This window comes from Microbacterium sp. 67-17 (assembly GCF_001898325.1).
GTDB classification, from domain to species: domain Bacteria; phylum Actinomycetota; class Actinomycetes; order Actinomycetales; family Microbacteriaceae; genus Microbacterium; species Microbacterium schleiferi.
In genome coordinates, this window is the sequence record NZ_MKTR01000002.1 from 1 (window position 1) to 56,026 (window position 56,026).

A 56,026-nucleotide genomic window follows, 5' to 3' on the forward strand; every position below is an offset into this window, starting at 1 on the left:
GCGCATGGGGGGTGCGACTTGCCGGGTGATGGATGCCGGGGCGCGGCGTGTCGGCGAAAGGATGCGCCGTTGCGACGGCCGGCCGCCACCGGATGATGTGCCGTTGCGACCGCCCGGTGCCGGTGGGTGATTGACTAAGCGCGTGAGCGAGCTTCTCGCGCGGTGGCGGATGATCCCCTTCGAGCACGAAGGGGTGCGCCACGACGTCTACTACCGGGGCGAGGGGCCGCGAGTCATCCTGGTACCGGAGCTGCCCGGCGCCACCCCCGAGGTGATCGCCCTGGGCGAGCGCCTGGTTGCTGCGGGCTTTCGGGTCGCGATGCCGTCGGTGATCGGTACGCCTGAGCGTCCCATCAGCGGCGGGTACATCGCGGGCTCGGCGCTTCGTATGTGCGTCTCGCGGGAGTTCGCGGCCTTCGCCCGCCGCACCGACCGGCCGATCGCTCGCTATCTGCGGGCACTGGCCCGTCAGTTGCACGCGGAATGCGGCGGACCCGGCGTGGGTGTGATCGGCATGTGCTTCTCGGGCGGCTTCGCGCTTGCCGCTGCCGCCGACGAGAGCGTGCTGGCCCCGGTGCTTTCGCAGCCGGCGATGCCGCCTCCCATCGGAGCCGGCCGGGCCGCCACCGGGCTGAGCGTCATCGAGGAGGCGGCAGTCACCCGCCGCGCTGCAGACGGCCTGTGTGCTCTCGGGCTTCGATTCACGCAGGACCGCAGCGTGCCGCCGGAGCGCTTCGCCGCCTTCGAGCGTCTGCTCGGCGACGGCTGGCGCGCCTTCGAGATCGACTCGTCGCCGGGCAATCCCGACGGCATCCCTGCGAACGCGCACTCCGTACTGACGGATGCCTCGGCCGAGGTCCCCGGCCACCCGACCTATCGCGCGAACGAGCTGCTGGTCGAGTTCCTGCGGGAGCGCCTGGCCGGTTGAGCCGCAGACCGTCAGATCGTGAGGTCGATCGTCCCCTCGTGGGGACCGCCACACTGCTCGGAGCCGCCGACGCGCACCCACTCCGGCGCGACCGTGGACTCGTTCAGGAGCGCATCGTCGGCTCCGAATGCGCGAACGGTGACGGATTCTGGGGTCGACATCCCGAGGTCAAAGCTCCAGGTGCTGCCGTCCCGGTCGACGTAGTACCAGAGGTCGGCCATGTCAGCCGCGGTGTCGCCGGGACCCCTGGCGCACGTCTCACCGTCACAGATCGCGAGCGAGGTCACCGACGCGGAATCGCCGTACACGTTTACGGTCACGTGGTTGATCCATCCGACCGCGGGACACGCTTGTGACCACAGGGGACCGCCGCCGCATCCGCCGAGCGCGAGCGTGACAGCCGCGGCGGTTCCCACGAGCGCACTTCGCCGCCCCGCTGTCGTTCGCATCGGATGCCTCACGCGCCGGATTGTAGCTCCGGCACCTGACGCGCATCCGTGAACGAGCCAGCATGCGCTCGCGGGGTGGTTCGACGGGATTGGGCTTGTTCGCGGTCCCGGACCGGCGGTTAGGTGGTTGCGCTCGGGCGGCGCATCGGAACGTGCGGGATGTCGTCCTCCGAGAACGGCGGGCCCGAGATCTCGAACCCGAAGCGGCCGTACCAGTCGGCGAGCTGGGATTGCGCGTCGAGCACGATCGGGAGGCCGGGTGCCCGCTCTTCGCATCGGGCGACGGCGCGACGCATGAGCTCTGCCGCGATCCCGCGCCCGCGGGCTGCGGCATCCGTTGCCACGCGTCCGATACGCATCTGCGCCGGGTCGCGCAGAATCCGCAGTGTTGACAGCACCTCGTCGCCGTCGGCCGCCCACATGAGCTCTGCGCCCGGCTCGATGTCGCGGCCGTCGAGCTCCGGGTAGGCCGCGCGCTGCTCGACAACGAACACGCGAAGGCGAAGCCACAGCATCCGGTACAGCGTCTCGGGCGCGATCTCAGCAGCGGCGGCGCGGTGGTAGGTGACGGGCATGGCCATACCCTAGAGCCTTCCGCGGAGGGCTCCGGGGCCCGAGCGTCGGCGGTCGATGGCAGCATGGATGCATGCAGCAGCGCCCCCTCGGAAGAACCGGCCGTCTCGTCTCAGCGATCGGCCTCGGTACGTGGCAGCTCGGAGCGGACTGGGGCGCGGTCGACGAGAACGACGCGCTGGCGGTGCTCGCGGCATCCGCCGATGCCGGCGTGACCCTCTTCGACACGGCGGATGTGTACGGCGATGGCAGGTCGGAGAAGCTGATCGGACGGTTCCTCGCCGAGCGACCCGATCACGGCATCACCGTCGCGACGAAGATGGGCCGCCGCGTCGACCAGGTGCGCGAGAACTACACCGAAGAAGCGTTCCGGGGCTGGACGGAGCGTTCCCGCGAGAACCTCGGTGTCGAAACGCTCGACCTGGTGCAGCTGCACTGCCCACCGACCGAGGTCATTGCCGCCGACGACCTCTTCGATGCGCTTGACCGGCTCGTCGAAGACGGTCTCATCGGGGCGTACGGCGTCTCGGTGGAGACGTGCGAGCAAGCGCTCGCCGCCATTGCGCGCCCGGGCGTGACCAACGTGCAGATCATCGTCAATCCCTTCCGCCTGAAGCCCCTCGACGAGGTGCTTCCGGCGGCCGCCGCGGCAGAGGTCGCGATCTTCGCGCGGGTGCCGCTGGCATCCGGCCTGCTCTCGGGCAAGTACACGACAGCCACGACGTTCGCGAGCGATGACCACCGCTCGTACAACCGTCACGGCGAGGCCTTCGATCGTGGCGAGACCTTCTCGGGCGTCGACTTCGAGGCCGGGATCGCCGCGGCATCCGAGCTGGCTACAACGCTGCCCGACGGCGTCTCGCTGCCGGCCGCGAGCCTGGCCTGGATCGCCGCGCAACCGGGTGTCACCTCTGTGATCCCGGGCGCACGAACGCCCCAGCAGGCCGAGGCCAACGCCGCTGCGGGGGCACTGCTCGAACCCGGTTCCTTCGACCTCGACCCGTTCGACGCGGCAGTTCACGCCGTTTATGACCGTCACCTGCGAGAGGCGATCCACCCCCTCTGGTGACTCTGCGCCGCTGTCGGTGCGGGCCGCGGGTGTGACCGCGAAGCTCAGGCCCGCCGAGAAGGCCCGCATCGACGAATAGACTTGAGTGTTGTGACCAGCGCTGCACCCCTCCGCACCCTCGAGGTGAGGCATCTTCAGCTGGCGCGAGCCTTCTTCGCCGCGCTGGCGGCTGTGATGATCACGTTCTCGCCCGATCACTCGGCGGCCGTCGGCCTCGCCGTGTTCAGCGGCTTCGCCATTGCGACGGGTCTGATGTGGTTCGCCGCGGTGTGGCTGATTTTTCCGAAGGGCGACCGGTGGGCAGCGGTGCTGCTGGGAATTCTCGCCCTCCTCGCGGGAATGGCAACCGGGATGCCGGGGCTTCGCACCGACACGATGTTCTTCGTCGCCGTGATCGCCTGGGCCGTGCTCAGCGGCATCGTCGAGCTGGTCGCGGGAATCCGGGCCCGACGGATGATGCACCTGCCGCGTTCGCAGGGCCGCGATGCCATCACGATCGGCGCCCTCGGCATCCTGCTCGGCATCGGCCTCTTGGCCGTTCCGGTGCAGTACGCCCTGACCTACACGATCGAAGAAGCGGGACAGACCTTCACGCTGACCGGTATCACGATCGCCGTCGGCATTTTCGGGGGCTACGCGGCGATCGTCGCCGTCTACCTCGGTATCGCCGCGTTCTCGCCGCGCCAGACGGATGCCGAGGCTATCGAGCCCATCGCCGAGGCACCGGCGGAGAGGAAGCCATGACCGACAAGCCCACGCGCCGGGAGATCATGCGCCCCGTCCAGCTCCTCGGTCTCGCTTTCGCGGCTGCCCTGTTCGCGGGAATCGTGACGCTCGTGTCGATGGGGTTCTTCCAGCAGATCCCCGCGGAAGACGTGCAGAACGCTCTGGTCGTTGCGCTCATCGTCGCCGGAGTGACCTTCGTGGTCACCCTCGTCGCGCTCGCACTCCTGCTGCTGGCGATCGACCCCGCGCAGGTGACCAAGACCATCGATCGGCCCGTGCTGCTGGACGAGGAGCCCGACGGCGACGCCGCATCGGCGAGCACGCCCGATGACCGCGAGGCCGGCGGATCGACAGCACCAACCGCCTAACGCGCGGTCGGGGCTCAGTCGATCTCGGAGACGAGGTCCGAGGCGAGACCCGTGTACGTCGCGGGGGTGAGTGCGAGTAGGCGCTCCTTCGCGGCATCTCCGATGTCGAGACCCCGCACGAATTCCGCGAGTTCGGCAGCTCCGACCCGGCGCCCCCGGGTGAGGTCCTTCAGCAGCGCATAGGGGTCGCTGATCTGCGAGCGTCCCGCGACGATCTCGGCGCGCACCACGGTCTGGATCGCCTCGGCCAGCACCTCCCAGTTGCCGTCGAGGTCGGCATCCAGCGCGGCTTGCGCGAGCGAGATCTCGGTGAGCCCCCGGGCGAGGTTGTCGAGCGCGAGAAGGGAGTGGCCCAGGGCGACGCCGATGTTGCGCTGCGTCGTCGAGTCGGTGAGATCCCGCTGCAGGCGCGAGGTCACGAGTGTCTGCGCAAGGGTGGCCAGCAGCCCACCCGAGATTTCGAGGTTCGCTTCGGCGTTCTCGAAGCGGATCGGGTTGATCTTGTGCGGCATTGTCGACGAGCCCGTGGCTCCCGCAACGGGGATCTGCGAGAAGTACCCCAGCGAGATATACGTCCACACGTCGGTCGCGAGGTTGTGCAGGATGCCGCCCGCGTGCCGGATCCGGTCGTAGAGCTCGACCTGCCAGTCGTGTGACTCGATCTGGGTCGTAAGCACGTTGAACCCGATCCCGAGCGACTCGATGAACTCCCGCGAGAGAGCAGGCCAGTCGGTGTCGGGCTCTGCGGCGAGGTGGGCTGACCAGGTTCCCGTGGCGCCCGAGAATTTCGCGAGGAACTCGGATGCCGCGATCTGCCGCTCGACCCGCTCGAGCCGCCATACGAAGACGGCAAGTTCCTTGCCCATCGTGGTGGGGGTCGCCGGCTGCCCGTGGGTGCGTGAGAGCATCGGGGCGTCCCGGTGCTGGTGGGCGAGGGCGGCGAGCCGGTCGATCACGACGCGGAGTCGGGGCAGCCAGACCTGGGTGACGGCGCGCTGCACCGTGAGGGCGTAGGAGGCCGAGTTGATGTCTTCGCTCGTGCAGGCGAAGTGCGTGAGTTCGGCGATGTGCTCGAGCCCGAGTTCGGCAAGGCGGTCGCGCACCAGGTACTCGACGGCCTTCACGTCGTGGCGGGTAACTGCCTCTTTCTCGGCGAGCCAGGCGATTTCGTCGGCCCCGAAGCCGCGGTACAGCGCACGCAGGCGCTCCTTCTGGGCCTCCTCGAGTGGTGCCGTCCCGAAGAGCGACCGGTCGGTGAGGGCGATCAGCCACTCGACCTCCACCTCGACGCGGGCGCGGTTGAGGCCAGCCTCCGAGAGGTACTCGCTCAGGGGCGCTACCGCGACGCGGTACCGGCCGTCCAACGGACTCAGCGGCTGCTCGCCAAATGAGATGGCGTCGTGCTCACGGGGCAGGGAGGTCACGGTACTCCTGTCGGATCTGCGGTCCGGGCTCCCGTTACGCCGGGCGATGATCGCCTCAGGGCGCGGGGCGAAGCGCCGGCTCCAGCTGGCGGAAGAGTGCGCGGCTGGCGCTCTCGATCATACCGAGCACCTCGTCGAACATCGCCTCGTCGGCGTAGTACGGGTCGGGCACGTCCAGTGTCTGGGCTGAGGCATCGAACGACATCAGCAGGGCGATCTTGTCGGCATCCGTGTCAGAGTGCGACCAGCCCCGCAGGATCCGCTCGTGGCTGCGATCGAGCGCAAGCACGAGGTCGCTGCGGTCGAAGTCGGCTCTGCCGAACTGGCGGGCCCGATGGCGTGCGCCGTCGTACCCGCGCCGGGCGAGCGCCTCGATCGTGCGTTCGTCGGCGCGCTCGCCGACATGCCAGTCGCCAGTGCCGGCGCTGGTGGAGAGCACACGGTCGCCGACGCCCGCACTGTCGGCGAGGGCACGGAACACGACCTCGGCCATCGGGGACCGGCAGATATTGCCGGTGCAGACGAAGACGACGCGAAACGGCTCGACGGCGTTCGCGGTCATGCGTTCATTCATACCCCTCCTGCCCGGCGAGCGCATCAGTTCGTCGCCTCCTCCCCGGTTTCGCGGGAGGCCGAACCGTCGACAATACGTCACGGATGCCGCCTCCCGCGCCCCGAGGGTCGGGGACCGTGGAGGAATGGATGAGCTGTGGGCATCACCGGCGGCAGGCGTCGTGCAGGCACAGCTCGCGGCACTCGCATCGTGGGCTGACGACCTCGCTGCCGACGCGGAGGCGATCGCGCGGGTCGGCGGGTGGGAGACACCGGCAGTCGCGGAGTTCCAGATCGAGATGGCGAACCTCGTTGCCGCGTTGCGCGGGCTGCGAGAGCGCGCCCTCGATCTGCGCGCCGATGTCCGCGCGCAATCTCCGTGGCCCGTCGTGGGTGGGTACCACGGCTTCGGTCTGGCTGGAGCTGGGGCGTGAGCGATCTCGAGATCCGCAGCGGCGGTGCGATCGCTGTGGACACCGAGCAGCTGCGAGCGGTGGCCTGGCGGCTGCGGGAGTTCGGCATCCGTCTGGGCGAGTTCGCGGACCGGGCGCGCTGGGTGGCGACGGATGCCGAGGCAACCGCGTCCGGGTTCGGCGTTGATCTCGAGGCACGGTGGCTGGCGAGCGGTGCGGAGCGGGTTGCGGAGCAGCCGGCCGTGCTCGCTGCAGCGCTCGACGGGCTTGCTGCGGCGTATGAGCTCATCGAACTGCGGGTGCAGCAGGCAGCTGCGACGGCTGCTGGTGACACCGACGCGGCGAGAGCTATCGAATCCCGGATGGCGGTCCTGCAGCAGGACCATCCGGCTGCTGCGCGTGCCGCCGATACCGCGGTGTATGACTGGCGGGGGGATGGACCGATCGAGATGGCCCGCCAGGTGGCCGCTGCCACGTGGTGGATTCCCGGCATGGCACTTCCCCTCGCTGTGGGTGCCGGCATGCTCTGGAGCGGTGTCGCGCTCGCAGGACTCGGTCGAATGTCGCGGCCACCAGGATCGACGGGCCCTCCGGCGGCGGATGCGGCAGCTACCGGGACACCGACCCCTGGCACAGGGCACCGCGGTGGGACGCGGCACCCTGTGCCAGGTGGCCCGGCGACTTCCGTGCCACCCGCACCGACCGTCGTGCGCGCGGTAGCCCCGGCGGCAGTATCTGGGCCCGTGACGGGCTTGGCGGATGCCGCCCGCCGCGTGCCCGGGGCCGCTGAAGCCCGGATCCGCGTCGAGCGCTACGCGATGCCCGGCGGCGGGTCGCAGGCAGCGGTCTATATCGCCGGCACGCAGGCCGTCTCGGGCGGTTCGGGCGACCCGTTCGATATGCGGTCGAACCTCGAGCTGTACCGGGGTGAGCGTTCGGCGTCCCTCGAGTCTGTCGAACTCGCCCTCCGTGAGGCGGGAGTCGATCCGGGTGAGCCGGTTCACGTGTTCGGGCACTCGCAGGGAGCGATGCTCGCTTCGGCTCTTGCGCTCGAAGGCACCTACGACGTGCAGACCCTGATCACGTACGGCTCACCCGTCGAAGCTGCAGTCCCCGACGGCGTGCTCAGTGTCGGCATCCGTCACACCGACGATCCCGTCGCGGGACTCGCCGGCGGCGGTCACGCCGAGACGGTGGGCGCACCGGGCAGCTTTGTCGCTGAGCGGGTGGCCGACCCGGGCGGGGGTGTGCAGGACCTCACCCTGGCCGCGCACGGCATCGAGCGCTATGGCGAAACTGCCGCGATGGTGGATGCTTCGAGCGACCCGCGCGCCGCAGCACTGCGAGATCTGTGGAGCACGCTCGGTTCCGCCGAGCGCGTCGAGGTCACCGAGTATGCCGCCGATCGCGGCAGCGGCTAACCGTCAGCGGTCAGTCGTTGTTGCGGCGAGGCCGAAGGAGGATGCCGACGAACCAGTTGATGATCGAGATCAGAAGCGCAGCGACCACGCCCCACCAGAAGTCCTCGACCCGGAGGCCCCAGTTCCACCACTGGGTGAACCAGGCAGTCAGCCACAGCAGGAAGCCGTTGATCACGAGGGAGATGAGCCCGAGCGTCAGGATGTAGATCGGGAATGCGAGCACCTTGATCACCGTGCCGATGATCGTGTTCACGAGCGCGAAGATGAGCGCCACGAGCAGCAGCGTCAGCACGAGCTGCAGCGTCTCACCCGGTGCGAACGGAATCACGGTCACCCCGAGCGCGGGAATCAGGGTGACGATCCAGATCGAGAAGGCATTCACGACGATGCGGACGAGAAAGCTCATGTCGGCAGTCTTTCACGAGGGTGCAGACCGGTACAGTCCGGTCGTACCCTCGCCGCGGTCCTCAGATCGCCCCGGTCCTAAACTCATAGGGTGACCGACCCCGACCCGATCCCCGTTCGCGTACGCCCCGCGATCGCGGCCCTGCCGCCCTACAAGCAGGGTCGGCAGGCGGCTCCCGACGCATTCAAGCTCTCGAGCAACGAGAACCCCTACGACCCGCTTCCCGGCGTCATCGACGCGATCCGCGCGGTGACCGCGGTCAACCGCTACCCCGACGCGAGCGCGGCGCGGCTGCGCGACCGACTCGCCGCCGAATACGGCGTGAGCCCCGACGCCGTGCACATCGGCGCCGGAAGCGTCTCGCTCATCGCACAACTCATCTCCGCGACAGCGGGCCCCGGCGACGAGGTGGTCTACGCATGGCGGTCGTTCGAGGCGTACCCGTCCCTGGTTGAGGTGTCGGGCGCGACATCCGTGCGTGTTCCCCTCACCTCCGACGCGTGCCACGATCTGGCAGCGATGGCGGATGCCGTCACCGACCGCACCCGCATGATCCTGGTGTGCAGTCCCAACAATCCGACCGGGCCCGTGGTCACGCAGTCCGCCTTCGACGACTTCGTCACCCGCGTGCCGGGTGACGTGCTCATCGTGCTCGACGAGGCGTACGCGGAGTTCGTGACCGCCCCGGAGGCGGTCGATGGAGTCCGCGTGCTGCAGGCCGGGCATCCGAATATCGTCGTGCTTCGGACCTTCTCCAAGGCGTACGGCCTCGCAGGACTTCGCGTGGGCTACGGGATTGGTCATCCGCGGGTGCTGGATGCCGCGCGCAGCACCGCCATCCCGCTCTCTGTCACCGCCCACGCCGAAGAGGCCGCCCTCGCGAGCCTTGACGCGCGCGCCGAGTTGCTGGGGCGCGTCGCCGAGATCACCGAGCGCCGCGACGCGCTCGCGGCCGGTCTGCGCGAGCAAGGATGGCGCGTGCCGGAAGCCCAAGGAAACTTCGTGTGGCTCGCCACCGGACCCGACACGCTTGCTGTTGCGAATGCCTTCCACGACGGCGGAATCGTCGCCCGACCGTTCGCGGGCGAGGGCATACGCATATCCGTCGGAGAGCATGAGTCTGTGGACAGAGTGCTACGGATCGCGGGTTCCGTTGTAGAGGACCTCCCGGAAGGGCACCCCGCGCGCGGGTAGCGTAGGGACCGTGACCCAGCCAGAAGAACCTGAGCTCGTCCGCATCCTCGCCGCTGACGGCTCCCTCGCGCCCAATCCGGCAGCGGAGCCCTACCTCGATCTCGTGAACGGGCTCGCCGACTCCGACCTCGAGATGCTGTACCGCGACATGGTCGTGATCCGCGCGATCGACCGGCAGGCGACGAACCTCCAGCGCCAAGGCCAGCTTGCCTTGTGGCCACCGAGCCTCGGGCAAGAGGCGGCGCAGGTCGGCTCGGCTCGCGCGGCACGTCCGCAGGATCACCTCTTCCCCTCCTACCGCGAGCACGTCGTCACCCGCATCCGTGGTGTCGACCCGATCGGGATCATCAAGCTGATGCGCGGTCTCTCGCACGGCGGATGGGACCCGACAGATCCGGCCAACGGCAACACGCACATCTACACGCTCGTTCTCGGCGCCCAGACGCTGCACGCTACCGGCTACGGCATGGGTCTGGTCTTCGATGGACGCTGCGGCACGGGAGACCTGGACCGCGACGAGGCCGTCATCGTCTACTACGGTGACGGCGCCTCCAGCCAGGGCGATGTGCACGAGGCGATGGTCTTCGCGGCCAGCTACCGCACACCCGAAGTCTTCTTCCTGCAGAACAACCACTGGGCCATCTCGGTGCCGGTGGCAACCCAGTCCCGCACGCCGCTCGTGCGGCGCGGCGAGGGCTACGGAATGCCGAGCATCCGCATTGACGGCAACGACGTGCTGGCCAGCTACGCCGTCACCCGGCGCGCGCTCGACGAGGCGCGCAGCGGCGAGGGGCCCCGTGCGATCGAGGCGATGACCTACCGGGTCGGGGCTCACACCACGAGCGACGACCCCACCAAGTACCGCACCTCCGAAGAGGAGCAGTCGTGGGCACAGCGGGACCCGATCGTACGCATGCGGGCCTTCCTTGAGAATCGCGGCGCCCCCTTCACCCTCTTCGACGAGGTGGATGCCGAGGCCGCCGCGGCTGCCGACGATCTGCGCGTCCGCACGAACGAGCTCGGCGGGCTCGAGCGCGACTCGATGTTCGCGCACGTCTACAGCGATCCGCACCCGCTCATGGACGAGCAGCGTCGCTGGCTCGCCGATTACGAGGCATCCTTCGAGGGAGGCACCCGATGACCACTGTCTCGACCTCCACGGACCAGAAGCCCGCTGCGACGGCAGCTCCGGCATCCGGGCCCATGCCCCTCGGGCGAGCGCTCAACGCCGGCATGCGACAGGCTCTGGCCACGAATGACCGCGTCCTGCTCATGGGCGAAGACATCGGCAGGCTCGGCGGTGTCTTCCGCGTGACCGAGGGCCTGCAGGCCGAGTTCGGAGAGCGCCGCGTGCTCGATACGCCGCTGGCCGAGTCCGGCATCGTTGGCACCGCAATCGGGTTGGCGATGGCCGGATTCCGACCGGTCTGTGAGATCCAGTTCGACGGGTTCGTCTTCCCCGCGTTCGATCAGATCACCTCGCAGCTGGCCAAGATGACCAACCGCCTTGAGGGTGCGGTGCCGATGCCTGTCGTCATCCGCATCCCCTACGGCGGTCACATCGGCGCGATCGAGCACCACCAGGAGAGCCCCGAGGCCTACTTCACGCACACGCCGGGCCTGCGAGTGGTCAGCCCCGCGACCGCGGGAGATGCGTACTGGATGATCCAGGAAGCGATCGCGTCGAATGATCCGGTGATCTTCCTCGAGCCCAAGAGCGCGTACTGGCAGAAGGGGGAGGTCGATACGACCGCTCCGGCGCTCCCGCTCCACGCCTCTCGCGTCGTTCGCCGCGGCACCGACGTGACCCTCGTCGGCCACGGCGCGATGGTCGGCACCCTGCTGCAGGCTGCGGCGCTTGCCGAGTCCGAGGGGACCAGCTGCGAGGTCGTCGACCTCCGTTCGCTCTCGCCGGTGGACTATGGGCCCATCCTCGATTCGGTCCGGCGCACGGGCCGCATGGTCTACGCGCAGGAGGCCCCGGGCTTCACGAGCCTCGGCAGCGAGATCGCCGCTACCGTGACCGAGCGCGCGTTCTTTTCGCTCGAGGCTCCCGTGCTGCGGGTGTCGGCGTTCGACACCCCGTTCCCGCCCGCCAAGCTCGAGGGCACGTACCTGCCGGATGCCGACCGCATCCTCGAAGCCGTCGACCGCGCCCTCGCCTACTGAGCGCCGCGAAAGGACCGAGATGAGCACGCAGACCTTCGTTCTCCCCGATGTGGGGGAGGGCCTGACCGAGGCCGAGATCGTCACCTGGAAGGTCGCCGCCGGCGATTCCGTCCAGGTCAACGACGTGCTCGTCGAGATCGAGACCGCGAAATCCCTTGTCGAGCTGCCCTCGCCGTTCGCCGGCACGGTGGGTCAGACGCTGGTCGAGGAGGGCGTGACCGTCGCCGTCGGTACCCCGATCGTCACGATCGAGGCCGCCTCCGCCGATGCTCCGCTGTCGCAAACTGACGGTTCCGGCGCCGGCGAGTCGCACTCTGTGACAGCGGAAGCAGACGGGGCCGAGGGCGGCGGCGCCGTGCTCGTCGGATACGGGACCGGAGGGCACGTTACGTCGCGACGCCGCAAGCCGGCCGAGCGGCCGGTGACGGCATCCGTCGGGGTCATCGCCAAGCCGCCGATCCGCAAGCTCGCGCGCGATCTCGGTGTCGATCTTGCCGCCGTGACGCCGTCGGGCGAGGCCGGCGAAGTCACCCGTGAGGACGTGGTGAAACACGCCTCGCAGGCCAGCGTCTTCCGCAACATCGAGACTCCCGACTGGCCCGAGGTGCGCGAGGAGACGATCGCCGTTGCGCCGGCAGCGGCATCCGCGCCCCCCGCCCCGAACGGGGTGGCATCTCCCTTCGCACAGGCGGCGGGCCGGGTCGAGTCGATCCCGGTCAAGGGTGTGCGCAAGGCTACGTCGACGGCGATGGTGCAGTCCGCGTACTCCGCGCCGCACGTGTCGGTGTGGACGGATGTCGACGCGACGCGCACGATGGAGCTCGTCAAGCGGCTGAAAGCCTCCCCCGACTTCGCCGATGTCAAGGTCTCTCCGCTGCTGATCATGGCGCGCGCCGTCATCTGGGCGGTGCGCCGAACGCCGATGGTCAACGCTGCCTGGGTTGACGGCGATGCCGACGGCGGAGCCCAGATCAGCGTGCGGCACTACGTCAACCTCGGGATCGCTGCGGCAACCCCGCGCGGGCTTCTGGTTCCCAACATCAAGGATGCGCAAGACCTCAACATGCGCGAGCTCGCCCGGGCGCTTGAGAAGCTCACGCTCACGGCGCGCGAGGGCAAGACCACCCCCGCTGACCAGCAGGGCGGCACGATCACGATCACGAACATCGGGGTGTTCGGGATGGATGCCGGAACCCCGATCATCAATCCCGGTGAGTCGGGCATCGTCGCGATGGGCACGATCCGGCAAAAGCCCTGGGTCGTGGACGGTGAGGTGCGTCCGCGCTATGTCACCACCGTCTCGGGCTCGTTCGATCACCGGGTCATCGACGGCGACGGGATGAGCCGCTTCATCGCCGATGTCGCGTCGATCCTCGAGGAGCCCGCACTCCTGCTCGACTGACGGCTCGGGCCGCGCCGTCAGGCATGTGGTCGGCGTCTTCTCGTTTTGATAATGATTCTCACCTCCGTTATCGTTGTCGATATGACGACCCGACGACTTTCCACCCTGCTCGCGCTCGGCGCGGCATCCGCCCTCACCCTCACGGCCTGCGCCGGTACGGGCGGAACATCGGAGACCTCGGTCCCGGATGCCGCCACGCTGAGCGTCGTCGCGTCAACCAACGTCTACGGCCAGATCGCCGAGGAGATCGGCGGTGACGCGGTCACGGTCACCTCGATCATCGCCTCAGCTGCTCAGGACCCGCACGAGTTCGAGCCGACAGCCCAAGACCAGCTCACGGTCTCGGAAGCCGACCTCATCATCGAGAACGGCGGCGGCTACGACGGCTTCATGGACGCGATGATCGAGGCGAGTGGCACGACTGCCCCGGTCATTACTGCTGCCACGTTCAACCACGACTACCCGGGTGAGGACGGCGCAGCGGAAACCGAAGACGCTCACGCCGATGAGGACGGTCACGACCACGCGCACATCGAGGGATTCAACGAGCACGTCTGGTACGACCCGCACACGATGGAGCACCTCGCCGAAGCCATTGCCGATGAGCTCTCGACGCTCGACCCCGACAACGCTGACCTCTTCGAGACCAACGCCGCAGCCTTCATCGACCAGATCGCCGGACTGGAGGCATCCCTCGACGAGATCTCGGCAGCCCACGCGGGCGAAGGGGTGTTCGTCACCGAGCCCGTTCCCGTCTACCTGATCGTGGCGGCAGGGCTCGAGAACCTCACCCCCGAGGCCTTCAGTGAGGCCGTCGAGGAGGGGCAGGACGTGCCCCCCGCAACTCTGCTCGAGGCGCTGGGCATCGTGGAAGACGGCTCTGTCAAGGTCGTCATCGCGAACGCGCAGACTGGTGGAGCAGAGACCACGCAGATCATCGATACCGCAACCGCGCAGGCAATCCCGGTTCTGGAGTTCACGGAGACCCTTCCGGAGGGCCAGACTTACATCTCGTGGATGCAGCAGAACATCGCGGAGCTCGCGGACGCGCTCGGCGCGTGAGCTCCAGCGCGACCTCGGACGCCCAGCCGCCGCTCCGCATCCGCGGAGCGGCGCTGCGCCGTGGCGAGCGGGAACTGTGGGCCGGGCTCGACCTCGACGTCGAACCCGGCGAGTTCATCGCGGTCCTCGGGCCCAGCGGCTCTGGCAAGACGACGCTGCTGCGCGCCATCCTGGGCCTTGAGCACCTGAGCGCCGGGACCATCGAGACCGCCGGCCGCCGGGTCGAGCGCCGGGGCAACCGGCACATCGGTTATGTGCCCCAGCAGCGCCCCCTTCCGCCCGAAACCGCGCTACGGGGTCGGGACCTCGTGACCCTCGGTGTCACCGGCCACAAGTTCGGCTTCAGCCTCCCGCGCCGGCGTGAGCGCGACCGGGTCGACGCGTTGGTGGCAGACGTCGGTGCCGAAGGGTTCGCCGACCGGCCCGTCGGTGAACTGTCCGGGGGCGAGCAGCAGCGGCTGCGCATCGGGCAGGCGATCGCCGACGACCCCGGCCTGCTGCTGTGCGATGAGCCGCTGACGAGCCTCGACCTTGCCAACCAACAGGCGATCGTGGCGCTCATCGATCGGCACCGGCGCGAGCGCGGCACCGGCGTGCTCTTCGTCACGCATGACATCAACCCCGTCCTCGACGTCGTGGATCGCATCCTCTACATCGCCGGGGGCCGGTTCACGCTCGGAAAGCCCGACGAGGTCTTGCAGACGAGCGTTCTCAGCGACCTCTACGGCGCTCCCGTCGCTGTGCTGCGCGCCGGCGACCGGCTCGTCGTCGTCGGCGCGCCGGATGCCGAGGTCTCACACCATCACCACCACGACGGCGACGAACTCGGTGGGGTGCACGCATGAACTGGTCTGACATCGGTGACGCCATGTTCGGGGGGGTGGCCGACTACGGTGCGATCCTCGCGTTGGTCTCGAACTCGGTCATCGCAGGCGCCGTGCTGGGCCTGGTCGGAGGCCTCGTCGGCGTCTTCGTGATGCAGCGCGACATGGCTTTCGCCGTCCACGGCATCAGCGAGCTCTCGTTCGCGGGCGCCGCGTTCGCGCTCCTGATCGGCTGGGATGTCGTGACCGGGTCGATCGTGGGCTCGCTCATCGCCGCCGGCCTCATCGGATGGCTCGGCGCCCGCGCCCGCGACCGCAACTCGTTCATCGGCGTGCTCATGCCGTTCGGCCTGGGCCTGGGCATCCTGTTTCTGTCGCTCTACAGCGGGCGCAGCGCCAACCGCTTCAGCCTGCTGACGGGGCAGATCGTCTCGGTGCAGAACGCCCAGCTCGGGTGGTTGATCGCGATCAGCATCCTGGTTCTTCTCGGACTGCTCTTCATCTGGCGCCCCCTGCGCTTCGACTCCCTCGACCCGCAGTCCGCGGCAGCGCGCGGTGTGCCGGTCACGGCCGTCTCGCTCGGGTTCATGCTGCTGCTCGGGCTGATCGTCGCCGTGGCGATCCACATCATCGGTGCGCTGCTGGTCATGGCGTTGCTGGTGACCCCCGCCGCCGCGGCCATGCGGATCGCCTCCGGTCCGTGGAGTGTTCCGCTGCTGGCGGCAGGGTTCGGATTCGTCTCGGCAGTGGGCGGCATCCTGTTGGCCATTGCCGGCACGCTCCCGGTGAGCCCCTACATCACGACCATCTCCTTCCTCATCTACCTCGTCTGCCGCCTGGTCGGGGGACGCCGCGGTCGGGTGACACGGGAGCGGATCGCGTGAGGACTCGCACCTACTCCCAGCCCGCGCCGAACCTGGGTCGATAGACTCCCGGCCATGGCGCAACGCAATACCTGGCAACGCGAACGCGTGCGCACGGCGCTGGGCGACGCCCCCGGCTTCATCAGTGCCCAGTCGCTTCATGCAGTCCTTCGCGACGAAGACACCGGGATCGGCCTGGCGACCGTTTACCGCGCTCTGGCGAGTCTCGCCGACGAGGGCGCAGCCGACACGCTGCACGGCCCCGACGGCGAAAGCCTCTACCGTGCATGTGCAACCTCGGGGCACCACCACCACCTGATCTGTCGCTCGTGCGGGGCGACAGTGGAGATCGCAGCGACCCCCGTCGAGCAGTGGGCGCGGTCGGTCGCCGAACAGCACGGCTACACGGATGCCGAGCATGTCGTCGACATCTTCGGGCGCTGCCCCGAATGCACGGCGCGCGCCCGCGCGGCATCCGGCGATGGGAACCGTGCGCGCTGACGCGCCGGTGACCGATCGCGCGCGCGCGGGGGGCGCGAGCCCGGGTGCCCGGGCAGCGGTCGGCGTCGGAATCGGCATCCTCTTCATCGCGATCCTGGTCGCGATCGACCTTCTGTCTCCGTCGCTGTTCACCTCACCCCTGTCGACGCGAGCGCAGGACGGTCTGACCCTCGCGATCAGCGTCCTGATCGAGTCACTGCCGTTCGTGGTGCTCGGTGTGGTGCTCTCGATCGTCGTGCAGGTCTGGATCCCGCCAGGGGTTCTCGAGCGATGGATGCCGCGCACGCCGTGGCTGCGGCGCGGCGTGCTCTCCCTCCTCGGCATGTTCATCCCGGTATGCGAGTGCGGCAACGTCCCGTTCGCACGCGGCCTGCTGATGCGCGGGTTCACGGTGCCTGAGACATTGACCTTCCTCATCGCGGCGCCGATCGTGAACCCGATCGTGATCATCACGACTCATCAGGCTTTCGGCTTCAGCGACGGCATCCTGGTGGCGCGCCTGGTGGGAGGGTTCCTGATCGCCAACCTGCTCGGCTGGCTCTACAGTCGGCATCCGAGCCCCGACGCCTTGCTGACCGACCGGTTCCGCGACACGTGCGAACTGGTCACGCACGAGCCCGGCGGCAAGGGACGCCGAAGCCTCGCCCAGCTGGTCATCGAACTGCGCGCCGTCATGCCCGCGCTCATCATCGGGTCCGCCATCGCCGGAGCGGTGCAGGTGCTCATCCCGCGGGACGTGTTGCTGGCGATCGGGTCCAACCCCGCACTGTCGATCGTCGCCATGATCGCTCTCGCGATGGTCGTCTCGATCTGCTCCAACGTCGACTCGTTCTTTGCGCTCTCGTTCGCCTCGACCTTCACTCCCGGTTCGATCGTCGCCTTCCTCCTGGTCGGGCCTCTCGTCGATGTGAAGATGCTCGCCCTGCTGCGCACGACCTTCACGACCCGCACCCTCGTCGGGATCGTCGTAGTCGTCGTTCTGTCGGCCTTCGCCATGGGGACGGTGGTGAACCTTCTTGCCTAGGCTCGGCTCCCTCGGAACGCGCTGGCTCGGCGTCGGACTTGCCTCAGCGCTCGCCGTCCTCACCGTCGGGCTTGCGGTCACGGGCCGACTGTCGCTCTACATCAACCCTGAGTCGGCGTGGTTCGCGGTCGGGATGTCGGTGATCGTGCTGATCGGAGCGGTCGCATCGTTCGCGCTTCCGCTGGGCGCCGAAGAAGACCACGGACACGATCATGAGGATGCCGGGGCCGCGCGACACACGGATGCCGACCATGGCCGGGCCTCGATGGAGACTGAAGAGGGTCACGCGCACGCCCACGCTCGGCATCCGGTGGCCCTCGCGGGCACGGTGATCGCCGGAGTGCTTGCCAGCGCCGTCGTGATCGGTGCCCTCGCGCTACCACCGTCGTCCCTGTCTCCGCAGTTCGCCTCGACGAGCACCTCGACCACGCCGGTCCTGTTCGGCGGCCGGGATGTCGTCACCCTCGCCTCGACAGGCGATACGGCGACCTTCGGGGTCGGGGAATGGGCAACGGTGTTCGCGACCGCGACAGACCCGGCATCCTTCGACGGCGACGCCGTCACCCTGACCGGCTTCGTCGCCCCGGGCGACGCCGGGACCGGCTTCTTGCTGTCGCGTTTTGTCATCACCCACTGCGTTATCGACGCGCAGCTGGCAGCCGTTCCCATCTCGTGGGGTGGCACGGCAGCGCCCGAGGGCGAGTGGGCGACCGTGACGGGCACGGTGCGCTCGGACTCCGCAGGGCGCCTGCACATCGCGGCCGAGTCGGTGGAGGCCGTGCCCGAGCCCGAGGACCCGTATGAGTACTGACGCCGGCCGAGGTCGCCAGGCGCCGGCTCCGTCGCGGCGCCAGCGAGCAGCGCGGCGCCGGCTGCGCGGGTTCGTCCTCGGGTTCGTCGGGGTTGCCGCAGCCATCGGGCTCGTCGGAGCGCTCGGTGCCGCGGCAACTGTCCTGATGGGTCCGCGTGTGACGACGGTGCAGGTCGACCCGGCCGCAGCGATCTCGGCATCCGGGTCCCGGCTCATCGTGACGACCTCGCAGTCGCTCGCCGACGTCGATCCTGCTTCGGTGACCGTGACACCCGCAACGCCGTTCGATATCGACACCTCGGGCCGCAGCATCGGCCTGCGCTTCACGGTGCCGCTGGATGCCGACACCGAGTACACCGTCACAATCGACGGGGTGACCGGATTGTCGGGTGGTCCGTCATCCACGATCACTGAGTCGTTCCAGACTCCGCCGAGCGAGGTGTTCCTGCTGCAGCGCGGCACAGTCGACGGCGACACCATCTTCCGCACCGACCTGACCGGTGAGGCCGCCGTCGCGGTATTCGCTCACTCGCACATCGAGGACTACCGCGCGACCCGTGATCACCTGGTCGTGCTCGTCGACGAGGACGGCGAGAGTGCGCTCATCATGACCGACCTCGACGGGCAGAACCCGGTCGAGTTGACCCTGCCGGGCACGGGATACATTGCTGACCTGCAGATCGCCGACCGCGGTGAGCGAATCGGGTACCTGTTCACCTCGGCGACGGTCGGGACGGGAACCGGCGACGAATCGGCGCTGTACACGGCATCGCTCGATACCCCGACCGCCGAGCCGGCGAAGGTCGTCGTCGCAGGGGCCGACGAGCGCGTCGCGCAATGGTCGTTCGTGCCCGACACCGACAGTGTGCTGCTGGTCGCCTTCGACGGGACCCTGTTGCTGACCGCCCCCGACGGATCGGCTCCGACAGCTCTCGGGCTCGCGCTCGCGATCGATGGCATCGCGCCTGGAACCGCCCAGGCGATCGTCGAGCGCGTCGACGGGCTCGTCGTGCTCGACCTGCTCACCGGAGAGGAGACACCGCTGGATGTGGGCGACGACCCGGCGGTGATCGGCAGCGTCATGCCGCTCCCGCGCGGCGGCACCCTGCGCACGACGTTCCCGATCGCCGATAGCGGACTGCCGACCGGTGCGACATCCGTCGTTCTCGTTGATGACGCCGGTGCATCGGCGGAGGTGTTCTCGGCGCCGGATACCGACGCCGTCCTGCAGACGTGCGTGTCGCCCAGCGGTCAATACGCGGCGATGCTCGTGGCGCCCGACCTGGCATCCAACCCATACGACACCTACCAGCTGCCGCTCCCCGCGACGGTGGAAACGCACATCGTCGAATTGCCACGGGACGAGAGCTCACAAGCCCGCGAACTGGTCGCGCTCGCCGGCTCGTCGATCTCGTGGTGCCGACAGTCGGTGTCGTGGCGGTGATGATTCCCGACGGTCTGCGACCTGCAACGCGCTCCGACCTCTCGGCGTTGCCGGTTGACGTGGCCCCGACACTCCTCGGTGCGCACCTGATCGTTGAGGCTGGCGGTGAACGGGTCGTCGCCCGTCTCACCGAGGTCGAGGCCTACCACGGCGTCGGAACCGGCGAGATTCCCGATCCCGGATCCCACGCGCGGTCGGGCAGAAGCGCTCGCAATGCGACGATGTGGGGCCCGCCCGGCCACCTCTACGTGTACCTCAGTCACGGCATCCATTCGTGCGTCAACGTCGTGTGTGCACCGGCGGGCGTCGCCGGCGGTGTGCTGCTGCGGGCTGCCGAGATCGTCGAGGGCGCTGAGATCGCAAGGCGGCGCCGCTTCGCGGTGCGGGAGCCGGGGCCCGCGCGGGACCTCGCACGCGGACCCGGCAGGCTCGGACAGGCCGTCGGCCTGCATCATGCGGAGCACGACGGCATCGATGCCGTCACCGGTGCGAAGCAGTCCGGCGCCACCGCACGGCTGCTGCTGCCCGAGGAACCGCTGGCGCACGTGGCGACGGGGCCGCGGGTCGGCGTTGCGGGAGTCGCGGGCACGGATGCCTACCCCTGGCGGTTCTGGATCCCGGGCGACCCGACGGTCTCGGCCTTTCGCTGGGGTCGGGGCGCAGGAGGGGCGCGCGGAGCTACCGTGCTAGACTGACTCTTTGTCTGCGCGCACTCCAGCACGCAGTTCGTACCCCTCCCTCATCATCCGGCCAGAAATGGTCTGTCGAGTGCGGGGTGCAGACAAGGGATCTTGGGTGAGGCCGTCCGGCTTCACGGTACAGAAGGAGACATCACCATGGCTGCAGTGTGCCAGGTGACTGGAGCGGTTCCCGGCTTCGGTCACAACATCTCGCACTCGCACCGCCGGACGAAGCGCCGCTTCGACCCGAACGTGCAGAAGAAGACCTACTACGTGCCCTCGCTCGGTCGTAAGGTCACCCTGAACGTGTCCGCCAAGGGCATCAAGGTGATCGACGCGCGCGGCATCGAGTCGGTTGTGAAGGACCTCATCGCGAAGGGTGTGAAGCTCTAATGGCGAAGAAGGCTCAGGACGTCCGTCCGATCATCAAGCTGCGCTCGACCGCCGGCACGGGGTACACCTACGTGACGCGCAAGAACCGCCGCAACAACCCTGACCGCATCGTGCTGAAGAAGTACGACCCGGTCATCCGCAAGCACGTCGAATTCCGAGAGGAGCGCTGATCATGGCCAAGAAGAGCAAGATTGCCCGTAACCAGCAGCGCCAGGCGGTCGTCGACCGTTACGCTGCCAAGCGCCTCGAGCTCAAGAAGCAGCTCGTGGACCCCAACGCAACCGACGAGCAGCGCGAAGCCGCCCGCGTCGGCCTGCAGAAGCTTCCCCGCAACGCGTCGCCGGTGCGCCTGCGCAGCCGTGACGCGATCGACGGTCGCCCCCGCGGCGTGCTGACGAAGTTCGGCATCTCGCGTGTGCGCTTCCGCGACATGGCCCACCGTGGCGAACTGCCCGGTGTGACCAAGTCGAGCTGGTAAGCCAGCCCGCGAACAAGCACTGTCGAGCTGGTAAGCCAGCCCGCGAACAGGCACTGTCGAGCTGGTAAGCCAGCCCGCGGACGTCAAGGCCCGGCATCCTCAGGGATGCCGGGCCTTTCGTGTTCCCGCGGTGGGTTGCACTGAGAATCCGATTCGGCGCCGAATTCGGGGTTCCGGAGAGGATTCTCGGCGCCCAAACGGATTCTCGCGTGTGGGTTGCGCGGATTGAGCGCCGCTGACCGTAGAAGTCACGGCAGTCACATGCGTCACTCCCGTGACGCGACACGCCGCGAAACGGATGCCTCCGGCGGGGAAATCCGCGGAATTCCGGGGTTCGTGGGTATATTCGAGGTCGGTCGGCAAGAGACCAGCCGAGAGCCACCAGCTTTCGGTCCATGCACGAGGGCGGGGACTTCACCGCCTTGGAGGACAACCACAATGGCTGAAAAGTCCATCACCAAGACCGAGCTCGTCGCGAGCATCGCAAGCGCAACCGGTCAGAGCCAGGCCACCGTTTCGGGCGTCGTCGACGCGCTGTTCACCACTGTCGCCGAGGCCGTCGCCAAGGGCAGCAAGGTGTCGATCCCGGGCTGGGTCTCGTTCGAGCAGGTCGCCACCTCCGCTCGCACGGGCCGCAACCCGCAGACCGGCGAAGAGATCAAGATCCCCGCCGGCAAGCGCGTCAAGGTCTCGGCTGGCGCCAAGCTCAAGGCTGCCGCCAAGTAAGACCCTTCGTCTTCACCTCGAAAGGGGAGCGTCCGCCCGCGGATGCTCCCCTTTCGCGCGCGTAGGCTGAGGGGATGGATTCCCGCCTGCTGCGGGCGATCGGCCCGGCGACGCTCGTGACGGTCGCCGTCGTCGTGATGGTCGCCGCCCTTGCGTACGGTGGTGGCGCCGCGCCGCTGGTGATCGCGGATGCGGGACCCGTCGTTCGTTGGGGTCTGCCGACAGCGACGCTGGTCTTCAACCTCGCCGCGGCCGGGATGCTGGGATCGCTCATCCTGGCCCTGTTCGCTCTCAAAGCCGGCGATAAGGCCTTCACTGTCTCTGTGGATGTCGCATCCGTCTCGGCGGCAGTGTTCACCGTCGCTGCCGGCGTCACGGGGTTCTTCACGTTCATCGACGCCTTCAACGCCCAGGTGGCGCTCGGCCCCGAGTTCGGTTCGCAGTTCGGCAGGTTCCTGACAGACACCGATCTCGGCCGGGCGTGGCTGCTCACCACCATTTTCGGGGCGGTGCTCACGGTTCTCACGTTCGCGGTCCGCTCGTGGACGGGCACCTTCCTCGTCGCTCTCCTCGCGATCGCCGCGCTCGTGCCGGTGGGCACGCAGGGTCACTCGGGTGAGGAGGCCAACCACAACGCCGCCGTGATGGCGACGGTGCTCCACATCGAGGGAGCAGCGCTCTGGCTCGGTGGCTTGATGCTGCTGATCGTCATCCGCCCGGTGCTGCCGACGGATCGGATGACGACGGTGCTGCGCCGCTATTCGACGGTCGCGATCGTCGCCTTCGTCGTCGTTGCGGCATCCGGGTACGTGCGCGGTGTCATCGGCGTCGTGACGTGGGAAGCGATGCTCTCGCCGTACGGCGCGATCCTGACCGTCAAGATCGTCGCCCTCGTTGCGATGGGGCTGCTCGGCGCGTGGTATCGGCTTCGGCTGATCGATCGACTGCGCGAGCGCCGCGCATCCCGGTTCTTCTGGTGGCTGATCCTGGCCGAGATCGGGTTCATGGGACTTGCCAGCGGCGCCGCCGTCGCGCTCGCGCGGACCCCGCCGCCGGTCGATACTTCGCTGCCCGAACTGCGTACGCCGGCCGAGTTCCTTACGGGCGCGGCGCTACCACCCGAGCTGACGCCCTGGCAGTGGGTGGCCGCGTGGGAGATCGACCTCCTGTGGGCACTGCTGTGTGCCTTTGCGGCATTCTTCTATCTCGCCGGCGTGTGGCGCCTTCGCGCGCGCGGCGACCGGTGGCCGCTGTATCGCACGGTGCTGTTCCTGTCGGGCCTGGTCATGCTCGCGTGGATCACCAACGGTGCGCACAACGTCTATCAGGAGTACCTGTTCAGCGTGCACATGTTCGGACACATGGCTCTGACGATGGGCATCCCGCTGCTGCTGGTCGCGGGTGCTCCAGTCACGCTCGCGCTGCGAGCTGTGCGCAAGCGGGATGACGGCACGCGCGGCGGCCGCGAGTGGATCCTCTGGGCCATCCACACGCCGTTTGCGAAGGTCGTCACCAATCCGTTCTTCGCCGCGGGGAACTTCGTACTCTCGCTCTGGCTCTTCTACTACACCGACCTGTTCCGCTGGAGTCTGTACGACCACCTCGGGCATGAGTGGATGATCTTCCACTTCCTGATCACGGGGTATCTGTTCGTGCTGTCGCTGATCGGCATCGATCCGGTCCCCTACCGCCTTCCCTACCCATTCCGCTTGCTCATCCTGATCGGGGTCATGGCGATGCACGCCTTCTTCGGCATCGCGATCATGATGAACAGCGGGCTGATGGTCGCCGAGTGGTTCGGTGCGATGGGCCGCACGTGGGGGGCGACGCCGCTCGAAGACCAGTACATCGGCGGTGGCATCGCGTGGTCGATCGGAGAGATCCCCACCCTCATCCTGGCGATCACGGTTGCCATCCAGTGGAGCCGCAGTGACGAGCGAGCGCAACGGCGCGAGGACCGGCAGGCCGATCGCACAGCGGATGCCGAACTCGAGGAGTACAACGCACGGCTGGCTCAGCTCGCCGAGCGGGACTCACGCGTCGGCCGCTGAGCGCGGCCCTGCCTCACCCGAGCAGAATCGATGCCGTGCCGTCGGGGAGGATGTCGATCGTTCCCGTGACGACGAAGGGGACGTCGACGCTGACATCGCTCACGCTGCCGTCGAACAGCGAGCGGGAGCGAAGCTCGATGTGGGCCATGGCGGCTGACTCGGCGATGCGCCACCCGGCGCCGTCGGCGACGAGCGAGACGGTCGGGTCTTGCACGATCGACCACGTCGGCAGGGTCACGATGCGGTCGGTGAGGTCGAACCCGAACGGGCAGGCGGTGGGCTGCAGGACCTCTTGCTGTGTGCACTCGTCGAGGAAGGCATCCACTTTCTCTTGCACGAGCGCGACAAACTCGTCGGATGCCGTTGCGGTGACGCTGACCGGGACACTGGTGAACGGGACGTCCGAGAGCATTGCCACGCCCGGTGAGGTGGCCGTGGGAGTATCGACGGTCACCGAGTAGATGCCGGGCGAGAACACCAGCAGGGGGATCGGCGCAGACAGGTCGGCGGCGGCTCCGTCCGGTGAGACCTGCCGTTTGTCCACGCTGAAGCCGTTCACCGCGAACTGTGACGAGCCGTTCACGGTGAGATCCATCACCGCGATCGGGCTCTGCGCGAACTCCCACCGGGGGAAGATCCCGTTCATGCCGTCTTGCCTGACCGAGAATGTCGTGGACGCCTCGTGGCCGCCCGCGGTGTACGCGAGGGTCACCGCGATGGTGTCGCCGGTGTTCGTCTCGGAGACGACGCGGATGTCGCTGAGATCGCCGAGTGCGCTCGATCGCAGGAAGTCCTCGGAGGCGTCCGCGGGGAGGCCGGCGGCCTCCAGGTCGGCAGATGAGACCGCGACTCCGGGCACGGCGAGTGCCTGCGTGGCATTGCCGTCGGCGAGCAGGTTTGCGTAGCGGACCACGAACGCCGATGGGCCGTAGAACTGGGCGTAGAGCGTCGCGCCCGCCGCGATGAATGCGGCGATGAGCAGTGCGCCGATGGCCGAGAGAATCACGAGGTCGCCGGCAACGGCGCGGCGCGCATCCCCGCGGCCGCGATGCGATGCGCGCGGCGCAGAGTCCGCCGTGACCGTCGAGTCGGGCGCGGTGGCAGCACTGCCCGACGCCATCTCCCCCGTGGTGCTCACGGCACCAGTCTAGAAACGACCCGCTGTGAGGACGCCCTGCCGCGGCGTGCGCTGGGTAGCATGGCCCGGTGCAGGCGCCCGAACTCTCCGCAGAGCAAGAGGCGCTGTTCCGGCTCATTGAAGACACGCGCGACCACGTCTTCGTCACCGGTCGCGCCGGGACCGGCAAGTCCACGCTCTTGCAGCACCTGTCCTACCGGACGAGTAAACAGATCGCCGTCTGCGCGCCCACCGGTGTCGCTGCGCTCAACGTCGAGGGCCAGACGATTCACTCCTTGCTGCGCTTGCCGATCGGCCTGATCGCGGATGCCGACCTCGAGCATCCTGATGCGACCCGCAAGCTGCTGAACGCGATCGACACCCTCGTGATCGACGAGATCTCGATGGTCAACGCCGACGTCATGGATGCCATCGACCGCTCCCTGCGACAGGCCCGCGGCCGGCGCGCCGAGCCGTTCGGCGGGGTGCAGATCGTGATGTTCGGTGACCCATACCAGCTCGCGCCGGTGCCGCCGCGTCATGGTGATGAGCAGCGATACATCCGCGATCACTACCGGTCGTTCTGGTTCTTCGACGCGCGAGTGTGGGCCGGGTCGGATGCCGCGCTTCCCGGATCGGAGGGGTCCTCACTCCTGGATCTCGGCCGGTACGGTGCGTCCCTCCAGATCCGCGAGCTCGCTGAGATCCATCGGCAATCCGATCCGGAGTTTCGCCGGATGCTGGGAGCGGTCCGTCATGGCCGCGTCACCGCCGATATCGCGCAGGTGCTCAACGACACCGGTGCCCGCACCCCGCCGGTGGGTGGGGACGACGAACCTCCGATCATCACCCTCGCCACACGCAACGACATCGTCACGCGCATCAACCGCGCACACCTCGATGCGCTGCCGGGCGCTACCCAGACGGCGCATGCCGAGATCAGTGGCGATTTCGGTCGCGGGGATGCCGCCTATCCCGCAGACGCGGAACTGCAGCTCAAGGTCGGTGCGCAGGTCATGTTCCTTCGTAACGACGTCTCGACGTTCGGCCAGCCGCCGCGGTGGGTCAACGGCACCATCGGAACCGTGACGCGTATCGCGGGTGGCACGGTGCGCGTGGAGGTGGATGGCGAACAGATGGATGTCGAGCCGGCCGTCTGGGAGAGATTCCGCTATGCCTACAACGCGTCGACGCGGTCGATCTCGCGCGAGATCGTGGCGGAGTTCACCCAGTTTCCGCTGCGCCTGGCGTGGGCGGTGACGATCCACAAGTCGCAGGGAAAGACGTACGACCGCGCCATCATCGACCTGGGATCGGGCGCGTTCGCACCGGGCCAGACCTACGTCGCGCTCAGCAGACTGACCTCGCTCGAGGGGCTCTATCTGTCCAGGCCCCTGCGACCTCGGGACATCCAGGTCGACCCCGATGTGCAGCGATTCATGGCCGCTGTTCGGGCCCGCGCCTGAGGATCGTTCAGGCGATCTCGGCGATACGACCCGAGGCTTTGGCTGCGGCAAGGTCGACGAAGACATCGGTGTTGAACTGGTAGGCGCGCAGCACTTCATCGATGACGCGCTCCTGTTCGTCTGCGTCCCACGGAGCGGCATCCAGTTGCTCGCGGTACACATCCTTGAAGGCGCGGGGGTCGGCGATGTCGTCGAACACGTAGAAGCCGATCCCGTTGGTCTCAAACCCGAACTGCCGTGCCATGAGCTTGCCGATGAACTGCCCGCCCGAGAGGTCCCCCAGGTAGCGGGTGTAGTGGTGGGCGACGAATCCGCCGGCCCAGGTCGAGCCGACCTCGTTGATCCGATCGACGTAGCGCTGGGTGCTCGGGAGCGGAGCGATCCGCTCGCGCCAGTCCGGTCCGATGAGGAACTCGAGGTCGGCCTCCAGTGCGGGGATGCGGGTGAGCTTGTCGCTGATGAACGGGGCCGCAACGGGGTCGTTGCGCATCACGTCGGCGGCGCGCTCGATCGCGTCGTACATGAACCAGTGCTGGGCGACAAGCGCGATGTAGTCCTCGCGCGTGCCCTCGCCCTTCATCAGATCGCTCATGAAGCCGGCGTGTTCACTGCCCGAATGGGCGGTGCTCGAGCGCTCGCGCAGGGCCGTCGAGAACGGGGTCACGGGTGTCATGCGCACCAGTGTACCTTCAGGTAAGCCGAACCTTACAAGACCAAAGTCCCGATGGTGCGAGAGTCGGCGCCGCTCACTCGTGCGGACGAGGCTCGATCCCGAGACGCTCGCACGCCGCGTCATAGAGCTTCACGATCTCGGCACGGATCTGGGGCCGTTCTGTGATGCTGCCGCCGGGCCACGCAACAGCCACGGTCACTGTCGTGCCGTCGCCGAGCTCGGCATCCCACACCCCGCCGTCGCCATCGAGATCGGACATGACCGCGCCGACGGCATCCGTCTGTCCGAACGCCCGCACGATCAGGAGGTTGTCGCCACCGTGGTCGCCGTTCATGTGGGCGAGGACGCCGGTGCGGATGGTGTCGTCGAAGCGATACGTCATGGTGCCAGCGTAGGGCCGTGATCATTGCGTGATGTTGATGTGTTTGAATGCTGAATGCACGAACAACGGGGGTTGGGTATGGGTGCGACGATCCTCAGGCGGCGTTGGAGCGCCCTCGGGATCGCGACGGTTGCCCTCGCGGCGATGCTCGTTGGGTGCGCTCCCACCGGAACCGTCGAGATCGACGTGCCGGCTCAGGTCGAGGGAGATTTCCCCGCCGAGACCCAGTCGCAACTGGATGCCGCGCTGGCCGAGGCGATGGCCGCGACCGGAGCGTCGGCTGCCATTGTGGGAGTCTGGGCGCCGTGGAGCGGCTCCTGGGTCGCCGGTGTGGGAACCCAGTCTCCGACAAGCTCGCAGGCTGTCACTTCCGACATGGAGTTCCGCGCATCCCGGGTTACGCGGGCCATGACGTGCGATGTTCTCTACGCGCTCGTCGACCGCGAGGTCGTTGCCCTGGAGGACAACGTCTCGGAGTATGTCGGCGGCGCGTCGGGACTGGAAGACGTGACCTTGGGTCAGCTGTGCGACAGCACGTCGGGCATCGGGGCATCGGCACCGTCGCTGTGGGACGACTGGCTCAAGACCCCGAACCGCCAGTGGCCTCCGCTCGAGCTCGCGGCCTACGGCATGGGCCGTGAGCGAACAAGCAGTCCGGGCGCCGCTTTCGTCGACTCGGATGCCGGATACTTCCTGCTCGGCGTTGCACTCGAGACCGCAACCACGACATCCCTCCCCGAGTTGTTCGAGCAATACGTCACCGAACCCCTCAGCCTGGATTCCACGTGGCTTCCGGGCTCCGCCCCGGCGACGCCAGCCGGTGATACCGGTGCTCCGTCGCTACAGGGCAACAACTCCCTGCCGGGTGAGGACGGGCAGCTCCTGTGCGCTGATCCCCTCGAGATCACGGAGCTCTCGGCGAGCATCGGCTTTGCCGATTCGGGAGCTGTCTCGACGATCGCCGACCTCGGTCGCTACGCGCAGGCGCTTGCCACCGGGGCCCTGCTCGGCGATGACCAGACGCGGTTCGACAGCCCTCGTGAGGCGTACCCCGGCGCGCCGACCTGGTACACCTACGACGGCGGAGCGTTCGCCGCCGGCGGGCTGATCGGTCAGCACGGCGCGATTCCCGGCTACCTCACGGCTGCCTACGCCGACCCCGACACGGGGCTGACGGTCGCTGTCGTCTTGAACAACTCCGCGGCTCCCGCGGGGATCGCAGCAAATCTCGCCTGGGAGCTTGCCGCGATCGCCTCCAAGGCTCCGGCAGCCGCCGGCGAGACCGCGCCCCCGGCGGGCCTGCCCTGGACGGCCGAACAGCAGGCCGAAGCCATCCGCGGCGCGGCGGTCTGTCCGCTGCCTCAGCAGTGAACCCGGACCCGCGGTGAGCGCTCCGCGCGCGGCAGCCCTGTCTTCGCCGCCGTTCGCGGTCGGAATGGTCGTCACGGGTCTGGTGTGTCAGGAGCTCGGTGCCTCCCTCGCCGTTCTGCTCTTCCCCGCGCTGGGGCCCCTGGGAATCGTGTTCCTGCGTCTCGGTTTCTCGGCCGTCATCCTCATGGTCATCGCCCGGCCCCGCCTTCGCGGTCACACCCCGACAGCCTGGCGCTCGGTCGTCGGCTTCGGGCTGGTACTCGCGCTGATGAACTGCCTGTTCTACCTGGCGCTCGCGCGGCTTCCCCTCGGCGTCACGGTCACCATTGAGGTGCTCGGACCGCTTGTGCTCTCGGTGATCGCCGCGCGTCGTGCCAGCGCCTGGCTGTGGGCAGGGCTGGCGCTGATCGGGGTCATCGCGCTGGCCGGGGGCGGGTGGGACCGACTGGACCCGATCGGCGTCCTGTTCGCGCTCGGGGCGGCATCCAGCTGGGCGCTGTACATCCTCGCCTCCGCGCGCGTCGGGCGTGAATTCCCGCGCCTGGACGGACTTGCGCTGGCCATGGTCGTGGGCGCGCTCGCAGCGCTGCCCTGGGGACTGATCGCAGCAGGCGGCTCACTCGTGCGCATCGACCTTCTCGCATTGGGCGCGGCAGTCGCGGTGCTCTCTTCGACGATCCCGTACGCGCTCGAGCTGTTGGCGTTGCGGCGGCTGGCGGCATCCGCGTTCGCGATCCTGATGAGCCTTGCCCCCGCGACAGCGACCCTCGCCGGCTGGTTGCTGCTCGGACAGGCCATGACGTGGCTCGAGATCGTCGGAATCGCGCTGGTCATCGCTGCGAGCATCGGAGCCGTTCGGGCTGCATCAGTCCGAGCAGCGGCCGGCACGCGCGGCGCGGAAGCTCCTCCCGCCGAGCCGCTTCCGTAGGTCTGCGCTCCGCATCCCCGCTAGGGCGTGGCCGTGCCGCCGAGGATCGTCGACACGAGGTGTTCGGTGAGGGCATCGGCCCCGTCGAAGAGCACGCGGGTCCGGACACCGTCGTGATCCCGGGGGCCGAGGCGTTGTCCCCTCATGTCGACCACGGTCGAGCCGCGCGAGGGACCGTCTGTCGTATCGATGACGACGGGAACGCGCAGGCTTCGTCCAATGCCCGGCGCCCCCGCTGCGGTCATCGCCGCCAGCGGGTCATGCAGGGGGCTGAGCCTCTCACCGAACTGCGGCACGTAGAAGTCGAGGTAGTGGTCGAGGATCTCACCGACCGCGCGCGCGAACGGATCGGCTGAGGCGAGCAAGCGGCCCCGGTCGCCGTCGGTGAGGACATGGTTCATGGTCACATCCAGGGGCAAGAACGTCACGTCCCAGTCGGCCCGGGTGAGAACATCAGCAGCCTCGGGGTCGTTGAAGATGTTCGCCTCTGCCGCGGGAGTGATGTTGCCGGGAACGAGGGCTGCACCACCCATCGTCGTGACACCGGCAATTCGCGACGGCAGCGTCGGGTCGCGTTCCAGGGCGAGCGCGATGTTGGTCACCGGCCCGATCGTCAGGAGGTGGAGCGAACCTGCGTAGGCGTGGGACAACTCGAGCAGGAGGTCAGCAGCGTCGCGTGGGTCGGGTGAGGCGCCCGACTCGGGGAGGATGACGCCGCCGATGCCGTTGTCGCCGTGTACGTGTGGCGCGCCGCCGCCGTAGGCGCGCGTGAGGTGGTCGTGCGCGCCGACTGCCACGGGGATGTCGGGGAAGCCCGCCACCGCCAACAGATCGAGGGTGTTGCGAGCAGCTTGCGCGGCATCCGTGTTGCCACTGACCGTGCCGACCCCGACGAGCTCCACCAGGGGTGAGCGCAACAGGTAGGCCAGGGCGACGGTGTCGTCGATACCGGTGTCGCAGTCGAGGTACAGCGCAAGAGGCGCAGTCATGTCGCTCCCGGGGGTGATGAGGTGAGCGGACGGCGCCGTCCGGGGCGCGTCGCGCACCCCTTCGGTTATATCGCGCGGTGAACCGCCGGTCGTACCGGGAGCCACGGTGCGTGATGGAATGTCGGCATGACATCCCGAGGTCTGGGCCCGCTCTGCGTGGTCGGAAGCATCAACGTCGACATCTCGGTCACGGTGGGTGAGCTTCCGATTCCCGGCGAGACCGTGCGTGGGCGCGGACCGATCCGCGGCGCAGGCGGCAAGGGGGCGAATCAGGCGGCGGCAGCCGCTCGGCTCGGTGCGGCGGTGCGGATGCTCGGCGCGGTCGGAGACGACGCCGACGGCCGGGCCATGGTCGAGAACCTCCGCCGCGCAGGCGTCGACACGTCCGGCATCCGGGTCGTCGCGGAGCCGACGGGAACGGCGCTCATCACGGTGGACGCGGCGGGCGAGAACACGATCGTCGTGTGCGCCGGTGCCAATCACGCGGTCGAGGCGGCGGGGCCGTTCGCGTCCGACGAAGCGGTGCTCGCGCAGTTGGAGATCCCCCCGCACGCGATCGAGGCACTCGCGGCATCCGTGCCCGGATTCTTCGCACTCAACGCGGCGCCTGCCCGCGACGTGCCCCCCTCGGTGCTGAGACGCGCGGACCTCGTGATCGTCAACGACGCCGAGTTCGCCGCGCTCCCGGCAGTGTCGGCGGCGCGCCTGGTCGTGGTCACCCACGGGGCTCGCGGAGCATCGCTGTGGCGCGACGGTGAGCGAGTGCTGACGGCTCCATCGCCCGTGGTCAACGCCGTGAACGCTGTCGGTGCCGGGGACGCCTTCAGCGCCGCGATCACGCTCGCCGTGCATGCTGGGTGGTCCGATGAGGTTGCGCTGGCCGCGGCGTGCGCGGTGGGCGCCGACGCGGTGACCCACGTCGGCGCCCAGCCGCCCCTTCGTTCTCTCGCTGAGTACCGGTAGCGCTCAGCCGGTGACGTCGCGGGAGCGCAGGGCGAGAGCCGCAGCTCCTGTGAACAGAATCGCGACACCCCAGACCGCTGCGATGCCCCACGCGAATCCCGACTCGAGCGGCGCCTCGCTGTAGGCCCAGGAGTAAGGCGAGAGCCGTTCGACCCACCTGAGATCCTCGGACTGGTTCGCGACTGCCTGCAGTGCGTACCCGTAGACGGCTATGCCCGCGCCCGCCGCAACCCCGGCGATCCGGCGACCGGTGATGGCGCCGGCAAGCAGTGCGGCAGCGGCCGACAGTGCGCCCAGCCCCGCGAGGGCTGCAATCGCTGCGATGATTCCGGATGCCTCCAGCCCGAGTTCTGCAGGTCCGTTGAGGATGCCGACCACCACGCCGATGACGATGCCGAACACGACGAGCTTCAGAAGGATCGCCAGGGCGTTCTCGAGGACGTAGGAGACACGGCCGATCCCGTGTGCCAGGTCGAGTTCGAGGCGGCCGTTCTCTTCGGCGCCGCCGATCGCACTCGCACCCCACGCGGTGGTCGCGATCACGATCAGCGCGAAACCGATCAGGCCGAAGAAGGTCGCTTGCGCATACCCCGAGCCGGTGCCGATCTGGTCGTAGCCGAGGGCGTCGACCAGCTCTGGCGGCAGCGTCGCGATGATCTCTTCGAGCGAGCCGTTGCTGCCGAACGACGGAAACAGCGGAAGGTAGAGCGCGAGGGCAGCAGTGAGGCCCAGTGCCCACGCGAGCAGTCCGCGCCAGGAGTCACGGAGGCTCCGGGCTGTGATGGGGAGCAGGCGGCCCATCTCACTCGCCCCCCATCGCTGTGGGGGTATCGGTGCTCGCGGACCCGTAGAGGCGCAGCACCGACTCCTCGAGGTCGGGCTCCTCGATCAGCAGTTCGGCCACGTGGAAGCGGGCCAGTGCCTTTACGAGCGGGTCGATCTCGCCCTCGAGCGTGGCGTGCACGATCACCCGGTCATCCTGCGCACGCACCTCGGGGGGCGTGCTCGTCGACAGGGGCGCGAGTACGCCGCGGACCGCGTTGGGGTCGGCATCCGTCAGCACGGCACGGATGCGACGCACGGCGCCGAGCCGCAGCTCGTCGACAGCACCCGCCGCGACGATCCGGCCCTGGCTGAGCACCGCGACCTCGTCGGCTGCCTGCTGGATCTCACTGAGCACATGGGAGCTCAGCAGAACCGTTTGGCCGTTCTGCCGCGCCTCGTGCACGAGGCCGAGGAATTCGCGCTGCATCAGAGGATCGAGTCCGCTCGTGGGCTCGTCGAGGATCAGCAGTGGCGGCTCATGCATGAAGGCCTGAATGAGTCCGAGCTTCTGCTTGTTGCCCTTCGAGAGCGTGCGGACAGGGCGGGAGAGATCGCACGAGAGCCGCTCGGCCAGGTGGTCGATGCGCCCGGGGCTGACCGGTCCCGAGACGCTCGTGTAGAAGTCGAGGAGGCGCCGCCCGGTCGCCCTTCCCTCCATCCGAAATTCGCCGGGAACGTACCCGATGCGTCGCCGGAGGGCTGCCCCGCCGGTTCGCGGATCGGTTCCGAGCACGCGGGCGGTGCCGCTGGTCGGCCGGATGATGTCGACCAGCATCCGGAGGGTCGTGGTCTTTCCTGCCCCGTTGGGGCCGATCAGGCCGAACACCGTGCCGGGCGTGACAGACAGGGTCAGGCCATGGAGGGCGGTGCGCCGCCCGTACTGCTTGCGCAGGTCGTTGAGTTCAATGGCAGGGGTCATACCCTGCTCCTTTCGTCGCTGGTGTGTGATGGATGCCGAGAGTCAGTCGGCCAGCGGCGGGTCGGGGTCCTGGTGCGGGTCGTTCTCGCCCTTGCCCGAGGGTGGACCGATCGGGCGCTCCAGCGCGTCGTGCGCAGCGGTGAGCAGCCGGTCGTCGGCATAGAGACCGTGGGTGTAAAACTCGAGCAGCGGCAGGGTGAGCCGGCGAAGCAGCGTCTCGGTCAGCCCGTCCTCGCCGAGGCTTCGGGCGAGCTGGCGGCGCAGGAGCACCGGGGCGAGGCCGTAGAGCGTCACCGCGGTGACCGTGACGTCCATGTCCGACTGCGGGCGGAGCATCCCGGCCGCGGCCTGTTGCTCGAGGAGGGTGCGCGTCGCGGCCGTCAGGGAGTCGAAGAGGTCGTCTGCCGCCGCGGTGTCGGATGTCAGCATCCGGGACATGTAGTCAAGAAGTGGCTCGTAGCGCTGGCGGTCGGCGAGGGCCTCGCGCATCATCGCTGAGGCGCCGCCACCCGCGAGTCGGCCCTTGTCGGTGACCAGCGTCTGGACGACGTAGGCGTCGCACTCTTCGCGCAGTCCGTCTTTGGATCCGAAGTGGTGCACGATCAGCGCTGCGCTCACGCCGGCGCGCTGCGCGATATCCCGCAGGCTGGCCGTGTCGAAGCCGCGCTCTGCGAAGGCCGCGATTGCCGCATCGCGGATCCGGTCACGGGTCGAAGCGTCGGGGGCTGAACGCATGTTCAACATGCTAAACACCCGTTCAGCCTGTCGTCAAGGGCTAGCGGCTCTGTAGGGCTCGGGATGGGGAATCCCGACTGCCGGCGCGAACTATGGACGGTCGGGCCGGATCTTGCAACCCCCTGGGACATGGCAAAGAGACCAGCTACCTTCATGCATTGCGACATCACGTCGCGCTCTGCAGATGGAAGGAGACCCCATGGGATTCATGGAAGATGCGAAGAAGAACATCGCTGAGGCTGCGGAGAACACCGCCGACGCCATCCAGGACGGAGTTGACCGAGCCAAGGACAAGGCCGAAGAGATGTCGGCTGAGGCCGACGTCAAGAAGGCGGAGGCCGAACGCGACGCCGTGAAGGCACGCAACGACGTCAAGGAAGCAACCCGCGACTGACGTCCCCTGAACCCGAAGGCCCGCGCAGAGTACTGCGTGGGCCTTCGATGCGTTCGAGGGCGCTGGAGGGGCTGACGGGAATCGTCCCCACCGCCACTCCACACGCCGCTCCGCGGCGCGCGGAGCCTCCGGCGGCGTGGGCCCACCCGCGGGCGGACCGGTTCCTACGGCAACCACACGAATGCCCTCCCGCACGGCCTGCGGCCGCACGCGAGGGCAGTGGAGGGGCTGACGGGAATCGTCCCCACCGCCACTCCACACGCCGCTTCGCGGCGCGCGGAGCCTCCGGCGGCGTGGGCCCACCCGCGGGCGGACCGGTTCCTACGGCAACCATACGAATGCCCTCCCGCACGGCCTGCGGCCGCACGCGAGGGCATTGGAGGGGCTGACGGGAATCGAACCCGCGCTGTCTGCTTGGGAAGCAGAAGTTCTGCCATTGAACTACAGCCCCATGCGCCGAAGCGCCCCGCCAGCATATCAAGGCCGGTCGAGCACGCCGAGCGCGCATCTCGTCCGCGGAGGCCCGGAGCGTCAGCCGATCTCGCTGCGCGAGGCGTATCCGGAATCGATGATCGTGGCTTGCAGATTGTCAGCGGTGACGATCGTGCCGGGAACAAGGAGGGCAGGTACCGTGCGGGCTCCGTTGTCGTAGTCCTTGACGTTCAGTGAGTCGAGCTGCTCGCCGAGGAGTACGGATGCCGCGAGGTAGGCTGCGGCCTCGTGCACGAGGCGGTCATCTGTGAGGATCGTCGCGTACTGCTCGCCCGACTCGATTGCGCGGAGGCCTTCGGTTGTCGCGCCTACGCCAACGACCACGGGCCACTGGTCTGAGCCAGGGCTCAGCCCATGGTCACGGAGTGACGCGATCACGGCGGCCGCGATGTCGTCCCCCGCGGTCGTTACGGCACGCAGGCTCACGCCCTCCGTGTATACGGTCTGCAGGAGTTGAGTCATCCGGGCCGCGGCCGAACGCGCGTCGGTCGTTGCCACGGCGTCCGGTGCTGACTGCCCGGAGCCGAAAGTGGTGCTGCCCTGCTCGGCCGAGAGCTCGAGTACCTGGCGCACGGTCCCGTTGTAGCCGTAGTAGAAGTCGGGCGCTGCGAGGTCGCCCGCGAAGACTTCGAGGGGGTAAGGCTCGTCGGGGAGCGCCCCCGTGGGATCGCCGTTGAGATCACCCAAACCGAGACCGCTCAACGCAGCCCACCCGACTTGGACACCGATGCCGAACCGGTCGAACCCGACGTAATAGTCGACGTCGGGTGTGTCGCGAATCAGCCTGTCGTAGGCGATGACCGGTACGCCGGCCTCGCGTGCAGCGGCAAGCGGTTGGGCGAGAGCGTCGGCTTGGACGGGCGTGACGATGAGCAGATCCGCTCCGGCGTCCACCATTGCTGTGATCTGATCTGCTTGGTCGGCGGGATCCGGGCCCGAGTAGCGAAGGTCCACCGTAGCGCCCCAGGTGGTGAGCAGCGTCTCGATCGCGCTCCCTGCCTCCAGGTACCTGGAACCCTCGCCCGCAGGCAGGGTGATCCCTACCGTCCCGGTCACGTCAAGGTCGAGTACCGTGCGCGAAGGGGTCGGCTCAGCGCCTCCGGTGCACGCACTGAGCATCGTGACTGTCAGAACGGTCGCGATGGCGATAGCGGGTCGAAAGCGCACGGGGATCCTCTCCAGGGCGGCGGGCGGCAGCGCCGAAGCATGCGTCGGGAATGCGACGCCCAACCCTCTTCCATGCGCGTGCATTACATGCCGACGGGGGATGTCCAGAGCATCACGAACTGGTGACGTAGAGGTGTCCGCGGCGCCGGCTCGAGGCGGTCGGTCATCTAGGATGGCCGCGTGCTGCTTTCGGACCGCGATATCCGCAATGAAGTCTTTTCAGGTCGCGTTGCGCTCGATCCGTGGGACGCCGACATGGTGCAGCCATCAAGCGTGGACGTACGCCTGGATCGGTATTTTCGTCTCTTCGATAATCACAAGTACCCATTCATCGACCCTGCGGTCGATCAACCGGACCTTACGCGCCTTATCGAAGTGCGACCCGATGAGCCCTTCATCCTGCATCCCGGTGAGTTCGCGCTCGGCTCGACCTTCGAACAGGTGAGCCTTCCCGACGACATCGCAGCCAGACTCGAGGGGAAGTCCTCGCTGGGGAGGCTGGGCCTACTCACCCACTCCACGGCGGGGTTCATCGACCCGGGCTTCTCGGGACACGTGACGCTCGAACTCTCGAACGTCGCCACCCTTCCCATCACCCTGTGGCCGGGGATGAAGATCGGGCAGCTGTGCTTCTTCCGGCTGTCCTCACCGGCGGAGAACCCGTATGGGTCTGGCCCGTACGGCAACCGCTATCAGGGGCAGCGCGGCCCGACCGCATCGCGGTCCCACCAGAACTTCCACCGTACGGATGTCGGAACGCGCGAGCTTGGGTCGGCCGGCGACCGCTGAGACCTCTAGGGAACGAACCGGACACCTCTAGGACACCTGTGTGAAAGCTGCGCGAAAGCCGCTGACCGGATGATCACGATCACGGCCCGCTGAAGCGAATCCCGACGATGTCCTGGGCCGGGAGCCCCTGGCACCATTTCCCGGAGGACATAGTGGAATCGCTCGGTTCCGAACCCGTGACGAGTGCTGCGATACGTGCCGTGCAAGCCGTGGTTAGTTTCAGGATCATGTCTTCGGTCGACGATCCGATGGTCCAGAAGTGGATGCGCTTTCGCAATGCCGTGGTTCCCGGGGTCGCCGTCTCCCACGTTCCTGATAAGGCGGGTCGACCGGGCGACAGCCTCAAGGGCAGCGGCGAGGCGGGAGCCGCGGTCTACTGGCGCCTGGTCGCATCTAACAACCGCGAGCTCGGCCGAAGCTTCTACCTCTATCAGAACGCAGACCAGGCCCGAAGGCACGTCGAGCGGGTGGCGGCCATGACGGGGCAGTTGGATGTCGCCGCCGTCGTGGACGGGCAGACGACCCGACGTGGTTGGGTCCTCAACGCGGACGGCGGACCGGTCATGACGTGTGCACGCTGGTACACCTCATCGTCGACCGCCGCCGCCGCGGCGGTCTCAGCGCTTGCCGCCTTCCGCACGGCACGAGTGCTCGCCGCCCCGGTGACGTACTTCTCGACCCCTCATCGACGCCCCGCGAGCGCCGGTGAGGGCGCTGTGCTCTAGGGAAACCAGATGGCTGCAGTCATCTCGGGACGGTTCCGGATCATCGAGCTCCTGGGAACGGGAGGGTCGGCATCGGTCTTTCTCGCCGATGACGCGCAGAGCCGGCAGCGCGTCGCACTGAAGATCCTGCATCCACATCTGACCGGACGAGCAGCGGCGCGCGCCTTCTTCCTCGAGGAGGCGGCGCGAGCGTCCCGGCTGCAGCACCCACATTCGGCGCGCGTCCTGGACGTGGGCGAGGACCTGGACCGGCCTGAACCCGTGGTCTGGATTGCCCTCGAGGTCGTGGCCGGCGCCACCGTCGCGGAACACATTCGTGCAACCGGGCCGCTGATGCCGTCCGTGGCGGCGCGCCTGCTCATGCCCGTGCTCGAGGCACTGGATGCGGCCCACTCTGTGGGACTCGTTCACCGTGACGTTTCCCCAACAAACGTGATGGTGGCGCGGGACAACGAAGGACAGCTCGATCCCGACAGCGTGCGCTTGCTCGACTTCGGGATCGCAGGCGACGCGGGCGAGACCGCGGTGGGAGCGGATGCGCTACTCGCGTCCCACGACGAGGGGCGCGTCGGTGTGCTCGGCAATGCGAGCTACATGTCGCCGGAGCAGGCGCGTGGCGACGCGGTCGACGCGCGCGGCGACATCTATCAGGCGGGGGCATTGCTGTACTTCGCGCTCGTCGGTCAGGCACCGTTTCGTCGTGAGGAGCCCGCCCAGGTTGCCCGGGCACATCTGGAGGCGCCGCCGCCCGTGCCCTCGGTGCAGCGTCCTGGCGTCCCTCGGGCACTGGACCGCATCGTCGTGAAGGCGATGCTGAAAGACCCCGACGACCGGTTCGCCGACGCGCGCACCATGAGGGATGCCCTGGTGGACGCGATATCGGGTAACCCGAGTCCATCCGGCGTTGAACCCTCGCACCCCAACGCCGCGATGGCACCCACTGCTGTCCCGCCGCTCTCCCAGGTGCGGGCCGAGGGCCTCCACGCCCTCAGCGGTGAGCTCGACGTGACACGTGTCCTCGGAACCACAGTGACGCCCTCGCGGGCCCCGGCATCGTCCGCAGCGAGTCCGTTTCATGCTGTTCGTCGCGGTCGCCGCCCTGCCGGAATCGTGATGATCGGGACGATCTCGGCGGCCGTGGCGTTGGGCGTCGCTGTCTCATTGGCGGCGTCGCCCTCGGCATCCATCACGGCGGACCCGACGGCGAGCCCGACCTCGCCAGCAGCCACGCCGTCTCCCACTCCGAGCGCTGAATCCACGGGTGTTGACGACCGACCGCACGTACCGGATGTCTCGCAAACACAGCTCGCGGAAGCGAGCGCGCGCATCGTGGACGCTGGACTCGTGGTCGGCACCGTATCCACGGTCGATAGCAGATGGCCCGAGGGAACAGTTCTGGGGACCTCGCCTGCCTCAGGCGAGCGGGCTGCGTTCGGGAGCTCGGTAGCTGTCACGGTTGCTTCGGGGTACAACGCCGTGCCGTCTGTGACGGCGATGGATGTGCAACTCGCGTTGTCGATGATCACGGAGGCGGGATTCTCTACGGCATCGGTGCCGACCTCGACCCTGGGAAGCGGCGTCATCGGAACAGACCCGTCCGGTGGCTCACGATGGGCCGTCGGATCGACGGTGACGGTGTTCGAACCGGCACCCGCCTTGAGCCCCACTCCGTCGCCGAGCCCCACCCCCGAACCCGCTTCGAGCCCCACTCCGACACGTACTCCCACACCGCCGGTGGTGCCGTGAGTCCAGGACGCCTCTCGAACATCTGCGAGAAAGAGCGCCTTCGTCAATCCGACGCCTTTCGTTCACGATCGCGCCGGACGATCAGGTAATCGACCCGCTGTTGCATCCCGAGCCGTCCGCCGCCTTCCCCCATGCGCTTCGGCCGCGGCGAGCCCTACCCGAAAGAACCTGGATGTCCGTATCGCGCTGCGGTGACCGCTCATGATGCGACTTCGGCGGCGGCACATAAACGCGGATCAGACCGTCGGCGGGGAGCCCGCTAGCTCCGCCACGGTCTTCGACGAGGTCGCCGATGTCTTCCTGGCCGACGAGATCACTCAGATCATCGACGAGCCCGAGTCGGTTCACCCCGATGGTGCGCGCTCGCTGAGCTCACGACCATCGACCTCGGACAGAATCTTCCGCGCCGTCGCCTTCGCGGCCGGTGGAGTGACCGTCGCGATCATGCTCGCCGTCGGGCTATTTCTCGCCGTCCGTGCTGGATCCGCGCTCCAGGTCTCGGGTGTCAGTTTCCTGTTCGAGCAGCAATGGAACCCCGAGTCAGGACAGTTCGGTATCGCTGCGGTGCTCTTCGGCACCGTCACGATTGCCGTCATCGCCGTGACCATCTCAATGCCGCTGTCGCTCGGAACATCGCTTCTGATCTCGGAGGTGCTGCGGGGCCGCGTCAAGCAGTGGGCGATCACGCTCGTCGACCTCATGGCTGCAGTGCCGAGCGTCGTCTTCGGCCTCTGGGGTGTGTTCTTCCTCCAGGCCAATGTGATCCCCGTCTCGCAGTGGATCTCGACCTACTTCGCGTGGATCCCGATCTTCGCTGTGACGGATGCCGATGGCGCCGCCGCCACGGATGCCAGCGCCTTCACCTCGTCAGCCTTCATCGCGGGCATTGTCGTCTCGCTCATGATCACCCCAACGCAAACCTCGATCATGCGGGAGGCATTCATGCAGGCTCCCCCCGGAGAGCGGGAGGCTGCGTACGCGCTCGGCTCGACGCGGTGGGGCATGGTGATGGCCGTGGTGCTGCCCTTCGGGCGAGGCGGCATCATCGGCGGAACGATGCTTGCTCTGGGTCGGGCACTAGGAGAGACGATCGCGATCTACATGATCATCTCGCCGATCTTCTACATCAACTGGCAAGTGCTCAAGACCGGCGGGAACTCCATCTCAGCGCTGATCGCGTTGCGCTACGGCGAGGCGAGCGAGTTCGGTCTCTCTGCCCTCATGGCAGCCGGACTCGCCCTCTTCCTGATCACGCTGGCCATCAACTTCACCGCATCGTCGATCGTCGCGCGATCCCGATCCGGCGCGAACAGCGAGGCGTGATGTCAACGACGATCGAGGCTCCCGAGATCTCGGATGCCGCGGCATCCGAGCCGGAACCGCGCCGCACGTCCACCCCCGACCCGGGCGACACCCCCGTCGGCCTGCGTCGGTCGCTGCGCGCCATACGCACCGACGACGTCTACCCGGTCATCGGCGCTGCTGCGGGGGCGATGGCTACCGCCACCTTGCTCTTCGGCTGGATCGCGCCGCTGACCGGCATGGTCGGCTGGCTTGCCGTGTCGTTCGTGCTGTTCATTGTCTTCTACGGGCTGCTGGTCTCGGTGGTCGCGGATCTGCGCGAGGTCATCGACCGCGTCATGACGGTGCTGCTCGCCAGCGCCGGCATCATCCTGTTCACGGCGTTGGTGTTCGTGGTGGTCTTCGTCATCTTGCGCGGTGCTGATGCCTTGTTCCACTGGAACTTCTTCGTGCAGGACATGCAGTACGCCGGTCCCCTCGACGGCTTGGATGTCGGTGGCGTCTCGCACGCGATCATGGGAACGCTGATCCAGATCGGGATCGCGCTGGCGATCACCGTGCCGCTCGGCATCCTGACCGCGGTGTTCCTGAACGAGATCGGCGGCCCGTTTGCGCGGTTCGTGCGCACCGTCACCGACGCGATGACCGCGCTCCCCTCCATCGTGGCTGGCTTGTTCGTGTACTCGGCGATCATCCTGCTCATCACGGGCCAACGCTCGGGCTTCGCGGCGGCGATGGCGATCACGGTCATGATGCTGCCGATCGTCGTGCGCGCAGCAGACGTCGTGCTCCGCCTGGTCGCGGGCAACCTCCGCGAGGCCGCCTTGGCCCTCGGGGCATCGCGTTTCCGCACGGTGTGGCACGTCGTGCTGCCGACCGCCCGCTCGGGACTTGCGACAGCCGTCATCCTCGGAACCGCCCGTGGCATCGGTGAGACCTCGCCGGTGCTATTGACCTCGGGGGTCACCGCAGTGATGAACCTCAACCCGTTCGAAGGTCCGATGATCTCGCTGCCGCTTCAGGTGTTCGACTTCGTGCGTTCTCCCGAACCCAACATGATCGCGCGCGGTTTCGGCGCCGCCGCCGTGCTGATGCTGCTGGTGCTCGCGCTCTTCGCAATCGCCCGCGTCATCGGCGGTCGCGGCCCCGGCGAGCTGACCGCGCGTCAGCGCAGGGCTGTAGCCCGCCAGTCCCAGAACGATCTCATCCGCATCGAGCGTGCAGCCCGTGCCCGCACTGCCGCGCCGGCCGCACCGCCGGCACCCCAGGAGGAATCATGACCCGTCCCTTCGCGCGTGTGTGGACCCGGATCGTCGCCGGGATCGGCGTGGCGGCGATGGCTGTCGGCGCGGCGATCCCCGCGTATGCCGCTACCTATGAGCCCATCTCCGGTACGGGGTCGACCTGGTCGCAGAACGCCATCGACCAGTGGCGCAGCAACGTATCGGGCAACTACGGCATGACGGTGAACTACTCCGGTGTCGGATCGACCCGCGGTCGCACCGACTTCATCCTCGGCACCGTCGACTTCGCCGTCAGCGAGATCCCTTTCCAGCGCAACCCGGAAGACGGCGTGAGCGCGCCGGAGATCCCCAACCGGGGATACGCCTACATGCCGATCGTCGCGGGTGGCACCGCCTTCATGTACAACCTCGTGATCGGCGGCAAGCGCGTTACGAACCTGCGCCTATCGGGGGAGGTCATCACCAAGATCTTCACGGGCAAGATCACGAAGTGGAACGACCCCGCCATCCAGGCCGACAACCCGGGCCTGGCGATGCCTGACAAGAACATCACTCCCGTCATCCGTTCTGACGGCTCGGGCACGACGGCGCAGTTCACCCTGTGGATGTCGAAGCAGTACTCCTCGATCTGGTCAGATTTCACCGCGTCGGTGGGGCGCGGCAACGGGTTGACCTCCCAGTACCCGCTGTTTGGCAACGCGAAGGCGCAGAACGGCTCGAACGGTGTCGCCGGCTACGTGGCACAGGGCTACGGCGAAGGCGCCATCACCTACGTCGAATACTCTTACGCGCTGGAGTCGGGCTTCCCGGTGGCGAAGGTGCTGAACAAGTCCGACTACTACGTCGAGCCGACTTCGAACTCGGTCGCGGTGGCGTTGCTGTCGGCGCAGATCAACACCGACGCGAACTCGCCCGACTACCTCACCCAGATCCTCGACGGCGTCTACAACTCTGGCGACCCGCGGGCCTACCCGCTCTCGAGCTACTCCTACATGATCGTGCCGACCGAGGTGAAGGGTGTGTTCACCGAGAAGAAGGGCGCGACTCTCGGAGCCTTCGCGAGCTACTTCCTGTGTGAGGGGCAGCAGCAGGCATCCTCGCTCGGCTACTCACCGTTGCCCATGAACCTGGTGCTCGCCGGATTCGACCAGATCAAGCGCATCCCGGGTGCCGGGGGCGCGAACGTCGACCCGAACAAGTGCAACAACCCCACCTTCAAGGCAGGCGACTCGCCCTCCACGAACCAGCTGGCGCTCACCGCGGCACAGCCGGCGGCGTGTGACAAGAAGGGCTCCGACCAGTGCGTCACGGGGACTGCCGGCGCCAAGGGTGAGACCCCGGTCAGCGGCTCGGGGAGCGGTGGCTCGGCCTCGGGCGCGGTCGGTGCGTCGGGGACGGCCGGAGGGGGGGCAGGCGCAGCGGATGCCGCCACCGGCGCCGGGGTGCTCTATGACGAGGACGGCAACGTCATCTCCGGAACCGGCACGGGCGGCACCGTTGCGGGTGCCGCCGTCGCGTCTCCGTTCACCGTCGCGCCCGACGGGTGGGGGTGGCAGCAGTCGGTGATGCTCTTCGCCTTCGTGTTGCTGCTCGCCGCGGTCGTTGCACCGCCCCTGCTCCTGAAGGCGATCAGATCCGCAGGCGGCCCCGACGGGAAGGGTGGCCGTCGATGAGTGTTCCGGGCTCGCGGCACGACGCACGCGTGTCGGCGCGCCGGAGTCGGCTGAATGGGGTGCCACTCTGGGTGCGTGCAGCTGTGGCCGGTGTCGCGACCTCTCTGGTCGTCGGTAGCGGCGTGGGCCTGGCGGGCGTGGTGCTCACCCCCCAGCCCGCTGCAGCCGCTGACGCGTTGGTGACCTCGAGCGCGGTCACTGTCGCAAGTACTGATCCGGCCACGAAGGGGGGGCCGATCGTCGCCGAGGGAACGCCGGCCCCCGACCTCAAGGTCACCGTTTCGCAGACCGCCGATCTGGTTTCACAGGGCATCAAGATCAGCTGGACGGGCGGGAACAAGTCGGCTGCGCCCGTCGGCGGCAATGGGGGTAGCGATTTCCTGCAGATCGCGCAGTGCTGGGGAGAGGACCCCGAGCACCCGGGACATCCGGATCGCCGGACCTGCCAGTACGGTGCGACGCTCGGTCCCGGCAGCATGCGCGATGGCACCACAGAGACCGAGAACGTCGCAATGAACGATGCCGGCTACACGGCCTTCACCACCAGTCCGATGGGCATCCCGCCGACGTACACCGCCATCCCCTTCGTCGGCTACAACCCGGCCAAGGCTGTCGATCCCGCCACCGCTGCGGCCGAGTACGTCGTGACCAACCTCACCAAGGACTCCGCGGGAGTCGTGAAGCAGCGATCGGACGCTGACTACGTCAACGTCAACGAGAACCAGTTCTTCACGAGGTACACCACGAACGAGATTCCGTGGGCCCCGTCGGGTGACGACGGCACCGGATCGGTGCCCTTCGAAGTGCAGACCGCAGTGCAGTCCACAGGTCTCGGTTGCGGCACCCCCATCACGCAGACCGACGGAACCGTGGTCGGGCAGTCGTGCTGGCTCGTGATCATCCCTCGTGGCACGGGCGATTCGGGGCAGGCCAACATCACGAGGTCGGGTCTGTGGTGGGATGCCTGGGAGCACCACCTCGCGGTGAAGCTCGACTTCAAGCCGGTCGGTGTGCGCTGTGAGATCGGCGCCTCAGAAAAGCAGCTCGCTGGCAGTGAGCTGGTCGCGCGGGCGATCTCGTCGTGGCAGCCGAACCTGTGTCTCGGGCAGAACGGTGCGCCGTTCGTCTTGCGCACCGGAAACGAAGCCGATGCGCTCGTCGATGCATCGGCAACGACGGCCAGCCCCCTCGCGCTCACCACCCGCCCCCTTGATATGGATCTGGTGTCGTGGAAGGAAGACCCGCTGCAGTACGCGCCGGTCGCCCTCGGTGGGGTGGCGTTGACATTCGCCATTGACCGCCAGCCCAATACCCAGACCGCCCCGGATGCCTACAAGGCGAAGGCTCGGTTGCCCTTCACCACCATGAACCTCACCCCGCGGCTGGTCGCCAAGCTGTTGACGTCGTCGTACACCGATTCCCTACCGACAGGGGCAGACCGCTCGCACATCGGCTACGTGAACTTCGCTAAGCCCGGCCCAAACCCACGCACGCTACTGCAGGACCAGGACTTTCTCGCGATCAACGACGAAGAATGGAAGTATCAGACGATCCTGGGGCCGTCCGTCGCGGACGCCCTCATGCCCAAGGGACGCTCCGACCTCGCTGTCCGTCTCTGGGAGTATGTGCTCGCCGACCAGGAGGCGAGGGACTGGCTGTCGGGAAAGCCCGATCCCTGGGGCATGGTCGTGAACCCGTGGTACTCCAACAACCCCGCCCTCACCGGCGTGCTCGAGGGGGTGCCCCTACCCGCGAACTGGGTTCCGCTGTCGTTGCCCTCGGAGTCATTCCCCAAGGCGGACCCGATAGAGAAGCCCGACACAACCTTGACCGACCTGGTATCGGGCACCGGTGCAATCAACCTCGTCACGTGGCGCCCGTTCACCAACTCTCTCGCGAACGGAGCGTACCGCGTGCTGCGGGGCGACGGCATGACTCTCGGCGCGTGGAACGCGCAGTCCACCCCACCGAAGTATGGCTCGTCCACGCCTGACAGCTTCGGTAGCCGTAAGGTGATCGCGCTGACCACGACACCGGCGGCAAGTCTCTACCAGACGGTGACCGCCTCTCTACGCAACCCTGCCGGACAGTTCGTCGGTCCGACCTCGGAGGCGATGCTCGCGGCGGCAGCCGCTATGGTTCCGACGGCGGAGCAGCCCGCCGTGCTTGAGTTCGATCCCGCGAGCGCGAAGTCGGTTGCTGCCACCACCGCGTATCCCCTGACCGTCCCGGTGTATGCGGCGCTCAACCCCAGCCAGCAGGACGCCGGGCTGCGGGCGATCTACGCGAACATGATCCGCTACGCCGTGACGGGTGGACAACATCCCGGAACGGATGACGGTGAGCTTCCTCCCGGTTACGCGCCGCTTCCCGAGTCGTGGGTCGCACAAGCCAAAGCGGCGGCAGACGTCATTCAGAACGGGCCGGCCCCGGCGCCAGCGCCCTCAAGTCCGCCGACGCAGGGCGCCTATGTTCCCCCTGCTTCGTCGACCTCGGGCTACTACTCCCCTTCGGTTGCCTCCGACGCGTCCCCCGCCGCCGACTCGGCTCCGGCGGCGACAGGAGCCGCCGCCGGCTCGCTCTCCGCCGGCGTCACCGCTGCCGATCCCCCACTGCCGCTCACGGCGGCGGCGATTCCCCTTGGTGTGATCACCGGTGTGGTGGCGGCGATCGTGGTGCCGATCGTCAGCCGCATGCGGCCGCGCTCTTGAGTCGCTCACGATTTCTCTAGAACAGCGACGCGACACTGCTTCTTCGCCCAGAAAACCCTGTGTGTTCACCTAGCGCATCGAGCATCGGATTGGCCCTCGCAACCGCCGTGGCGCGGCCGAGGATGTTGGACCCGATTGACCTGACGGCACCCGACCGGGTGTCGCTGGATGCCGGACGCCTGCCACGCGGACGGCGCTTCTCCCTCATCAGAAAAGGAAATCCGTGAAGAAGCAGCTCTTCGCAGCGGCGGCCGCCTTCGGCGTCGTCGCTTCGCTCGTCGCTACTGCACCCGCCGCCTTCGCCGAGCCGGTTTCCCCCGGCTACGTCGCCGTCGGGTCCGACACCCTGCAGGACGTCATGAACGCCCTCGCAAACGGCACCTCCGTCACCGGTTCAAGCGTGCGTGCCACCGCCCAGGGTCAGAACTTCGGCAACTTCGATGCCGTCGAGGCCCACTTCGGCACCGCCAACACCGTCAAGATTCAGGTGAAGGCCGGTGGCCCGTTGATGACCCGCCCCAACGGCTCGAGCGCCGGAAAGACCGCGCTGAGCCGGTCGATCAACGCGACGGGCACCGAGAAGTATGACGGTGTCACGATTACGGGTCAGATCGACATCGCCCGCAGCTCGTCGAAGGGCACCGAGAGCGCCAGCGGATTGCTCTGGACCGTGCCGTTCGGTCGTGACGCCCTCACCTACGCCTACAAGCTCGACACGGCCAACGCGGCGTGGGAGAACATCGACAAGGCGACCCTCACGAGCATCTTCAACTGCACCACCACCACGCTCGGTGGCGTCGCCGTCACCCCCGTCGTGCCGCAGGCCGGCTCCGGTACGCGCAAGGACTTCATCGCGATCCTCGGCCTCACCGAGACCACGCTGGTCACGGTCTCCGAGGGCGGCTGCGTGAAGGAAGGCCAGGAGCACGACTCTTCGACCCTCCTCTCGGGCGAGCTCATGCCGATGTCTGCAGCCCAGTGGGTCGCGCAGAACACCGGTGCGGGCGTTGACCGCCGCGGCGCTGGCGTCGTGGTCGGTTCTCCGGTTGCCGGCACGACGGCTGTCACGGGCACGGGCTCATCGATGGTTCCCAACCCCACGTTCTACGCCGACAGCACCTGGGGCCGCGACACCGTGCTCCTCGTCGAGTACGCCCGCGTGAACTCAGGTGACCCGAAGTACGATGCCCGCCTGGCTGACCTCATCGGCACGGGTGCGCAGAAGCTCGGGAACATCTCGAGCCCGCTTTCGTCGTCTGTCTTCGCCGTCAAGAAGAAGTTCGGCTTCCTCGCGCCGCAGACGACGACGGGCTTCCGTCAGGCCGCCTCCTAATCACTTCACGAACAGAAGAGAACCGAGACACAAGACATGAGCATCATCACGAAGTGGCGTGCGGCTGCGGCCGGCGTCCTCACCCTCGCTATCGTTGCGGGCGGGACCGCGGCGGCCAACGCTGCGCCCGCAGACTACGAGAACCCTCAGGCGAACGGCTCCGCACCCATCTTCCTGTGGGACGAGAATGCGGCGCTCGCAGAATCTGCCAATGGGTCTCGCGCCTATGGGCGCAACGAGTTCTTCATCGTTTCCGGAAGCGACACCAGCTTCGAGACGCCGATTCCGGCGACCTCGGGTGCAACGCAGGCCTTCCGGTTCATCGCCAAGACCGACAAGGTCGACAACGGCACCAACACCTGGTCGGCCTGGAGTGAGACCGCCATCGTCAACGGGGCCGTCGCTCAGGATCAGTTCGTCCCGGGCGAGCTGGGCCAGGGTGACATCGGCAAGGTGTTCACTGACGGTGGTACCTACTACGCCGGTATCGCCTTCACCATCAACAACGGTGTGACCGTCGTCGGGAAGGTCTACCGCACGGTGACCATCACGCCCGGTGCGAGCACCTACAGCCTGAACGTGCTCACCAAGCCGACGATCACCGCCCCGGACTTCGCCAACTACGCGGCGACGTCGGGTGCTGCTGCGGTGCTGCGCAACGGCAACCTCGAGCTCGACGCGACCGCCGCGAACGCGGGCAAGACGGTCGACGTGTGGGTCGAGGGTGAGTCCACTGCCAAGCACACCTCGGTGGTGCTGAACGGTTCGGGCAAGGCCACCCTCACCTCGAACATCGCCGCGGGCAAGAAGCTCGCGATCGTCGAGGGCAACGCTGTCGTCGCGTGGGTCACCACCGCCGACTTCGTCATCGCACAGCCGACCGACGGCACGGCCTTGACCACCAAGGTGACCATCCCGGCACCGGCCGAGGGCGCCACCACCGTCACGGTTCCCGCCGGTGTGGCTCACGCCAACCAGACCTACACCGCCTACGGCTGGTCGAACCCCACCAACCTCGGCCAGGTCACCACCGACGGCTCGGGCAACGCCGTAGTCAACGTTTCGGCGCTGGGCGTCGGCACCCACACCGTCGCACTGGTCGACGGCGCTGGCGACTACGTCGCGTGGGGCACCGTCGAACTGACCTCGACAACCTCATCGGCTACCGAGGTCTCGGTCGACGTCACCACGAGCAACAAGTTCGCGCTCGAGGGTGTTGCTGCCTCGATCGACCTGGGCGACGTGAAGCGTGGTGCCACCACCACGGCCTCCCTCCCGAGCTTCCGCGTGACCGACGACCGCGCTCTGCTCCCCGGCTGGACACTGAACGCCGCCGCCTCGAAGTTCGTCAACGCTTCGGCGGGTAACGATGAGATCGCCGCTTCGGCACTCTCGATCGTCCCCTCGATCGTGTCGGGCGAGTCGACCGGTATCACGGTGCCCAGCACCGCGATCGCGGGCACGGGTGTCTTCGCCGAGGGTGGTGTCAACGCTTCGACGCTCGAGGCTGGTACCAACTTCAACGCGGCGCTGACCTTCGCGGCTCCGGCTGCGGCCAAGGCTGGCACCTACACGTCGACCCTGACGCTGACGCTCGTCTCGAAGTAGTCCCGCTCTCGGCGAGAGCCGGTGGCACACATAACTGAACACCCTGTGCGGGAGGCCGTTATCGGCCTCCCGCACAGGCATGTCTGCGCCGCCTCACTTCCGAGGTCTCGGACATACGGCGGAGAACTCTTCGTCACCCTGCGTTAAGGCAGCGGGCGCCGGTCGGTTGCGTGACTGTGTGGAAATAGGCCGTGGCCATTTCTCCCGAACTTTCGCGCGCCCGGAGCCTGGTGCGTACCCTTGCCGCAACCCTCGCCGTGGTCGCCGCGGTCGGCATTCTGACGCCCGCTGGCGCAGCCCGCGCGGAGGACACGATCGGTATCTCGGCGCGCCCCGCTGCAGCCGACGGCACCGCCGACACTCGCACGCGTTTCAGCTACAAGGTCGACCCCGGCCAGCGCGTTGACGACAACTTCCTGGTCGCCAACACGGGCTCGACACCGCAGAACTTCACTGTCATCGCGACGGACGCTTTCAACGACGGTGAGGGTGACTTCGCCCTCCTCGGCACTGAGGAGGCATCCACGAGCGTCGGACAGTGGGTGAAGTTCGAGAACGGCACCAACCGCATCGAGTTCTCCCTTGAACCAGGCCAGAGCCGCCTGCTGCCGTTCACCGTCGAACTGCCGGCGGATGCCACACCCGGTGACCACGCAGGCGGACTGGTCGCCTCAGTCGTGACTCCCGGCGAGCAGGTCAACCTCGACCGTCGCGTCGGCACGCGCCTGTACGCCCGTGTCTCGGGACAGTTGCAGCCGCTGCTGTCGATCAGCGCGCTCAACAGCGAGTACCTCGGCGACTGGTGGAACCCGTTCTCGGGCACCGTGCGGATGTACTACACCGTCACGAACACGGGAAACGTTGCTTTGGCCACCAATACGTCGTTCGGTGTGGACACGTGGTTCGGACTTCAGGCCGCCGCCTCGAACGGCGATGCCATCGCCGAGTTGCTTCCTGGCGGGGGGCGCAGCGTCACGGTCGACGTGCCCGGGGTTCCCGCGTGGCTCTACCTCGCTCCCTGGGTGGAGCTGACCCCGTTCGTCGACAGCCCTCAGGCCGAAAATGCCCTCACCGTCGATGGAAGCTCGCGCAGCGGCATCCTGATCGCGGTGCCCTGGGCCCTGGTCATCCTCGCGGCCATCGGCGTCGGGATCGGCCTCCTACTGCGCTGGCGCCGTCGCCGCGACGAGGAGCGGGCGGAGGAATGGCTGCGCTACACCGAGCGTGAGGTGAAGCGTCAGGCCGCCGAAGAAGCCCGGGCCGGTGCCGGAGCCGCGTCCGGTGGTCGAGGCGCAGAATGACGGCAGACCCGTCCTCAGCGCGACGATCGCTTCACCGTCGGGCGATGCTGATAGGAGCCGTACTGTGCGCTGTGCTCGCGGTGAGTAACAACGCGGTGGCGTACGCGACTGACGACGGCTCTGACGAGAACGTCACTGTCACGGTCATGGAAGACATCGTGGATACGCCACCGGCACAGCCCGCGCAGGCCGGACTCGGAGTCGGTGTCAGCGGCCTCGTGATCGCCGGAGTTAAGCGATCGGTCAAACGTGAGACGGGTGCCAACCAGGTAGGTCTCATCTTCACCTTCGACGGCTACCGGCTTGAGATCACCGGGCGCGACGTGGATGGGTCGCCGATGAGGCTCGACGCCGACGGCAATCTCGTCGTCGAGGCTGGCGGGTCCTTCCTCGTTCGTGGCTCCGGATTCCAGGCATCGACCCCAGCCGCGATCTACTTGTTCTCTTCGCCGACTCTGCTCGGTCGCGCGACCGCTGACACGTCGGGGACCTTCACGACTGTTGTCGGATTGCCCTCCGCCACGACGGCGGGGGTGCACAACCTGCAGGTCGTGGGGTACGTCGCGACGAACCGACTCGCCACCCTCACCACGGGAGTTAGCGTGTCGGTCCGCTCCGTCTCGGGTTCGAACGGCGGCGCGGGCTACAGCGCCGCGCCGAGCGGCACGAGCGGCGTCACGGTGGAGCAGTCGTCATCGACGGCGCCCAGTGACGCCCCCGTGACGGACGCTCCCGGCACGCTCGAACTCGGGGTCTTCGCGATCAGCGCCCTTCAGGCAGTCGCCGAACCCTCGCTGTCGGTAGGCGGCGGTGCCGTGCGGCTGGCTTTCACCGTGCGCAATACCTCCACGACCCCCTTCGACGCAACGGCCGCATTTCGACTCGACGCCCGTCTCGGGCCGCAGATCGCGTCTATCGACGGGGTCGCGATTGACGCGCTTCAGCCGGGCGAGATCCGAGAGGTCGCGGTCCGCATTGAGGATGTCGGCAACTGGGCGTTCTACCGCGGTTACGTCACCTTCACGCCGCCCGAGGTGGTGGAGAAGACCGAACTCACTCCGGTCACTCGCGAAGCAGATGTTCTGGTCCCTCCGCCTGCGGCGCTGCCGGCCGTGGTTGCATTGGGCGTCGGCGCCATCGCTGCCGTCATGTGGCTGGCTGCGACCGGGCGGCTCCTTCCTCTCATCGGGTTCCGGCGTCGAGACGACGAAGACGAGGGCGAAGACGCCGACAGGCCTGACGGACACGGTGCGGATGACCGTGATCTCGTGGGGGCGGGGGGAAGTCAGCGATGACCACCACTGACCCGTCGAAAACTGGGCGCGCGGCATCCTGGAAGCCAACACTGCCCTTTGGTAAGCGATCAGCAACCGGATCCGCGACTCCCCCTCCTCCCCGGCGCCGATCCCAGCCGCCGCGTCCGCCTCGGCGCATCCCGCCGCGGCGACCACAGGAGCCGCTCACGACGGCGCAGAGCGTCGTACGCGCGGCGCTCATGCTGCTCTCGGCGCTCATGCTCGCGCTCGTGCTCAGCGTGACGGTGTTCGGCCAGATACGCCACTTCGCGGCTCAGCAGCAGCTGAGTGACAGCTTTCGATCACAGCTAGCTGAAGGCGTCGCGCCGGTGTCCGAGGGCACATTCGATGACGTGCTGCTCACAAGCGGTGCACCCGTTGCTCTGCTGGAGATCCCTGCGATCGGGGTGCGAGAGGTCGTCGTCGAAGGCACTGACCCTGCGACCACTCAACTCGGACCGGGACACCGCCGCGACACTGTGCTTCCGGGGCAGGCGGGCGTCAGCATCATCATGGGTCGCGCGGCCGGCTACGGCGGCCCGTTCGGCCGGCTCCAGCAACTCGTGCCGGGGACGACCTTCACCGTCACGACGGGTCAGGGACAGCATGAGTACGAGGTCATCGGCGTGCGGTACGCCGGTGACCCCGCTCCGCCGCCGCTGACAGCCGGAAAGAGTCGTCTCACGTTGATCTCAGCCACGGGGTTGCCCTACATCACGACGGGCCTGGTTCGGGTGGATGCCCAGCTGACGAGCGAGGCGCAGCCGACGGGTGTCCGTCAGACCCGGTTCGCGACGTTGCCTGCGGCCGACAAGGAACTGGCGGGCGATCTCTCGATGGCCTGGGCGCTCGTGTTCGCCCTGCAGTTCCTGCTGCTCGTCGAGATCGCCGCCGTCTGGTCGTTCCGGCGGGTCGGCGCGACGCGCACCTGGATCGTTTTCGTTCCGCTGACACTGTTCGCCTGCCTCTGGGTGGCGGGGGAGCTGTCGCGACTGATGCCGAATCTGATGTAAGGACCTTTTGTGATGGATCAACCACTCGCGAGTAGCTCATCGCTCGCCGCGTCGAACGACGGCGTAACGGAGGTGCTGCCTCCCGTACACCCCGCTCCGACTGCGCCCGCGAACGAAGGGTCGACGCCCGCAACCCCGGCGGACTCCGATTACCCGGAGTCCGCATCCGCGATTCATTCCGCCGCGAGGGCGGACGGCCGCAAGGATGCCCGCAGACGCCGCGGACGCTTCGCGTGGGTCGATGCGAACACTCCACTCGCGCAGCTCGAGGGTCGGAACGTCTCGGCCTGGTTCGGTGAGCGCAAAGTGCTCGACCGCATCTCACTGACAATGCCCGCGGGCCAGGTCACGGCTCTCATCGGACCGTCGGGATGCGGCAAGTCGACGTTCCTGCGGATCCTCAACCGCATGCACGAGCTCGTGCCCTCGGCATCCCTCGCGGGCGAAGTTCTGCTGGACGGCGATGACATCTATGACGCCAGCAAGAAGCTCGTCGATGCACGCAAGTCGATCGGGATGGTATTCCAGAAGCCGAACCCCTTCCCCGCAATGTCGATCTACGACAACGTGATCGCGGGCCTCAAGCTCACGGGCCTGAAGGCTGGTCGTGATGAGAAGGACGAACTCGTCGAGAACTCGCTGACCAAGGCAGGCCTCTGGAAGGAGGTCAAGGACCGCCTCCGGGCACCCGGTGGCGGCCTCTCCGGTGGTCAGCAGCAGCGCCTGTGCATCGCCCGCTCGCTGGCGGTAAAGCCCCGCGTGCTGCTCATGGACGAACCGTGTTCGGCTCTCGATCCGACGTCGACCCGCGTGATTGAAGAGACCATGGTGGAGCTCAAGGAGGAGGTCACGATCGTGATCGTGACGCACAACATGCAGCAGGCCCAGCGGGTTTCGCAGCAGTGCGCATTCTTCCTGGCATCCCAGGGGACCCCGGGTGTCATCGTCGAGCACGGCGACACCGAAGCCATGTTCGCCGATCCGATCGATCCCCGCACGTACGACTACGTCAACGGCCGATTCGGATGACGAGACGGGCGCTCTAGCACCCCAGCCACCTGTTTCGGTCGCGCCGTGCTGCGGGTGAGTGTGCAAATGACCCGCGTCACGGCGCGACTGAGCCGAGTAGTGCTGGTTTCGGTCGCGCCGTGATGCGGGTTACCTGAGGCGAGACCCACGGAACGGCGCGACCGATAGATGTGGTCGGGGTGGAACGCCTCAGCTCGCGGCGGACTCGCGACCGCGGGCGAAGCCGGCGTCGAAGCCGCGTTCGTAGGCGCGCTCGCCGTGACGGTGCTCGCCGTGACGGCTACCGTGTCCGCGGTGGCCGTGGTCACGACCGTCGTCGCAGCGGCTTGCATGCTCGTCGGCCTCGAACGCCGGACCGAATCCCGGATGGAAACCGCGTCCGAATCCGGGGCGGAATCCGGGTCCGAAGCGGTGACCGCGCCGCCCTCGACCGAAGCGACCGAAGCCGAGGCTCGGGTCCAGGTCGTCCTTCTGATCCCCGCCGAGTTCGCGGGCCATCGCCTGCAGTGACGCGATGGTCGTGGCGTAGTCTTCGGGTGAGACCGCGCTTGACACGCGCTCACGGATGCCGGAGACGGCCTTGCCGAGCCGATCCTTCATCTCGCGACCGGCGTCGCTGAGCGTCCAGTCGCCGGATCCGTTCTGCTCGATCCAGCCGCGCTCCTCGAGCCGGCGCATCCGCTTACCTCGAGGTGCTCGGGCCCAGGCGTAGGTGCCGTCGATGACGTTCAGCAGCATCCAGTCACGGCGGTCCGCGCCGGACTCGGCCAAGCGGATGTCGAACTCTCGGCTGATCAGGGCGTCGACCAGGCGCAGCCAGTACCCGAGTGGGCGGTCGCTTCCGCCGGGAGCGTCTTCGTGGTGTTCTTCGTGGGTATTCATGGTGAATCCTCTCTGGCGGGCGGAGCCCGCGTCAGTTCCGGTGGGCGTTGTCGCAGCCTCCTCGGAAATGCATGTTATGATGCATGTAGTTGTACGATGACATGTAATCCGAGTCCATGTCAACTCGCATGTAAATTGGAAGGATGCCGAGCTCGCCGTCCGACCCCATCGATCAGATCGCGGCAGCACTCGTTCGCCTGCGAGGTCGGCGCGGCCCCCGGCCGTGGATGCCCCACGAGCCCTCCGAGTCCCACGACCACGGTTCCGACGAAGAACGTGACCACCGCAGGCGCGGGCATCACCGAGGAGGACCGGGCTTCGCGCCGGGCGGCGGCTGGGGTCCGTGGGCGGGACCGATGGGTCCGAGGGAACAGCGGGGAGATGCCCGCATCTCGGGCCCGGCACGGATGCGGGTGCTCGAGGTGCTGGCATCCAGCGACCACCCGCTGACCGTGAGCGAGCTCGGCGAAGCCATCGGCGTCGATCAGCCTCGCGCATCACGCCTCGTCCAGCAGGGGGTCGAGTTCGGACTCGTGCGTCGCGAAGCCGACCCCGACGATGCCCGCCGAACCCGGATCGTCCTCACCGACAAGGGCGAGGCCTTCGTTCGCGGCTTTCGCGATCAGCGCCGGGATGCGATCACGACGGCGCTGACATCCTTCACGGATGCCGAACGCGCCGACCTCGCCCGCCTGCTGACCAAGCTCGCCGACTCCTGGCCAAGCTGACCCGCCCCCGCCGAATCGCGCAGGTCGGAGACATCACCGACGTAGGACGGATGCTGGGCACGTCGTCCTACCTCCGAGAGATTGCCGACCTCCGCGATTCAGGTGCCACGCCCGGGCGACGCCTGTGCCGTCAGCACGGAGGTAGGAGAAATCACCGAGGTAGGACGGATGCTGCCGCCACCCTCCTACCTTGCGGATTTTGCCTACCTCGAGGATGCCGGAGCCGAGCTCAGGCCGCCGAGCGCTTCGGCAACCGCACGAACAGCAGCAGGATG

General features: G+C 67.8%; 57 protein-coding genes and 1 tRNA gene (1 of these 58 cut by a window edge). 42 read left to right on the forward strand and 16 right to left on the reverse strand.

What is annotated here, in order from left to right; translation table 11 throughout:
• Positions 1-142 precede the first annotated feature (142 nt).
• Positions 143-928: a dienelactone hydrolase family protein gene (locus BGO47_RS00030; protein ID WP_292706955.1), complete on the forward strand. Its 786-nt coding sequence runs from the start codon at positions 143-145 to the stop codon at positions 926-928.
• Between the two features lie 11 nt (positions 929-939).
• Here the strand turns inward: BGO47_RS00030 and BGO47_RS00035 are convergent, their stop codons facing one another.
• Together BGO47_RS00035 and BGO47_RS00040 are read right to left on the reverse strand one after the other, a co-directional pair.
• A complete protein-coding gene (locus BGO47_RS00035) occupies positions 940-1,389 on the reverse strand; it encodes a hypothetical protein (RefSeq protein ID WP_292706958.1) in 450 nt (149 codons plus the stop codon).
• Positions 1,390-1,496: 107 nt separating this feature from the next.
• Positions 1,497-1,952 carry a GNAT family N-acetyltransferase gene (locus BGO47_RS00040; RefSeq protein WP_292706961.1) on the reverse strand — a complete coding sequence of 152 codons (456 nt, stop codon included), beginning with the start codon at positions 1,950-1,952 and terminating at the stop codon, positions 1,497-1,499.
• 71 nt (positions 1,953-2,023) lie between these two features.
• Between BGO47_RS00040 and BGO47_RS00045 the strand changes: the two genes are divergently transcribed.
• The 3 genes from BGO47_RS00045 (at position 2,024) to BGO47_RS00055 (ending at position 4,113) form a co-directional block, all read left to right on the forward strand.
• Entirely contained in the window at positions 2,024-3,019 is a 996-nt protein-coding gene (locus tag BGO47_RS00045; protein ID WP_292706963.1) for an aldo/keto reductase, read from the forward strand.
• A 90-nt stretch (positions 3,020-3,109) separates the two neighbouring features.
• The gene (locus BGO47_RS00050; protein ID WP_292706967.1) at positions 3,110-3,763 is read left to right on the forward strand and encodes an acyl-CoA synthetase; all 654 of its coding nucleotides are present in this window, start codon (positions 3,110-3,112) and stop codon (positions 3,761-3,763) included.
• Complete coding sequence (locus tag BGO47_RS00055) at positions 3,760-4,113, forward strand: amino acid transporter (protein ID WP_292706970.1); 354 nt, start codon at positions 3,760-3,762, stop codon at positions 4,111-4,113. The genes BGO47_RS00050 and BGO47_RS00055 overlap by 4 nt, the downstream gene beginning before the upstream one ends.
• A 14-nt stretch (positions 4,114-4,127) precedes the next feature.
• Here the strand turns inward: BGO47_RS00055 and purB are convergent, their stop codons facing one another.
• Positions 4,128-5,537 (reverse strand): adenylosuccinate lyase, encoded by a 1,410-nt coding sequence (gene purB / locus BGO47_RS00060; RefSeq protein WP_292706973.1) that lies wholly within the window; start codon positions 5,535-5,537, stop codon positions 4,128-4,130.
• Between the two features lie 55 nt (positions 5,538-5,592).
• Positions 5,593-6,099 (reverse strand): low molecular weight protein-tyrosine-phosphatase, encoded by a 507-nt coding sequence (locus BGO47_RS00065; protein WP_292706976.1) that lies wholly within the window; start codon positions 6,097-6,099, stop codon positions 5,593-5,595.
• A gap of 136 nt (positions 6,100-6,235) precedes the next feature.
• On the opposite strand from BGO47_RS00065, the gene BGO47_RS00070 reads away from it, so the two are divergent.
• Together BGO47_RS00070 and BGO47_RS00075 are read left to right on the forward strand one after the other, a co-directional pair.
• The gene (locus BGO47_RS00070) at positions 6,236-6,523 is read left to right on the forward strand and encodes a hypothetical protein (protein ID WP_292706979.1); all 288 of its coding nucleotides are present in this window, start codon (positions 6,236-6,238) and stop codon (positions 6,521-6,523) included.
• On the forward strand, positions 6,520-7,923 hold the full coding sequence (locus BGO47_RS00075; protein ID WP_292706982.1) for an alpha/beta hydrolase: 1,404 nt from the start codon (positions 6,520-6,522) through the stop codon (positions 7,921-7,923). Before BGO47_RS00070 ends, BGO47_RS00075 begins: the two co-directional genes overlap by 4 nt.
• 10 nt (positions 7,924-7,933) lie before the next feature.
• Here the strand turns inward: BGO47_RS00075 and BGO47_RS00080 are convergent, their stop codons facing one another.
• On the reverse strand, positions 7,934-8,329 hold the full coding sequence (locus tag BGO47_RS00080) for a phage holin family protein (protein ID WP_292706985.1): 396 nt from the start codon (positions 8,327-8,329) through the stop codon (positions 7,934-7,936).
• A gap of 90 nt (positions 8,330-8,419) precedes the next feature.
• On the opposite strand from BGO47_RS00080, the gene BGO47_RS00085 reads away from it, so the two are divergent.
• The 17 genes from BGO47_RS00085 (at position 8,420) to BGO47_RS00165 (ending at position 23,951) form a co-directional block, all read left to right on the forward strand.
• Positions 8,420-9,523: a histidinol-phosphate transaminase gene (locus tag BGO47_RS00085; protein WP_292706989.1), complete on the forward strand. Its 1,104-nt coding sequence runs from the start codon at positions 8,420-8,422 to the stop codon at positions 9,521-9,523.
• A gap of 10 nt (positions 9,524-9,533) precedes the next feature.
• Entirely contained in the window at positions 9,534-10,664 is a 1,131-nt protein-coding gene (locus BGO47_RS00090) for a thiamine pyrophosphate-dependent enzyme (RefSeq protein WP_292706991.1), read from the forward strand.
• A gap of 62 nt (positions 10,665-10,726) precedes the next feature.
• Positions 10,727-11,692, forward strand: a complete 966-nt coding sequence (locus BGO47_RS00095) for an alpha-ketoacid dehydrogenase subunit beta (protein ID WP_292707801.1) — start codon at positions 10,727-10,729, stop codon at positions 11,690-11,692.
• A 19-nt stretch (positions 11,693-11,711) separates the two neighbouring features.
• The gene (locus BGO47_RS00100; RefSeq protein WP_292706994.1) at positions 11,712-13,094 is read left to right on the forward strand and encodes a dihydrolipoamide acetyltransferase family protein; all 1,383 of its coding nucleotides are present in this window, start codon (positions 11,712-11,714) and stop codon (positions 13,092-13,094) included.
• Between the two features lie 81 nt (positions 13,095-13,175).
• Positions 13,176-14,156, forward strand: coding sequence for a zinc ABC transporter substrate-binding protein (locus tag BGO47_RS00105; RefSeq protein WP_292706997.1), 981 nt, complete (start codon positions 13,176-13,178; stop codon positions 14,154-14,156).
• On the forward strand, positions 14,153-15,001 hold the full coding sequence (locus BGO47_RS00110; protein ID WP_292707000.1) for a metal ABC transporter ATP-binding protein: 849 nt from the start codon (positions 14,153-14,155) through the stop codon (positions 14,999-15,001). The genes BGO47_RS00105 and BGO47_RS00110 overlap by 4 nt, the downstream gene beginning before the upstream one ends.
• Positions 14,998-15,864, forward strand: a complete 867-nt coding sequence (locus tag BGO47_RS00115; RefSeq protein WP_292707003.1) for a metal ABC transporter permease — start codon at positions 14,998-15,000, stop codon at positions 15,862-15,864. The genes BGO47_RS00110 and BGO47_RS00115 overlap by 4 nt, the downstream gene beginning before the upstream one ends.
• Positions 15,865-15,918: 54 nt before the next feature.
• Complete coding sequence (locus BGO47_RS00120) at positions 15,919-16,344, forward strand: transcriptional repressor (RefSeq protein ID WP_292707006.1); 426 nt, start codon at positions 15,919-15,921, stop codon at positions 16,342-16,344.
• On the forward strand, positions 16,325-17,368 hold the full coding sequence (locus tag BGO47_RS00125) for a permease (RefSeq protein WP_292707009.1): 1,044 nt from the start codon (positions 16,325-16,327) through the stop codon (positions 17,366-17,368). The genes BGO47_RS00120 and BGO47_RS00125 overlap by 20 nt, the downstream gene beginning before the upstream one ends.
• Positions 17,361-18,179 (forward strand): TIGR03943 family protein, encoded by an 819-nt coding sequence (locus BGO47_RS00130; RefSeq protein ID WP_292707012.1) that lies wholly within the window; start codon positions 17,361-17,363, stop codon positions 18,177-18,179. Before BGO47_RS00125 ends, BGO47_RS00130 begins: the two co-directional genes overlap by 8 nt.
• Positions 18,169-19,623: an Ig-like domain-containing protein gene (locus BGO47_RS00135; RefSeq protein ID WP_292707014.1), complete on the forward strand. Its 1,455-nt coding sequence runs from the start codon at positions 18,169-18,171 to the stop codon at positions 19,621-19,623. Before BGO47_RS00130 ends, BGO47_RS00135 begins: the two co-directional genes overlap by 11 nt.
• Positions 19,623-20,318: a DNA-3-methyladenine glycosylase gene (locus tag BGO47_RS00140; protein WP_292707804.1), complete on the forward strand. Its 696-nt coding sequence runs from the start codon at positions 19,623-19,625 to the stop codon at positions 20,316-20,318. Before BGO47_RS00135 ends, BGO47_RS00140 begins: the two co-directional genes overlap by 1 nt.
• A gap of 141 nt (positions 20,319-20,459) precedes the next feature.
• The gene (rpmB, locus tag BGO47_RS00145) at positions 20,460-20,696 is read left to right on the forward strand and encodes a 50S ribosomal protein L28 (protein WP_228179498.1); all 237 of its coding nucleotides are present in this window, start codon (positions 20,460-20,462) and stop codon (positions 20,694-20,696) included.
• Positions 20,696-20,866, forward strand: coding sequence for a 50S ribosomal protein L33 (rpmG, locus tag BGO47_RS00150; protein ID WP_005051772.1), 171 nt, complete (start codon positions 20,696-20,698; stop codon positions 20,864-20,866). The genes rpmB and rpmG overlap by 1 nt, the downstream gene beginning before the upstream one ends.
• Positions 20,867-20,868: 2 nt before the next feature.
• Positions 20,869-21,174 (forward strand): 30S ribosomal protein S14, encoded by a 306-nt coding sequence (rpsN, locus tag BGO47_RS00155; RefSeq protein ID WP_292707051.1) that lies wholly within the window; start codon positions 20,869-20,871, stop codon positions 21,172-21,174.
• 438 nt (positions 21,175-21,612) lie between these two features.
• On the forward strand, positions 21,613-21,900 hold the full coding sequence (locus BGO47_RS00160; RefSeq protein ID WP_195692545.1) for an HU family DNA-binding protein: 288 nt from the start codon (positions 21,613-21,615) through the stop codon (positions 21,898-21,900).
• Positions 21,901-21,974: 74 nt separating this feature from the next.
• Positions 21,975-23,951: a cytochrome c oxidase assembly protein gene (locus BGO47_RS00165; protein ID WP_292707059.1), complete on the forward strand. Its 1,977-nt coding sequence runs from the start codon at positions 21,975-21,977 to the stop codon at positions 23,949-23,951.
• Between the two features lie 13 nt (positions 23,952-23,964).
• Here BGO47_RS00165 and BGO47_RS00170 read toward each other — a convergent pair whose 3' ends face one another.
• A complete protein-coding gene (locus BGO47_RS00170; protein ID WP_292707062.1) occupies positions 23,965-25,089 on the reverse strand; it encodes a hypothetical protein in 1,125 nt (374 codons plus the stop codon).
• 68 nt (positions 25,090-25,157) lie between these two features.
• Here BGO47_RS00170 and BGO47_RS00175 point away from each other — a divergent pair, with 68 nt between their 5' ends.
• Complete coding sequence (locus BGO47_RS00175; RefSeq protein WP_292707064.1) at positions 25,158-26,534, forward strand: AAA family ATPase; 1,377 nt, start codon at positions 25,158-25,160, stop codon at positions 26,532-26,534.
• A gap of 7 nt (positions 26,535-26,541) precedes the next feature.
• On the opposite strand, the gene BGO47_RS00180 is transcribed toward BGO47_RS00175, so the two are convergent.
• Both BGO47_RS00180 and BGO47_RS00185 read right to left on the reverse strand, forming a co-directional pair.
• Positions 26,542-27,207 (reverse strand): biliverdin-producing heme oxygenase, encoded by a 666-nt coding sequence (locus BGO47_RS00180; RefSeq protein ID WP_292707067.1) that lies wholly within the window; start codon positions 27,205-27,207, stop codon positions 26,542-26,544.
• 73 nt (positions 27,208-27,280) lie between these two features.
• Positions 27,281-27,589, reverse strand: a complete 309-nt coding sequence (locus BGO47_RS00185; protein WP_292707069.1) for a DUF2470 domain-containing protein — start codon at positions 27,587-27,589, stop codon at positions 27,281-27,283.
• 78 nt (positions 27,590-27,667) lie between these two features.
• Between BGO47_RS00185 and BGO47_RS00190 the strand changes: the two genes are divergently transcribed.
• Together BGO47_RS00190 and BGO47_RS00195 are read left to right on the forward strand one after the other, a co-directional pair.
• Positions 27,668-28,960: a serine hydrolase domain-containing protein gene (locus tag BGO47_RS00190; RefSeq protein ID WP_292707071.1), complete on the forward strand. Its 1,293-nt coding sequence runs from the start codon at positions 27,668-27,670 to the stop codon at positions 28,958-28,960.
• A 64-nt stretch (positions 28,961-29,024) separates the two neighbouring features.
• Positions 29,025-29,888, forward strand: coding sequence for an EamA family transporter (locus BGO47_RS00195; RefSeq protein ID WP_292707806.1), 864 nt, complete (start codon positions 29,025-29,027; stop codon positions 29,886-29,888).
• A 20-nt stretch (positions 29,889-29,908) separates the two neighbouring features.
• Here the strand turns inward: BGO47_RS00195 and BGO47_RS00200 are convergent, their stop codons facing one another.
• Positions 29,909-30,877: a nucleoside hydrolase gene (locus tag BGO47_RS00200; RefSeq protein ID WP_292707073.1), complete on the reverse strand. Its 969-nt coding sequence runs from the start codon at positions 30,875-30,877 to the stop codon at positions 29,909-29,911.
• Between the two features lie 126 nt (positions 30,878-31,003).
• On the opposite strand from BGO47_RS00200, the gene BGO47_RS00205 reads away from it, so the two are divergent.
• Positions 31,004-31,840: a PfkB family carbohydrate kinase gene (locus BGO47_RS00205; protein WP_292707078.1), complete on the forward strand. Its 837-nt coding sequence runs from the start codon at positions 31,004-31,006 to the stop codon at positions 31,838-31,840.
• A gap of 3 nt (positions 31,841-31,843) precedes the next feature.
• Here the strand turns inward: BGO47_RS00205 and BGO47_RS00210 are convergent, their stop codons facing one another.
• The 3 genes from BGO47_RS00210 to BGO47_RS00220 are packed head-to-tail and all read right to left on the reverse strand — an operon-like array spanning position 31,844 to position 34,319.
• On the reverse strand, positions 31,844-32,641 hold the full coding sequence (locus BGO47_RS00210) for an ABC transporter permease subunit (protein ID WP_292707081.1): 798 nt from the start codon (positions 32,639-32,641) through the stop codon (positions 31,844-31,846).
• A 1-nt stretch (position 32,642) separates the two neighbouring features.
• Positions 32,643-33,584 (reverse strand): ABC transporter ATP-binding protein, encoded by a 942-nt coding sequence (locus tag BGO47_RS00215; RefSeq protein WP_292707084.1) that lies wholly within the window; start codon positions 33,582-33,584, stop codon positions 32,643-32,645.
• 42 nt (positions 33,585-33,626) lie between these two features.
• Positions 33,627-34,319: a TetR/AcrR family transcriptional regulator gene (locus BGO47_RS00220; RefSeq protein ID WP_292707087.1), complete on the reverse strand. Its 693-nt coding sequence runs from the start codon at positions 34,317-34,319 to the stop codon at positions 33,627-33,629.
• A 199-nt stretch (positions 34,320-34,518) separates the two neighbouring features.
• Here BGO47_RS00220 and BGO47_RS00225 point away from each other — a divergent pair, with 199 nt between their 5' ends.
• Positions 34,519-34,713, forward strand: a complete 195-nt coding sequence (locus BGO47_RS00225; protein WP_292707090.1) for a hypothetical protein — start codon at positions 34,519-34,521, stop codon at positions 34,711-34,713.
• A 377-nt stretch (positions 34,714-35,090) separates the two neighbouring features.
• Here the strand turns inward: BGO47_RS00225 and BGO47_RS00230 are convergent.
• Together BGO47_RS00230 and BGO47_RS00235 are read right to left on the reverse strand one after the other, a co-directional pair.
• Positions 35,091-35,164: transfer RNA gene (locus BGO47_RS00230), tRNA-Gly, on the reverse strand.
• 80 nt (positions 35,165-35,244) lie between these two features.
• Positions 35,245-36,372, reverse strand: a complete 1,128-nt coding sequence (locus tag BGO47_RS00235) for a sugar-binding protein (RefSeq protein ID WP_292707092.1) — start codon at positions 36,370-36,372, stop codon at positions 35,245-35,247.
• A gap of 180 nt (positions 36,373-36,552) precedes the next feature.
• Here BGO47_RS00235 and dcd point away from each other — a divergent pair, with 180 nt between their 5' ends.
• The 13 genes from dcd to BGO47_RS00300 all read left to right on the forward strand — a co-directional run bounded on the left by dcd (position 36,553) and on the right by BGO47_RS00300 (position 54,141).
• Positions 36,553-37,161, forward strand: coding sequence for a dCTP deaminase (gene dcd, locus BGO47_RS00240; RefSeq protein ID WP_292707094.1), 609 nt, complete (start codon positions 36,553-36,555; stop codon positions 37,159-37,161).
• 227 nt (positions 37,162-37,388) lie between these two features.
• Entirely contained in the window at positions 37,389-37,886 is a 498-nt protein-coding gene (locus BGO47_RS00245; RefSeq protein WP_292707097.1) for a hypothetical protein, read from the forward strand.
• Between the two features lie 9 nt (positions 37,887-37,895).
• Entirely contained in the window at positions 37,896-39,632 is a 1,737-nt protein-coding gene (locus tag BGO47_RS00250; RefSeq protein ID WP_292707099.1) for a PASTA domain-containing protein, read from the forward strand.
• A 201-nt stretch (positions 39,633-39,833) separates the two neighbouring features.
• On the forward strand, positions 39,834-40,955 hold the full coding sequence (gene pstC, locus BGO47_RS00255) for a phosphate ABC transporter permease subunit PstC (RefSeq protein WP_292707102.1): 1,122 nt from the start codon (positions 39,834-39,836) through the stop codon (positions 40,953-40,955).
• Complete coding sequence (pstA, locus tag BGO47_RS00260; protein ID WP_292707105.1) at positions 40,955-42,214, forward strand: phosphate ABC transporter permease PstA; 1,260 nt, start codon at positions 40,955-40,957, stop codon at positions 42,212-42,214. Before pstC ends, pstA begins: the two co-directional genes overlap by 1 nt.
• Positions 42,211-43,851 (forward strand): phosphate ABC transporter substrate-binding protein PstS, encoded by a 1,641-nt coding sequence (pstS, locus tag BGO47_RS00265; protein ID WP_292707108.1) that lies wholly within the window; start codon positions 42,211-42,213, stop codon positions 43,849-43,851. The genes pstA and pstS overlap by 4 nt, the downstream gene beginning before the upstream one ends.
• Positions 43,848-46,562, forward strand: coding sequence for a hypothetical protein (locus tag BGO47_RS00270; RefSeq protein ID WP_292707111.1), 2,715 nt, complete (start codon positions 43,848-43,850; stop codon positions 46,560-46,562). Before pstS ends, BGO47_RS00270 begins: the two co-directional genes overlap by 4 nt.
• Positions 46,563-46,785: 223 nt before the next feature.
• Positions 46,786-47,895, forward strand: coding sequence for a hypothetical protein (locus BGO47_RS00275; RefSeq protein WP_292707114.1), 1,110 nt, complete (start codon positions 46,786-46,788; stop codon positions 47,893-47,895).
• A 36-nt stretch (positions 47,896-47,931) separates the two neighbouring features.
• The gene (locus BGO47_RS00280) at positions 47,932-49,503 is read left to right on the forward strand and encodes a hypothetical protein (RefSeq protein ID WP_292707118.1); all 1,572 of its coding nucleotides are present in this window, start codon (positions 47,932-47,934) and stop codon (positions 49,501-49,503) included.
• 191 nt (positions 49,504-49,694) lie between these two features.
• Complete coding sequence (locus BGO47_RS00285; protein WP_292707120.1) at positions 49,695-50,804, forward strand: DUF916 domain-containing protein; 1,110 nt, start codon at positions 49,695-49,697, stop codon at positions 50,802-50,804.
• Between the two features lie 44 nt (positions 50,805-50,848).
• A complete protein-coding gene (locus BGO47_RS00290; RefSeq protein ID WP_292707122.1) occupies positions 50,849-52,099 on the forward strand; it encodes a hypothetical protein in 1,251 nt (416 codons plus the stop codon).
• Positions 52,096-53,112: a sortase gene (locus BGO47_RS00295; RefSeq protein ID WP_292707125.1), complete on the forward strand. Its 1,017-nt coding sequence runs from the start codon at positions 52,096-52,098 to the stop codon at positions 53,110-53,112. Before BGO47_RS00290 ends, BGO47_RS00295 begins: the two co-directional genes overlap by 4 nt.
• Positions 53,113-53,418: 306 nt before the next feature.
• The gene (locus tag BGO47_RS00300) at positions 53,419-54,141 is read left to right on the forward strand and encodes a phosphate ABC transporter ATP-binding protein (protein ID WP_292707809.1); all 723 of its coding nucleotides are present in this window, start codon (positions 53,419-53,421) and stop codon (positions 54,139-54,141) included.
• A gap of 189 nt (positions 54,142-54,330) precedes the next feature.
• On the opposite strand, the gene BGO47_RS00305 is transcribed toward BGO47_RS00300, so the two are convergent.
• The gene (locus BGO47_RS00305) at positions 54,331-55,023 is read right to left on the reverse strand and encodes a hypothetical protein (protein ID WP_292707129.1); all 693 of its coding nucleotides are present in this window, start codon (positions 55,021-55,023) and stop codon (positions 54,331-54,333) included.
• A gap of 143 nt (positions 55,024-55,166) precedes the next feature.
• Between BGO47_RS00305 and BGO47_RS00310 the strand changes: the two genes are divergently transcribed.
• The gene (locus BGO47_RS00310) at positions 55,167-55,751 is read left to right on the forward strand and encodes a MarR family winged helix-turn-helix transcriptional regulator (RefSeq protein WP_292707132.1); all 585 of its coding nucleotides are present in this window, start codon (positions 55,167-55,169) and stop codon (positions 55,749-55,751) included.
• 229 nt (positions 55,752-55,980) lie between these two features.
• Here the strand turns inward: BGO47_RS00310 and BGO47_RS00315 are convergent, their stop codons facing one another.
• Positions 55,981-56,026, reverse strand: the end of a protein-coding gene (locus tag BGO47_RS00315; protein WP_366246856.1) for an MFS transporter. 1,409 nt of this gene lie beyond the right edge of the window; 46 of the gene's 1,455 nt are visible here — the last part of the coding sequence; its start codon lies off the right edge, out of view; it ends in the stop codon at positions 55,981-55,983.

What these genes read in the sequence shown, in the direction of transcription:
- BGO47_RS00040 (WP_292706961.1), bottom strand. Translation starts at nt 1,952, where the DNA reads ATGCCCGTCACCTACCACCGCGCCGCCGCTGCTGAGATCGCGCCCGAG.
- BGO47_RS00045 (WP_292706963.1), top strand. Translation starts at nt 2,024, where the DNA reads ATGCAGCAGCGCCCCCTCGGAAGAACCGGCCGTCTCGTCTCAGCGATC.
- BGO47_RS00055 (WP_292706970.1), top strand. Translation starts at nt 3,760, where the DNA reads ATGACCGACAAGCCCACGCGCCGGGAGATCATGCGCCCCGTCCAGCTC.
- BGO47_RS00065 (WP_292706976.1), bottom strand. Translation starts at nt 6,099, where the DNA reads ATGACCGCGAACGCCGTCGAGCCGTTTCGCGTCGTCTTCGTCTGCACC.
- BGO47_RS00070 (WP_292706979.1), top strand. Translation starts at nt 6,236, where the DNA reads ATGGATGAGCTGTGGGCATCACCGGCGGCAGGCGTCGTGCAGGCACAG.
- BGO47_RS00080 (WP_292706985.1), bottom strand. Translation starts at nt 8,329, where the DNA reads ATGAGCTTTCTCGTCCGCATCGTCGTGAATGCCTTCTCGATCTGGATC.
- BGO47_RS00095 (WP_292707801.1), top strand. Translation starts at nt 10,727, where the DNA reads ATGCCCCTCGGGCGAGCGCTCAACGCCGGCATGCGACAGGCTCTGGCC.
- BGO47_RS00100 (WP_292706994.1), top strand. Translation starts at nt 11,712, where the DNA reads ATGAGCACGCAGACCTTCGTTCTCCCCGATGTGGGGGAGGGCCTGACC.
- BGO47_RS00105 (WP_292706997.1), top strand. Translation starts at nt 13,176, where the DNA reads ATGACGACCCGACGACTTTCCACCCTGCTCGCGCTCGGCGCGGCATCC.
- BGO47_RS00115 (WP_292707003.1), top strand. Translation starts at nt 14,998, where the DNA reads ATGAACTGGTCTGACATCGGTGACGCCATGTTCGGGGGGGTGGCCGAC.
- BGO47_RS00120 (WP_292707006.1), top strand. Translation starts at nt 15,919, where the DNA reads ATGGCGCAACGCAATACCTGGCAACGCGAACGCGTGCGCACGGCGCTG.
- BGO47_RS00125 (WP_292707009.1), top strand. Translation starts at nt 16,325, where the DNA reads ATGGGAACCGTGCGCGCTGACGCGCCGGTGACCGATCGCGCGCGCGCG.
- BGO47_RS00135 (WP_292707014.1), top strand. Translation starts at nt 18,169, where the DNA reads ATGAGTACTGACGCCGGCCGAGGTCGCCAGGCGCCGGCTCCGTCGCGG.
- BGO47_RS00140 (WP_292707804.1), top strand. Translation starts at nt 19,623, where the DNA reads ATGATTCCCGACGGTCTGCGACCTGCAACGCGCTCCGACCTCTCGGCG.
- rpmB (WP_228179498.1), top strand. Translation starts at nt 20,460, where the DNA reads ATGGCTGCAGTGTGCCAGGTGACTGGAGCGGTTCCCGGCTTCGGTCAC.
- rpmG (WP_005051772.1), top strand. Translation starts at nt 20,696, where the DNA reads ATGGCGAAGAAGGCTCAGGACGTCCGTCCGATCATCAAGCTGCGCTCG.
- rpsN (WP_292707051.1), top strand. Translation starts at nt 20,869, where the DNA reads ATGGCCAAGAAGAGCAAGATTGCCCGTAACCAGCAGCGCCAGGCGGTC.
- BGO47_RS00160 (WP_195692545.1), top strand. Translation starts at nt 21,613, where the DNA reads ATGGCTGAAAAGTCCATCACCAAGACCGAGCTCGTCGCGAGCATCGCA.
- BGO47_RS00165 (WP_292707059.1), top strand. Translation starts at nt 21,975, where the DNA reads ATGGATTCCCGCCTGCTGCGGGCGATCGGCCCGGCGACGCTCGTGACG.
- BGO47_RS00180 (WP_292707067.1), bottom strand. Translation starts at nt 27,207, where the DNA reads ATGACACCCGTGACCCCGTTCTCGACGGCCCTGCGCGAGCGCTCGAGC.
- BGO47_RS00185 (WP_292707069.1), bottom strand. Translation starts at nt 27,589, where the DNA reads ATGACGTATCGCTTCGACGACACCATCCGCACCGGCGTCCTCGCCCAC.
- BGO47_RS00190 (WP_292707071.1), top strand. Translation starts at nt 27,668, where the DNA reads ATGGGTGCGACGATCCTCAGGCGGCGTTGGAGCGCCCTCGGGATCGCG.
- BGO47_RS00195 (WP_292707806.1), top strand. Translation starts at nt 29,025, where the DNA reads ATGGTCGTCACGGGTCTGGTGTGTCAGGAGCTCGGTGCCTCCCTCGCC.
- BGO47_RS00200 (WP_292707073.1), bottom strand. Translation starts at nt 30,877, where the DNA reads ATGACTGCGCCTCTTGCGCTGTACCTCGACTGCGACACCGGTATCGAC.
- BGO47_RS00205 (WP_292707078.1), top strand. Translation starts at nt 31,004, where the DNA reads ATGACATCCCGAGGTCTGGGCCCGCTCTGCGTGGTCGGAAGCATCAAC.
- BGO47_RS00210 (WP_292707081.1), bottom strand. Translation starts at nt 32,641, where the DNA reads ATGGGCCGCCTGCTCCCCATCACAGCCCGGAGCCTCCGTGACTCCTGG.
- BGO47_RS00215 (WP_292707084.1), bottom strand. Translation starts at nt 33,584, where the DNA reads ATGACCCCTGCCATTGAACTCAACGACCTGCGCAAGCAGTACGGGCGG.
- BGO47_RS00220 (WP_292707087.1), bottom strand. Translation starts at nt 34,319, where the DNA reads ATGCGTTCAGCCCCCGACGCTTCGACCCGTGACCGGATCCGCGATGCG.
- BGO47_RS00225 (WP_292707090.1), top strand. Translation starts at nt 34,519, where the DNA reads ATGGGATTCATGGAAGATGCGAAGAAGAACATCGCTGAGGCTGCGGAG.
- BGO47_RS00245 (WP_292707097.1), top strand. Translation starts at nt 37,389, where the DNA reads ATGTCTTCGGTCGACGATCCGATGGTCCAGAAGTGGATGCGCTTTCGC.
- BGO47_RS00250 (WP_292707099.1), top strand. Translation starts at nt 37,896, where the DNA reads ATGGCTGCAGTCATCTCGGGACGGTTCCGGATCATCGAGCTCCTGGGA.
- pstC (WP_292707102.1), top strand. Translation starts at nt 39,834, where the DNA reads ATGATGCGACTTCGGCGGCGGCACATAAACGCGGATCAGACCGTCGGC.
- pstA (WP_292707105.1), top strand. Translation starts at nt 40,955, where the DNA reads ATGTCAACGACGATCGAGGCTCCCGAGATCTCGGATGCCGCGGCATCC.
- pstS (WP_292707108.1), top strand. Translation starts at nt 42,211, where the DNA reads ATGACCCGTCCCTTCGCGCGTGTGTGGACCCGGATCGTCGCCGGGATC.
- BGO47_RS00270 (WP_292707111.1), top strand. Translation starts at nt 43,848, where the DNA reads ATGAGTGTTCCGGGCTCGCGGCACGACGCACGCGTGTCGGCGCGCCGG.
- BGO47_RS00280 (WP_292707118.1), top strand. Translation starts at nt 47,932, where the DNA reads ATGAGCATCATCACGAAGTGGCGTGCGGCTGCGGCCGGCGTCCTCACC.
- BGO47_RS00290 (WP_292707122.1), top strand. Translation starts at nt 50,849, where the DNA reads ATGCTGATAGGAGCCGTACTGTGCGCTGTGCTCGCGGTGAGTAACAAC.
- BGO47_RS00295 (WP_292707125.1), top strand. Translation starts at nt 52,096, where the DNA reads ATGACCACCACTGACCCGTCGAAAACTGGGCGCGCGGCATCCTGGAAG.
- BGO47_RS00305 (WP_292707129.1), bottom strand. Translation starts at nt 55,023, where the DNA reads ATGAATACCCACGAAGAACACCACGAAGACGCTCCCGGCGGAAGCGAC.
- BGO47_RS00310 (WP_292707132.1), top strand. Translation starts at nt 55,167, where the DNA reads ATGCCGAGCTCGCCGTCCGACCCCATCGATCAGATCGCGGCAGCACTC.